Source organism: Rhodoferax sp., from assembly GCF_028715765.1.
Taxonomy (GTDB): domain Bacteria; phylum Pseudomonadota; class Gammaproteobacteria; order Burkholderiales; family Burkholderiaceae_C; genus Rhodoferax.
In genome coordinates, this window is record NZ_JAQURE010000002.1 from 57,546 (window position 1) to 115,216 (window position 57,671).

The window sequence follows — 57,671 nt, forward strand, 5'->3', positions numbered from 1 at the left end:
ACCGCACTCAAGGCTACCGCCATCAGCACCAGCGAACACACGGCGCCCGCCGGGAACAGCACCACGGCCACAAAACGAAAGCGCCGCAGCGCCACAATGCCCATAAAACCAATCACCAACCAAGCCACCACCACAACCAATACCCAGTCCAAATGGACCCAGGCAAGCGGAGGAGTAAGACTGTTCATGGGCGGTGCGTGTGGGCGGTTTGAAAAATTTCTTTTTTATCTTACACCCGGCAAACTGCCTTTTGACGTGGTCACAGGCATTCAAAACCCAACGCTATCGGGCTCAGCTGAAGGTCTAAAATGCGCAAAAAGGTAACACCATGAACATTTTTTATCGCCCCCAATACCAATCTGAAGCCACGCAGTTTCTCAACAAACTCAAAGAAACCACCCCTGGCATGGCAGCGCGCCAACTTGAAGGGCGCGCCTTGTTATGGGATCAACCCCTTAACCGGGAAGCCCTCAGTGAATTCAAGGCCGCCCGGGTGGCACAAAAACCTTATGTCTACCAAACGGCACCTCATGATTGAGATTTTTAGCCTCTAGCCCTTGTCAATAGTGCACAAGAAGCTCTATTTTTCATAGCAAATAAATTCTCTTGATGGTCGACTCTGCCAGCCAGCTTTCTGGCAGCGATGCACTGGCTTCTCTCAGCCCCGAGGTGGTCGACCAAGTGGCAGTGGCTCGGCTTTACGGCGAGCCCCTCTTTGCACTGCCACAAGACCTGTACATTCCGCCCGATGCCTTAGAGATTTTTTTGGAGGCATTTGAAGGGCCGCTGGATCTGCTGCTGTATTTGATTCGCAAGCAAAACTTCAACATCCTCGACATTCCCATGGCCGGGTTGACACGCCAATACCTCAGCTACATCAACGAAATCCGGCACCGTAACCTGGAGTTGGCGGCTGAATACCTTTTGATGGCAGCCATGCTGATTGAAATCAAGTCGCGCATGTTGCTGCCGCCCAAGGCCGTGGCGCAAGGCCAGGAGCCTGACGACCCACGTGCCGAACTGGTGCGACGCTTGCTGGAATACGAGCAAATGAAACTGGCCGCAGCCCACTTGAACCAGTTGCCGCAGCTGGGTCGGGATTTTTTGCGGGCAGAGGTGTGGGTCGATCAAACCTCACCCCAACGCTTTCCTGATGTGAACGTGCAAGACCTGCAAGAGGCCTGGCAGGCCATTTTGAAACGTGCCAAATTGGTGCAACGCCACAAAATTTCGCGTGAAGAGCTCTCGGTGCGCGAGCACATGAGCCTGCTGCTCAAAACCCTGCAAGGCCAGCGCTTTGTGGCGTTTGAAACTTTGTTTGACCCTGAGCGCGGAACGGCAGTGCTGGTGGTGACTTTCATCGCCCTACTGGAACTTGCCAAAGAAACCCTGATCGAAATCACCCAGGCTGAAGCCTTTGCGCCCATTTACGTGCGGCTGGCCTACACCCCCATCTCTTACCACTGAAGCAGCTCATGAATTCACGTCACCTCAACACCCAGACCACACCCCTGCACTTTGACGTTTTGATTGTGGGCAGCGGCCTGGCTGGCTTAAGCGCCGCGCTGCTGCTATCGGCTGACAAACGCGTGGCGGTGATCACCAAACGGGCGGTGTCTGAAGGCTCCAGCGGTTGGGCGCAAGGCGGCATTGCCGCCGTGTGGAACAAAGACGACACCTTTCAAGCCCATGTGGACGACACCTTGGTGGCCGGCGCCGGCCTGTGCGACCTGCCTGCCACCCGCTTTGTGGTGGAAAACGCCCCCAAAGCCATTGCCTGGCTGCAAACCATGGGCGTGCCTTTTTCTGAAGAGGCGGGTCAACTGCACCTCACGCGCGAAGGCGGTCACAGCGCCCGGCGCATTGTGCACGTGACCGATGCCACCGGTGCGGCGGTGCAGCGCACGCTGATTGAGCGAGTGCAAAAAACGCCCAATATCACGCTGTTTGAAAATCACACCCTGATTGACCTGATCACCAGCGACAAACTGGGCTTGCCGGAGCAGCGCTGCCTGGGGCTTTATGCGCTGGACTCCGACACCGACGAAATCCTCACCTTTGAAGCGCCGCACACCATTTTGGCCACGGGCGGTGCGGGCAAGGTGTACCTCTACACCACCAACCCCGACACCGCCACAGGCGACGGCATAGCCGCCGCCTGGCGCGCTGGCTGCCGGGTGCAAAACATGGAATTCATCCAGTTTCACCCCACCTGCCTGTACCACCCACACGCCAAGTCGTTTTTGATCAGCGAAGCGGTGCGCGGCGAGGGCGGCCGCCTGCTGCTGCCCGACGGCACCCGCTTCATGCCCAACCATGACGCCCGTGCCGAACTGGCGCCGCGTGACATTGTGGCCAGAGCGATTGACTTTGAGATGAAAAAAGGCGGCTTTGACTGCGTCTACCTCGACATCTCGCACCAACCTTTGAGCTTTTTGCAAGAGCACTTTCCCAACATCTACGCCCGTTGCCTGGAGCTGGGCATAGACATCTCCAAGCAACCCATCCCGGTGGTGCCGGCGGCGCACTACACCTGTGGCGGCGTCTTGGCCGACCTGCATGGCCGCACCGATGTGACCGGCCTCTACGCCATTGGCGAGACCGCCTGCAGCGGCCTGCACGGTGCCAACCGGCTGGCCAGCAATTCGCTGGTGGAGTGCATGGTGTTTGCCCAAGCCACCACCCAAGACATTGCGCAACACGCTGGCACGGTCACCCCCACCCTGCCCGCTTGGGACGACAGCCGCGTCAGCGATGCCGACGAAGCCGTGGTGATTTCGCACAACTGGGACGAATTGCGCCGCTTCATGTGGGACTATGTGGGCATTGTGCGCACCAACAAACGCTTAGAGCGTGCCGCCCACCGGGTCAACTTGCTGACAGGCGAAATTCACGAGTTTTATTCGCGCTTTCACGTCACCCGCGACCTGCTTGAACTGCGCAACCTGGTGCAGGTGGCCGACCTGATTGTGCGCAGCGCCCAGGCGCGCCATGAAAGCCGTGGCCTGCATTTCAGCCGCGATTACCCGCAGCTGCTTGACACCGCCTTGCCCACCATTTTGAGCCCGCGCGACTGAGCCTTAGTGACTGAGCCGCCTGGGTTAGACTCGCGCCACATTTTTTGGGGACGACCCTTATGAACCATCCAGCCAGCTCAAGTGTGACCGAGTGCGCGCCGCAAAGCGCCTCACCCTACGGCACCCTGCCCCCCACCAGCAACCCGGCACTGCGCAAGCCAGTGAGCCTGCCGCGCTTGCTGGAGATGCATGCCCGGGGTGAAAAGATCACCATGCTGACCGCTTACGACGCCACTTTTGCTGCCGTAGCCGATGCCGCTGGCGTGGAATGCATTTTGGTGGGCGACTCGCTCGGCATGGTTTGCCAGGGCCTCTCCAGCACCGTGGGCGTGTCGCTTGACACCATGCGCTACCACGTGGAGAGCGTCACCCGCGGCGTGCGCCGGGTGCAGGGCACGGCCTGGATCATTGGCGACCTGCCTTACGGCACTTACCACGAATCCAAAGAGCAAGCCCTGCGCAGCGCCGCCGTGCTGATGCAAGCCGGTGCGCACATGGTCAAGCTCGAAGGCGGTGGCTGGACCGCTGACACCGTGCATTTTTTGGTGGAACGCGGCATTCCGGTCTGCGCCCATTTGGGCCTGACACCGCAAACCGTACACGCTTTAGGCGGCTACCGAGTGCAAGGCAAAACCCTGGAGTCTGCGGCCATCATGAAACGCCATGCGCATGAACTGCAAGACGCTGGCGCCACCCTGATGGTGTTGGAAATGGTGCCCAGCGCCCTGGCCTCAGCGCTCACCACCGAGCTGCCGCACTGCGCCACCATTGGCATTGGCGCGGGCAACGGCACCGCGGGCCAAGTGCTGGTGCTGCACGACATGCTGGGTCTGAACCTGGGCAAGATGCCCAAATTTGTCCGCAACTTCATGGCCGACCTGCCCGGTGTGCCGGGTCAACATGGCATCAAAGAAGCCATGCAAGCCTATGTGGCGGCTGTCAAACAGGTCAGTTTTCCCGACAACGCCTTGCACGCCTGGTGACAGGTTTTATATAACAAATATGCCTCTAGCGCCCGTGGATACTGCGCAACCAGCTATGAAAATTATCACTACTGTCACCGAGCTGCGGGCTCACCTGGCGCACTTCAAGCGCCCGGCCTTTGTGCCCACCATGGGCAATTTGCACGACGGCCACCTGGCCTTGGTGCGCCAGGCCAAGCCCTTGGGCGACGTGCTGGTAGCCAGTATTTTTGTCAACCGCCTGCAATTTCTGCCCCACGAAGACTTTGACACCTACCCGCGCACCTGGACGGCAGACTGCCAAGCCCTGGCAGATGCGGGCTGCGATGTGCTGTTTGCCCCGTCAGAGTCAGAGCTTTACCCTCAACCTCAAGGCTACAAGGTGCACCCCCCGGTGGCGCTGGCCGACCTGCTGGAAGGCCACTTCAGGCCCGGTTTTTTCATTGGCGTGTGCACGGTGGTGATGAAACTGTTTGCCTGCGTGCAACCCCGGGTGGCGGTGTTTGGCCAAAAAGACTACCAGCAACTGATGGTGATCAAAGGCATGGTGCAACAGTTTGCCCTGCCCATTGAGGTGGTGGCTGGCCATACCCAGCGTGCCGCCGATGGCTTGGCGCTGTCGTCGCGGAACAACTATTTGTCGGCCACCGAACGCGCGGAGGCGGTGCACCTGTCAGGCACCCTGCAGCAAATGGCGCAGGCGCTCAAAAATGGCAGCTCAGACATTGCCGCGCTTGAACAACAAGCCTTGGACAGGTTGACAAAGCGCGGCTGGCAACCTGACTACCTGGTGGTACGCCGCCGTCTCGATTTGCAGCCCCCCAACGCCGGTGAGGTGGCAGATTTGGTGCGGCAGCAGGGGCTGGTGGTGCTGGGCGCTGCGCGACTGGGTGCCACGCGGCTGATTGATAACCTCGAGGTTTGAACCGCCCCGCACGGTCTGCCCTTTCATCACCCCGTAGGTTCAAGCCGCGAAGGGCGCTTGACTCACTTAAAGTCGACAAAAATCGCTGGCACCTGCTTCACACCGGCTTGCTTGCCCAGCGCGTCGCGCAAAACATCCAACGCTTTGAGTTTGCACTGGGCGCGCAAGGCTTCTTCTGAGCCCAATGCCAAACCATAGCGTTTGGCAAGCGGTTCAAACTTGCTGTGGGCATAGTCGAACAACGGTTGGGTATTGGCCACGTCTGCCGCGCTGAAAACTTTCTGATTCAGTGTTTTGAGGCGCGGCTCACCAATCAGCGCCGGGCGGCTGAGCTTCAAGCCCACGCCATTGGCGGCGTCAATCACTTCCAGACCAGCGGCACTCACATCCATGGAAAATGAAAACTCTACCTCGTAAGTGGTGACCACATTGGCATCTGCATCGAGCTTGAACAAGGCCTTTTCAATGGCTTGCACATGCGTGTAGGGGCGCACCAGTTTGGCTACCGGCGGCTTGAGCTGCTCGGCCAGCGTTTGCCGTGCAGCATCCAAGGCCTGGCGGTATTGGGTGTAGCCGGCCAGGGTTTTCTTCAGTGCCGCCAGTTCGGTTTGGGCTTTGAGCAGCTGGTCAGACACGGCTTGCTTTTCACCAAAAAACCGCACCTGCAGCACCACATAGACCATGCCGGCGGTCAACAAACAGCCAGAAATTGCAAAAATCGTCATCGGATCCATGTTTTGACTTTCCTATGGCTCAATGCGCCTTGTCCCAATTGGGCCCTACCCCCACCTCGGCCAGCAACGGTACCCGCAACTGCGCCACGCCGGCCATGAGCTTGGGCACTTCGTGGCGCACCCAGTCAATTTCAGCCTCGGGTACTTCAAACACCAGTTCGTCATGCACCTGCATGATCATTTTGGTGGCGCGCTGTTGCGTGTCAATCACATGCTGCATTTTCACCATGGCGAGCTTGATCAGGTCTGCCGCCGTGCCCTGCATGGGCGCGTTGATGGCGGCACGTTCGGCACCGGCGCGGCGCGCACCGTTGGGTGAATTGATCTCTGGCAAGTACAGCCGTCGCCCCAGCACAGTTTCCACATAGCCTTGGGCTTTGGCCTGCGCACGGGTGTGCTCCATGTAGTTTTTCACCCCCGGATAGCGCTCAAAGTAACGCGCGATGTAGTTCTTGGCAGCGGTGTTGTCTATGCCCAGCGCCTTGGCCAGGCCGTAGGCACTCATGCCGTAAATCAAGCCAAAGTTGATGACCTTGGCATAGCGGCGCTGCTCGCTGCTGACATGCGCGGTGTCAATGCCAAAAATCTCTGCCGCAGTGGCGCGGTGCACGTCCATGCCATCATGAAACGCCAGCAGCAGCGCTGCGTCGCCACTGATGTGCGCCATGATGCGCAGCTCAATTTGGCTGTAGTCAGCGCTGGCAATCACACAACCCGGCGCGGCCACAAAGGCCTCGCGCACGCGCCGCCCCTCTGGGGTGCGCACCGGAATGTTTTGCAGGTTGGGGTCGTTGCTGCTCAGGCGCCCGGTCACCGCCACCGCTTGCGCGTAGTGCGTGTGCACGCGGCCAGTGCGCGGCAGCGCCAGTTGCGCCAGTTTGTCGGTGTAGGTGCCTTTGAGCTTGGAGAGGCCACGGTGCTCCAGAATTTTGGCCGGCAAGGGGTAATCTTCAGCCAGTTTTTGCAGCACTTCGTCGTCAGTGCTGGGCGACCCGGTGGGGGTTTTCTTGACCACCGGCAAGCCCAGTTGGGTGAAGAAAATCTCGGCAATTTGCTTGGGGCTGCTCAGGTTAAAAGGTTGCCCGGCCAGGGCGTGCGCCTCGGCTTCGAGCTGCAAGATGCGCTTGCCAAGCTCGTGGCTTTGCGCCGCCAAAATGGGCGCGTCGATCAGCACGCCATTGCGCTCGATGCGGTACAAGGCCTCACTGCTTTCTATTTCCAGCTGGTAAATCGCCAGCAGTTTGGCGTTGGCCTGCAGCTGTGGCCACAGGGTGCGGTGCACGTCAAGAGTCATGTCGGAGTCTTCACACGAATACTCAGCCGCACGCGCCACGTCCACCTGGTCAAAGCATATTTGGCTGACCCCTTTGCCACACAGGTCTTCAAAACTGATGCCACTGCGCCCCAGGTGCCGCTGCGCCAAGCTGGCCAGCCCGTGCGGCTGGGTGACTTCAAGCACATAGCTTTGCAGCATGGTGTCGTGCGCGTAGCCTTGCACTTCAATGCCGTGGTTGGCAAACACATGGCGGTCGTATTTGACGTGCTGCCCCAGCTTGAGCCGACTGGCGTCTTCCAGCCAGGGCTTGAGCTTAGCCAACACCTCTGCCAGCGGCAGCTGTGGGGGGGCATCAGGGTAAGCGTGCGCCAGCGGAATGTAGGCCGCTTCGCCCGGGGTCACGCTGAAGCTGATGCCCACAATTTGGGCACGCATTTCATCCAACGAGGTGGTTTCGGTGTCAATGGCCACCAGCGCTGCGCCTTGCAGTTTGGCCAGCCAGGCCTCAAAGGCGTCCCAAGTCAACACCGTGTCGTAGTGCACGGTGCTGACTTTTTCAACCGGCGCCAAGGCGGGCGGCGGCTCAGCGTCAAACAGGTCGCGCTCTGGGGCTGGGCTGGCCACGGGGGTGGGTGCGGCCATGGGTGCAGCGCTGTCCAGCGCCTCTTTGCTGGCCAGTGAGCGAGCCAAACCTTTGAACCCATATTTATCGTAAAAAGTGGCCAAAGTGCCCGCAGATATTGCACCAACAGCTATGTTATCTAGAGCAGGCAAAGCGGGCAACCAGGCACTTAAATCGCAATCGGTTTGAATCGTGACCAGGGTGCGCCCGGTCGGCAGCCAGCCCAAGGCACCGCGCAGGTGTTCGCCCACGGCACCTTTGATCTGGTCGGCCTGCGCCACGATGGCGTCGAGTGAGCCGTATTCGTTGAGCCATTTGACTGCGGTTTTCGGCCCCACTTTGGGCACGCCAGGCACGTTGTCCACGGTGTCGCCGACCAGGGTTTGGTAGTCGCGCATCAGGTGCGGCGGCACGCCAAACTCGGCCGTCACGCCGGCCACGTCGCGGCGCTTGCCGTTCATGGTGTCGATGATGGTGATGCGCTCTGTGACCAGTTGAGCTAAGTCTTTGTCGCCACTGCTGACCACCACGTTCAGGCCTTGGGCAGCGGCTGTGGCAGCCAGCGTGCCAATGACGTCGTCAGCTTCCACCCCCGGCACAGCCAGCACCGGCCAGCCCAGCAGACGCACCACTTCGTGAATCGGTTCAATTTGGCTGCGCAAGTCGTCTGGCATCGGGCTTCGGTTGGCTTTGTACTGGGGGTACAAATCATCCCTGAAGGTGGGGCCTTTGGCATCAAACACGCAGGCGGCATAGGCTGCTGGGTAGTCTTTGCGCAGGCTTTGCAGCATGTTGATGATGATGCGAATGGCACCGGTTTTTTGCACCGTGCCGTCGGCCAAGGTGACCTGCATGTCGCCCCCACCAGCGAAAAAAGCACGGTAAAGGTAGCTGGAGCCGTCGACCAGCAGCAAGGTTGGGGGTGCATCAGTGTTCATGGGGGGCATTTTGCCTGCCCATGTGGCTGTCAAAAGCCTATTGCCTTGTCAGTGGCCAAATATTGCGCTTGCCGCTTGCCCGAGGTGCTATTGAAAGGGTTGTGGTAGCGGGGCATTGAGGCTGGGTGACGTTGGGGGTGGAACCCGGCAGGGCGACTGGGTCAGGGGCGTGCGGTTTTGGGGTGAAAGCACGCGCGGGGCTGGCGGCTTTGGTGCGCCAGCCCCTTTTTCGCGCGCATTTCACCCCAAAGCCCGGTCCCCTGACCCAATCACCCTGCCTCACGTGGTTTGGACTCGAAAATTTATAAGAAATATGCCTGCATCCCATGTTTAACATGCATAAGCAGCTATCAATATTATTTCACTGCCTATTCACCGTAGCCACGCAAATAAGGCGTGGTGGTTGGGTCAGGTGACCGGGCTTTGGGGGTAAAGGCGCGCGAAAAAGGTACTTGGCGTACTCAAGCCATCAGCCCCGCGCGTGTTTTGCCCCCAAAACCGCATGCACCTGACCCAGCCGCCGCGCCGTGCCAGAGCCACCAAAGCAGCCAAGCGCCGGCCACACCAGAACATCCATACCGGATGCACCACACCAGCAACATCGCCACAATCCCTTAAGCCTCAAACCCCACAAGCGGCGCACCAAGGTCAAGCAGACCTGGCCTAACTACAATCAAAACATGCGCTTTCACCACACCTCCCCCCTTTTCCTCGCCCTGCTTGTGACCTGCACCATGGCTCAAAGCCAAAGCCTGGCATCACCCAAACCCACACCACAGCCAGCCACAGCAGCCAGCCAGCCAGCCACATCAGACAGCCAGCCAGCCACATCAGACAGCCGCATTGAGCACCTGCGCGTGGAAGATGCCAGCACCCGCATTGATGAGCAGCGTGTGGGCGGCGAGTCGCAACACATCACGGTGCAGCCCAAAGGCGGCATGCCCAGCTACCAGGTGGCGCCCAAAACCGGTGAGCGCACCTGGAAAGTGCTGGGGTTCTAAGCCATGGCGGTGTACACAGAAGTCTCTTTGAGCGAGGCGCAAGCGCTGTTTGACCAGCTTCAGCTCGGCCAACTCACACAGCTCAAGGGCTGCGCCGGTGGCATTGAAAACACCAACTACTTCGCCACCACCCTGCACAACGGGCAGCTGCATGAGCATGTCTTGACCCTGTTTGAGCGCTTGAGCTTTGCGCAACTGCCGTTTTATTTGCAGCTCATGAAACATTTGGCACAGCATGGTGTGGCCGTGCCCGAGCCCAGTGCCAATGCCGATGGCGCGCTGGTGTTTGAGCTCAAAGGCAAACCGGCGGCAGTGGTCAACAAACTTCGCGGTGCCAGCGCCTTGGCACCCACACCCGAGCACTGTGCCCAGGTGGGTGCCATGCTGGCGCGCATGCACCTGGCCGGGCGCAGTTTTGCCACCCAGCAGCCCAATTTGCGGGGTTTGAGCTGGTGGAACGACACCGTGCCGGTGGTCTTGCCCTTTCTGACCGAGCCGCAAAAAACCTTGATCACCCAAGAGCTGGCCTTTCAAAACCAGCTCAGCACCCTGCCCGACTACGCCACACTCCCGCGTGGCCCCATTCACGCTGACCTGTTCAGAGACAACGTGCTGTTTGACAGCGTCAACGGCGCACCGGTGTTGAGTGGTTTTTTTGACTTCTACTTTGCCGGTGTCGATGCCTGGGTGTTTGACCTAGCGGTGTGCCTGAACGACTGGTGCATTGACCTGCCCACTGGCGCTCACCATGCGCCTCGGGCACAGGCCTTCGTGGCTGCTTACCAGCAGCAGCGCCCGCTGACTGCGGCAGAGCGCGCCCTGCTGCCCGCCATGCTGCGCGCTGCGGCGTTGCGCTTTTGGCTCTCGCGACTGTGGGACCTGCACTTGCCGCGCGAGGCCAGCATGCTGCAAGCCCATGACCCCAGCCATTTTGAGCGCGTGCTGACCCAGCGCGTGCAGCACGCGCTGGACGTGGATGCGTTGGTGGCCAGCGCATGAAGCTCAAACTCGTGCCCGCCCGCACTGGAGCCACCTGGGTCAAGCTGGGCATGCAAACCTATGCCAAGCAGCCGCTGGCACTGACCGGGCTGTTTTTCATGTTCATGGCGCTGATGTCGGTGGCCACCATGGTGCCGCTGGTGGGCTTGCCGATTGCCATGACAGTGTTGCCAGCCATCACCTTGGGGCTGATGGCCGCCACGCTGGAAGCCACCCAAGGCAAATTCCCCATGCCCTTGCTGTTGCTCAGCGGCTTGCGCGCCGGCCCGGTCAAATTGCGTGCCATGCTCAGCCTGGGTGCCATGTACGCGGCCGGCTTCATGTGCGCCATGGGAGTGTCTTATGTGGTGGATGGCGGTGGCTTTGCCAACATGTATCTGGGTGGCCATGTGCCAGATAAAGACCTGATGGCATCGGGCGCCTTCATGGCGGCCATGTGGACCTTCATTGGCCTGCACCTGCCGCTATCGCTGCTGTTTTGGCATGCCCCAGCCCTGGTCTACTGGCACGACCTGACGCCGGGCAAAGCCATGTTTTTCAGCATCGTGGCGTGTTTTCGCAATTTTTGGGCACTGAGCGTGTTCGCATTGGTCTGGATGGCGGTGATGGTGGCCATGGTGCTGGGCATATCGGCCTTGTCGTCGCTGCTGGGCAGCCCGGGGCTGGCCGGCATGCTGCTTTTTCCGGGCTTGATGCTGGTGGCCTCGATGTTTTTTACCTCGCTGTATTTCACTTTCCGCGACAGTTTTGAAGCCGATTCACCCCTTAAGGAGCCTCACCCATGAACACCTTGCACACCCTGGCTGGCCGCACCGAACATGAAGTGCTGTGGACGCAGCGGCGCAGTTTTTTACAAGCCGCCAGTGCCTGGACGGCGCTGGGGGGCTACAGCGCCGCGCAAGCCCAACAGCGCAGCAACATTGTGGAACTGGTGGGCGACGCCCAGCTCAACGGCCAGCGCCTGCTGCCCGGCCACACCATCCAAAGCGGCGACGCCATCAGCACCGGGCCGGGTTCAGGTTTGATTTTTGTGCTGGGCACGTCGTCCTTCAAAGTGCGGCAAAACACCCGCATGGTGGTGGAGCGCGGTGCCAGCCTGAACCTGGTCAGCGTGCTGCGGCTGCTGACGGGTGCAGTGGTCAGCGTTTGGGGCAAGGGCGGCACGCGGCGCATTGTCACACCCACCGTCACCGTGGGCATTCGCGGCACCGGCACCTACACCGAAGTGCTGCCCGAGCAACACTACCGCAGTTATTTTTGCAACTGCTTTGGCACCGTCGACGTGCAAGCCGGGGCGGACAAAACCGTCAGTCAGTCAGATTACCACCAGTCGTTTTGGGCCGAGCCCACCTCCATGGGGGGGCGCCTGTTGCGGTCTGCCAAAGCCATCAACCACACCGACGAAGAGCTGGAGTACCTGGCACGCCTGGTGAACCAGCGCACCAACTGGCAAATTCTGGGGCGCAAAGGGGTGCACGACGGTAAGGGCTACATGGACGACAAGCCCAACCAAATGCACCCGGCTGACATGATGGGCAAGTAGGCAGACGCCCCAGAAAAGACCTTACTTCATTCGCCCAACGAACGCACTGGTCACATCTTCAATCATTTTGAAAGCGCTGGTGGCGAAGTAGTCGGCGCGGATGGTCGACACATAGGTTTGCTGCGTGTGGGTGGCGTTGTTACCCAAATCACTGGTGCTCACAACGCCCGAGGTTCGAGACTCCAGCGCCGTGACTTGGACTGCTCCCGATTTAGCACTGGCACCTTCACCTTTCGCTGCATCTTGCGAAATATTCCTCGCTACAAGGTTGTCGCCAATGGCGGTGTCCTTGACTTTGATGTCGCCGGCCTGCATGGACAACGCAGCCACTTCACCGCCATCGTCATAGAGCTTCTCAGCCAAATGCAAGCGAATTTCACCATCCACGGGTGGCAAAAAAGTGCTTTCTCTGAATTTGGTGCCGCAGCCGCGTGAAAACCCCCAGTTCATCGGGTCACCTTCGGCAGGAAGTTGAATGGAAAACCGCGTGGCTTCGGGCTTGAGAAACATCCCTGCCGTGGCGTTGCTGTTGGCGGCATTGGCCACGGTGGTGGTGGCACTGTTGAGGTAGCTATTTTGCCGACCGGCAATCATGGTACCGGCACCGCCGGCTTTGGCTTCACCAAAGCCTACCGTGATCCAGACCTTGAGCATGGGCAGCGCCTCAACCTGGGTCAGGGTGCGCTCGTAACCAGGTTGTGCGTTGCGCTTCATATTGAAGTTGTTGCCGGTTTGGCTTAGTTTTTCGGTGAAGCTCATGTCGCTTTGCTTGCCTGAATAATGGTCACAGCCCCCCGCTGGTGATGATGGCACCCAAGCGTCAAAACCGGTGGGTGCGTACAGATTGCTTTTGCCATCAACGTTTTGCAAGAGCATGGCGTTTTGTATAGGCCACGTTTCAACCAACGCTTTCATTGCAGTTTTGCCCTCGGGCTTGAAGTTGTCCGGTTCAACAATGTCCCACCCTTGAGCGCGGAGCTTTTCAAGGGTTCGCGCGTAAGCAAAGTTGGTCAGCTCAATCAGCACCCCCGGCTCGGGCAATGTGACGGTGTTGGTGGCCTGGGTTTTGTTAAAGCCCCCCAAGCCCAAAATATGGAAACCAGTTTTTGTGCTGATGTAGCTTTCTTGAAACTCCACCACAAAGTTGCCCATGAGCAATTTCTTGGTTTTGGGCAGTTCGGTCAGATTGACCTCACGAATTTGCACGTCTGCGGCAAAACTGAAGTGAGCGGCCAAAGCCAGCAAAGCTGCCAGGCACAAAGGTTTTAATTGATTATTCATGAGGCTATATTTCATTGATAAGTGTGATGTAAAAAACCCTGCAAGTGCTGGCGCCGTCGATGCGGAGACCCAACAGGCCATCATTCAGCACCCATGCTCGCCGATTTTGAATGGCTCACGCAATGTTCGAAGGGAATGGACAACGCCATTCTAGAAATGCCTTGTTGCCTTGTGCACCCCTCCGTTGGGGGGATGGATTCAAGTCAATGTCAAAAAATTGACACATGCCTGTCGCAAACTCTCGCAGGTTTTTCACCTCACAGGAGTTTTTTAATGCGTTCACTCTCGCACCCAGGTTTTTTGGCAAGTGCCACCGCTTTGGCCGTGTTGACTGTTTTGGCAGGCTGCGCCAACACCCCCACGTCTGCCAGCGCTGCCAAACCTGCCAGCCACCCAGCGGTGGCCGCGGTTGAATTCACCGATACCGTCGCCCCTGCCGCCTCTGAGCCCGACAAAATGGCGCGCACCTACAGCACCTCTGTGGCCAAGGTCACTTACCAAGATGGCTCGGTCAAAACCTACCCCTTGACGTTCAACACCCTGTTTTCAGTGCAAGACAAGATCAATGATGTCAAAGGCATGAAGCACCCTGCCGGCCAGTTGTTTGATGCCAAGATGCAAGCCCTCAAAGACCCCATGGGTCAACCGCTGGTGGCTGAAACGCCTGATGCCAACAGCCTGCTCAAAGTGGGCGACAAGCTGTTCATGGTCACACACTACGAATACGACTGGCTGCTGTCTGACAAAGCGGTGGCCAACAAAACCAAGGATTGGTACAGCCGCTCGCCCATGAGCATGACACTGACCGAACTCAAACAAGCCAAAGACGGCAAATTGAGCGTGGTCAAGCAAAACCCGGTGGATTTCTCCGGCGTGGATGGCTTGTGGATTCCCTGCGCGGGCAGCCAAACCCCCTGGAACACGCACCTGGGCTCTGAAGAAGACTACGACTTGCAATACAACCCGGCCACCAAAAACGCGCCCAAAATAGCTGCGGGTCTGAAAGCCATGTCAGCCCAATACCTGGGCGGCAAACCCGCCAACCCCTACCACTACGGCTACATCCCTGAAGTGGAAGTACGTGCCACCGGCGAAACCAATGTCAGCAAACACTACGCCATGAGCCGCGGCACCTGGGAGCTGGCACGCCTGGCACCCGATGGCAAAACCGCTTACCTGGGTGACGACGGCACTTATGGGCTGATGGCCATGTATGTGGGTGATGCGTGGGGCAACCTCGACAGTGGCAGCATTTACGCCGCCAAGTGGACTCAAACCTCAGCCCAAAGCGGTGGCAAAGCCAACCTGAACTGGATCAAACTTGGCCACGCCACCAGCGATGAAGTCAAAGCCTTGGCCGACAGCCACACCTTCAGCGACATTTTTGACAGCGCCACCCCCAACGCGGGCAGCTGCCCAGCCAGCTTCTCGCTGATTCGCAGTGGTTCCAAAGAAGATGAATGCCTGAAGCTCAAGCCCGGCCAAGAAAAAGCAGCTGCTTTCCTGGAAACCCGCCGCATGGCCGCACTGATGGGAGCCACCACCGAGTTCACCAAATTTGAGGGCGTGGCCATCAATGCCAAAGACAAAAAGCTTTACATGGCCATGTCTGCCATCCGCGACAGCATGACCAGCGCCAAAGGCGAGCCTACTGACCACATCCAACTGCCCGCCAATGAAGCTGGTGCCACCTACACCGCCGACTTGAGTGGCGGCCAACGTGACCAACATGGCAACCTGATCGCCTCTGACTATGTGGCCACCCGCATGTATGTTGAATCCGCCTTGCTGGGCTTGCCGCTGGCACAGCCCGATGCCAAAGGCAACACAGCAGATGACAACAAAATTGCCCAGCCCGACAACCTGTTTTACTCAGAAGGCATGCGCACCCTGTTCATTGGTGAAGACTCGCTGATCCACACCAACAACTACCTGTGGGCCTACAACGTCGATACCCAAAAGCTCAGCCGCATCATGACCTCGGCCGCCGGCGCTGAAAACACTGGTCTGCAAGTGCTCGACAACCTGGACGGCCACGCCTACATCATGGCCAACAACCAGCACTGGGGCGACTTTGCCAAGGCCGTGCCGGCAGCGCTGGCCAAGCAACTCAAAGACCGCATTGACGTGTTTCACGCGCCCATTGGTTATTTGGGTGGCTTGCCAGCGATCAAGTAACAGTCAACCGGCTGCGCGCGAACAACGCCTCAGCCGTCAACCTACTTCACATCGTGCCAAGGGTCAACCCTGGCACGATTTTTTTCATGATCAACCGTTTACGTGCTGCCCTCAAACTGGCCCGGCTGCTGCTGCACCTGGCGCAGGGTCTGTGGCAGGTCTGGCGCTTTTTCCCAACCTGGCATCCGCTGCAAAAGCAACAGCGCATTCAGGCCTGGGCTCATATCCTGCTTGCGCTAGCAGCTATTAAATTAGAAGTTCATGGCAGGCCGCCGCAAGACCGCGCCACGCTGCTGGTCAGCAACCATGTGTCGTGGCTGGATGTGTATGTGCTGATGGCGCTGTGCCCGTGCCGCTTTGTCGCCAAATCTGAAGTGCGCCAATGGCCGTGGGTGGGCAAGCTGGCGCTGGCTACCGGCACGCTGTTCATCTCACGCCGCTCACCGCGCGACGCCATGCGCGTGGTGCATGAGATGACGGCGCAGCTGCAAGCCGGTCAAATTTTGGCGGTGTTTCCAGAGGGCACCACCAGCAACGGGCGGCAGGTGCTGCCGTTTCATGCCAATTTGTTTCAGGCCGCCATTGCCGCCCACGCCCCGGTGCAGCCGCTGGCATTGCGCTATGAAGATGCCACCAGCGGCCAACTCAGCCTGGCGGCCTGCTACATCGACCACGACACCTTGCTGCAATCGCTCTGGCGCACGCTCACGGCACCAGCGCTGCGGGTCAAAGTGAACTTTGGTCAGCCAGAGCTGCCAATGGGGCGCCCTCGTCAGCACTTGGCAAAAGCGCTGCATGACCAGGTTGAACAGCTGGCAAATTTATAAGAAATAAGCCTCTGGCGCTACATACCATTGCGTAAGCAGCTATTGTTTTTAAACTTATCCAACAACCCTATTGTCCCCAACAGCCCGCCCCTGCTGGAGCCAGGTTGAGATGGCGTGTGTGTGTGTTGGGGTCGGGCCGAGAGTCAACCCAAAAAATGCTTGCGATAGCGCGAAGGCAAGTCGTTGATGCGCATCAGCATGGGCAAGTCGGCGCTGTTGAAATCAGGGTCCCAGGCGGGTGCGCCCAGCACTTTGGCACCCAGACGCAAATAACCTTTGATCAGCGCCGGGGGCTCCACATTCAAGAAGCAGTTCAGGTGCTCTACCGGCAGCGGCAAGCGGGGGCGCACATGCAGCTCAATCGGAGCCAACTGGGTGGTTTTAAGCTGCTGCCAAATGCTGGCGGCCACGTCACCACTGATGATGCCGTTGTGCAGCATGGGAATGCTGGCGCAGCCAATCATGGTGTCCAACTGGTTGCGCACCATGAACTCGGCCAGCGCCCCCCACAGCGCCATGATGACACCACCGTGGCGGTGCTCAGGGTGCACACAGCTGCGCCCCAGCTCCACCATACGTTCGCGCAAGCCGCGCAGGCGGGTCAGGTCAAATTCGGTGTCGCTGTAGGTGCTGCCCACGCGTTTGGCTTGGGCTGGGGTGAGCACGCGGTAGGTGCCAATGACTTCTTCGGTGGCAGCGTCGCGCACCAGCAGGTGTTCGCAATAGTTGTCAAACAAATCAATGTCGTGCCCTGGCACGGGGGTGCTCAGGCGCGCGCCCATTTCATCGGCAAAAACCCGGTATCTCAGGCGCTGCGCTTGGCGAACCTCGTCGGCATGGCGCGCCCACGACACCAGCAAGCCAGGGCGCTCCATTTGGGCGGCTGCAGGACGCGCTTGAAGCTGACCCAGGTCAGGTCGGTGAAGTGACCCCCGGGAGGTGGCCGTGGGCGAAAACGCAAAGGTGGGGGTAGGCAGGTCTCTCATGTGTCGTACTCCTTGGTTGAATACAACAATGATCGCTGGCGAGCGTGACAGCTTTGTGGCGGTTTGATGGCATTTGCATGACATCAACGGCACAAAATCAAATCAAATCGGGGTGGATGACGGTCAGCAGTGAGGTGTGCCACTGGTCTTCGTGGCGGCGGCTGGTCGATGCCATGGTGCGGCTCCAACGCGTGTTGAAGCCCTACATCCAAAGATTGGCTGACGAACCCGCCTAAGCTGAAGTATTCATGGGCGCGTTGGGTGGATGCGCGAGTCAACTGAATGTGCAAAAATAGGACATCGATGTCCTAAGTTTGTCAACTTTTGCCGTACCAATTTGGAGAATGAATATGCCTCAGTCCACCGTCAAAGATAGGGTGATCGCAAAGATCAAAAGATCGTCTTCGTCGGTGTTCCTGCGAAAGGAGTTCGATCAGCTAGGCGATTACCGGCAAGTCAGCCGGGCTATAAATGAAGCCGCAGCAAGCGGAATGCTGGTCAAGGTTGGCTTTGGTTTGTATGCCAAGGCTCGTCCGTCAACGATCAGTGGCAAGCCAGTGCCGACCGTTCCGTTGCTGAATATCGGATTGGAGGTTATGCAGAAAATTGGCGTCAAAGCCGACGTGGGCAAGGATGCTGTGGCTTTGCGAGAAGGCCGAAGCACCCAGATTCCAATGCTACCCATTATCAATATTGGAAAAGCGCGAGTCAGTCGGAAAATCGCCGTGGGAAGTCGCCAGGTTGTTTATGAAAAAAGTTGAGGCTGTTTTTCGGGACAAGATTTCAGATTTAATTCTCGAACATGAGTTGTCCATCTCGGAATTCGCGCTTGAAAAAGACTTCATCGTCACCGATGTGCTTCAAGCTATTTCCAAAATTAACAACGAGAAATTCAACTTTGTTTTTTGCGGGGGCACGTGTTTATCGAAAGCCTATGGTCTTTTGGAGAGAATTTCGGAAGATGTGGACATCAAACTTGTCCCAAAGCCCGGATTTGTGCTGAACGCCAATCAGCGACGCTCTGCTATTTCGAAATTGAAGAAGGACATCGTCCAAGCGCTATTAAATATTGGATTTGAAGAAGGCAACATTCAACAGAAAGCGTTGGATGGAAACTCCTACGTTGAGTTCACTGCGGAATATTTCACACATTTCGATGTTGAGCCTGCAATGAGGGCTGCAATGAAGTTGGAGTTGAACTACACGAATCTTTCCCTGCCAAGCGTCGATATGGACATAGGGCTCCTTTTTGATGAGCTCGCAGGACAAAAGACCCAAACGCTCAAAATGCACTGCGTGGATATTCGTGAAGCCTTGACCGAAAAACTGGTTTCATTCCCACGCCGACTGGCGATGCACTTGACAGATGCGGAACGGTTCAAATTCGACAAGGCATTGGTCAGGCATCTTTTCGATGTGCACCGCATTGTTGAGGGGAATCCCAAAATTACTCAAGATGTCGCATTGAAATCTCTGTTGTTATCCGCAATGGATAAGGATGCAAAAGACTTTGTGCACCTATACCCCAAATTTTTGACAAATCCCGTTGGCGAAATTCAAAATGCCATGAACGTCACAAATTCAAAACCAGAGTATCGAAAAATGTATGACGAGTTTGTCAAGGTAATGGTCTATGGCAAAGACATCCCCTCGTTTGATGACGCGTTTTCCGGTTTCAATACTGTCTTGACTGCGCTTCTTCCTTCCGCAAACACCAACTTCAACCATCACGCCGCAGATATGGGATCGGCTCGCTAATCGCTTTTTTTGCATGACACATCAACAACAGCGCGTAGGCTTCGACGCAATGATGTGTTGAAACTCCGTTCGGGCAAAACGCTTAAATCAGATCCGGGTGGATGACGGTCAGCAGTGAGGTGTGCCACTGGTCTTCGTGGCGGCGGCTGCGCAGCCACCAGACGGCGCCTTTGCGCAGGTCACAGGCCGCCTCGGTGCTGCCGAGCAAGTGCGCAGCCAGTTGACCCAGTGTGGGCTGGTGACCCACCAGCAACACCGTGCCTTTGTGCGATGGGCCCAACTCAGGCGACCATTTCAGCAAGGCCAGCAGCTCTTGGGCCGAGCTGCCTGGCACCAGTTCGTCGCGCAGTTTGTATTTGCGCCCCAGCGCTTTCACGGTTTGCTCGGCACGCCGCGCTGGGCTGGCCAGCACCCGGGCGCTGTCGGGCAACTGGCGATCCAGCCACTTGCCCACGCGCGCCGCCTGGCCTTCGCCCTTGGCGGTGAGCGCGCGGGAGGCATCGTCAAAGCCGGGCAAGGCTTCATGCGCCTGTGCGTGGCGCCACAAAATCACGTCCATGATGAGGTGTCCTGTCAAACGTCAGGCTTTGGCCGAATACTTGGCCATCAACTTGCCTTGGGCACCCACAGCGGGTTTGCTCTTGCCGCTGCTGCGACTGCGTGCCGCGCCCGCCAGGGTGTAATGGCCATCCGGGTGCATGAGCCAAGCGTCAACCGTGTCGTGCAGATAGGTGGTCAGGCACTCGTCTACCACGCGCTGGCGCAGGGCGGGGTCTTCCACTGGCCAGGCCAGCTCGACCCGGCGCAGCATGTTGCGGCTCATCCAGTCGGCGCTTGACAAATACAAGGTTTCTTGCGTGCCGGTTTGAAAGTAAAACACCCGTGAGTGCTCCAAAAACCGGCCAATGATCGAGCGCACACGAATGTTGTCGGTAAAGCCCTGGCGCTGCGCTGGCAACATGCACGCGCCGCGAATGATCAGGTCAACCGCCACACCCGCTTGGCTGGCACGCACCAGGGCTTCCATCAGTTTGTCGTCGGTCAGGGTGTTCATTTTCAGGATGATGCGGCTGGCCTGCCCGGCAGCGGCAGCTTTGGCGGTGGCATCCACCAGGTCAATCAAACTGCGCTGCAAGGCAAAGGGAGCCAAGACGAGCTTGTTCAGGCGCGGTATGCGGCTTTGGTTGGCCAGCAGGCCAAACACGGCCTCAATGTCTTGGGTGAGCTTGGGGTTACGTGTGAGGTAGCTCAGGTCGGTGTACAGGCGCGCAGTTCTGGGGTTGTAGTTGCCCGTGGACAAATGCGCGTAGCGGCAAATGCTGCGCCCTTCGCGGCGCGACACCAGCAGCATCTTGGCGTGGGTTTTGAGCCCCACCACGCCATACACCACCTGGGCACCGATGTATTCCAGCTTTTCAGCCCAGTTGATGTTGGCCTCTTCGTCAAAGCGGGCTTTCAGCTCCACCACCACCGTGACCTCTTTGCCGCGCTGCACCGCCAGGCGCAGCAGCTCCATCAGCACCGAATCTGAGCCGGTGCGGTAAATGGTTTGCTTGATGGCCAGCACCGCAGGGTCGTTGACGGCCTCGCGCAAAAACGCCAGCACGCCATCAAAGCTTTCATAGGGCTGGTGAATCAGCACATCACCGGCTTTGAGCCGCTCAAAGATCGGCATGTTGGCGGGCAACTGGTGTGGAAAACTGGCCTCATAGCGCGGAAACAACCACTTGGGCTGATCCACCAGGTCAATCAACTGCCCCAACCGCACCAGGTTCACTGGCCCGTGCACCCGGTACAGCGCCGAGGCAGGCAGTTCAAACTGGCGCAGCAGCAGGTCAACCAAAAAGTCAGCACACCCGGCGGACACTTCCAGCCGCACCGCCTGACCGTAATTGCGGTGCACCAAGCCTTGGCGCAAGGCGGTGCGCAGGTTTTTGACGTCTTCCTCGTCCACCGACAAGTCAGAGTGGCGGGTGACCCGAAACTGAGAAAAATCGCCCACCGTGCGCCCGGGAAACAGGTCTTTCAAGTGCGCCCGAATGACGCTGGAGATCGACACAAACAGCGTGCGCTTGCCCGACAAGCTCTCTGGAATGCGAATGAACCGCGGCAAACTGCGTGGCACTTTGACAATAGCGATCTCGTTTTCGCGGCCAAACGCATCGTGACCCGAGAGCCGCACAATGAAGTTGAGCGACTTGTTGGCCACTTGCGGAAACGGGTGCGCGGGGTCTAACCCCACTGGCAGCAACAGCGGGCGCACTTCACGCTCAAACAGGGCTTTCACCCAGCGCTGCTGCGCCAGTGTGCGCTCGCTGTGCGAGACCACCCGAATGCCCTCTTTGGCCAGCGCGGGCAACAGCACATCGTTGTAAATGGCGTATTGGGTGTCCACCAAGTTGTGCGCCACCAGGCTGAGCGACGCTTGTGCCTGCGCGTCAATCAGGCTGAGGTCGGCCTTGGGCTTGGCCAGGCTGGTGTAGAGCGCGGCGCGCACCTCAAAAAACTCGTCCAGGTTAGACGACACAATGGTCAGGTAGCGCAAGCGCTCCAGCAGCGGCGCGTCTGGCTTTTGCGCCCAGTGCAGCACGCGGGCGTTGAACGCAAGCAGGCTCATGTCACGATCGAGCCACTGGGTATCTACCGGTTTGGTCATGGGTTTGTCGGGTGGGGAAGAAGTGGCCATCATGCACTCAAGGTTGATTTAACCAAAGAATATGACAGTTTTTTGTGACAGAAGTGTGACAAGCCTGTGTCACCACCACACATCGTCAGATCAATGAACCACCGCAGTAGCTGCACTTGCTGCGGGTGCTGCTGCTTTTTCAGACACGCCGGCTGACTCAAAACTGGCCATCTCGCGCAGCATGGCGCAGCTTGACAGCAGCAGCGGCCAGGCCAGCGCCGCGCCGGAGCCCTCGCCCAGGCGCAGCCCTAAGTCCAGCAAGGCCTGCACGCCCAGGTGCTGCAGCATGAACTCGTGCCCACGCTCGCCCGAGCGGTGCGCGAACACGCAGCGCTGCAACACCAACGGCTGCAAAGCGTGCGCCACCAGCACGGCGCTGGTAGCAATGAAGCCGTCCACCACCACCACGCGGCGCTCGGCACCGGCTTGCAGCACCGCGCCGACCATCGTGGCAATCTCAAAACCGCCCAAGGCGGCCAGCGCTTGAAGCGGCTCTTTGGCATCAGCGTGGCGCGCCAGCACGTCTCGCAAAATGGCGGTTTTGCGCTGCACCGCAGGCGCATCCAGCCCGGTGCCTGCGCCGGTACACACTTCAATGTCTAACCCAGCCAGGCGCGCCAGCAGCAGGGAGGCGGCCGAGGTGTTGCCAATGCCCATCTCGCCCAACAGCAGCGCATTGCCCGGCAAGGTTTGCACCAGCGCCATGCCGTTTTGCATCGCCTCTTGGCATTGCGCGGCGCTCATGGCGGGTTGCTCCAGCGCATCCGCCGTGCCGTGCTCACCCCCGGCCACCTTGCACACGCGCAAACCCGGGCGCTGCGTGCCCGCGGGCAGCCCGGCCAGAAAGTCATGGTTGACACCGCAGTCCACCACCGTCAAGGCGATGTCATTGAGGCGCGAGAACACGCTCACCGCCGCGCCACCCGCCAGAAAGTTTTCCACCATCTGCCAGCTCACGTCTTGCGGAAAAGCCGACACACCCCGGCGCGCCAGGCCGTGGTCACCAGCAAACACCACCAGTTGCGGGGCTTGCAGCACCGGGGAATCGGTGCCCAGAATTTCGCCGATCTTCAGGGTCAGCGATTCGAGTCGGCCCAGTGAGCCCAGCGGCTTGGTTTTGTTGTCAATTTTGTGTTGCAACGCTTGCGTGAAAGCAAGGCTGTGGATGTCGTCGAGTTGCGGCATAAAAGAAGTCATGGGAGTTCCTGATGAGTTGGATTGGATTGAATTGAATTGAATTGAATTGAATTGGGTCAAAAATTACTATAAAAATAATATCTACTCGCGCTTATTACATAAGGGCTAGAGGCTATTTTGTTCACAAGGTGGCGCGTCAGCCAACAAGCCGTCGAGCACACCAGGCTCAAAGTGGTTTGCAATGAAATCAGCCATGCGCTCAAAGACAGCATCCAGCGTCGGCACAGGGCCTGGCAGGCGCGCGCCAAACAGGGCTTGCAGCGCAGCCTGGTCTTCAAACAGGCCATGCAGGTAAATGCCCAGCACGTTGCCGCGGGCGTTTTGCCAGCCCAGGCCGTCAGGCAGCACGGCCACTGCCACATCACCCGCTTTGGCCATGGCCGGGTGCTGCGTGGTCTGGCCTTGGTGAATTTCATACCCGCTGACAGGCACACCCGCCAATGAAACCCAAGGGGTCTCAGAACCACCCGGCGCTTCAGTCACGCCAGCAGGGTCATGGCCGGGAGCCTCATACTGCCGAACGCGCAGAAATCGGCTCTCAGCCATGGCCCCGCTGGCGTCTGCAGTGGCACGGGTCGGCATGAAAGCGAATTGGGTCTGCGTATGCTGCACGGTTTTGTCTGCCGCAAACACCGTCACCAGCGGCAACAGCCCCAAGCCCGGCGCGTTGCCGTTGATGTCGCCGGGGTCAATCAACGCCTCGCCCAGCATTTGCAGCCCACCACACACGCCCAGCACCGCCCCGCCATGCTTTGCGTGCCGAGCCACGGCAGCGTCGAGCCCCTGCGCACGCAGCCAGGCCAGATCGGCCGTGGTGGCTTTGGAGCCGGGCAGGATGATCCAGTCGGTCGCTTGCAACCCGGCCAGTTCAGCCGGTGAACGCGCCCACAGCAGGCGCACGCCAGGGATGTTTTTCAAGGGTTGAAATTCGTCCAGATTGCTGATGCGTGGGTAGGCCACCACCGCCACGGTCAGGTTCACCGCGCCCTGCGTTGTGCAGCGGTCACCGAGCGCCGCACGGCCGCCCGAAGGCGCGAGAGCCCCCCCGGGGGGCAGTGAGGACACGCCAGTGCCGAACGTGGGGGTCATATCAAAAACACCATCCTCTTCCGGCAGCCCATGTTGCCACCACATTGGCAGCGTGGCTACAGTGGGGATGCCGGTGAGGTCTTGCAACAGCTGCGGAGCCGGAGCCAGCAACGCCGCATCGCCGCGAAACTTGTTTAAAACAAAACCTTTGATCAAAGCCCGCTCATCCTCTGGCAGCAGCGCCCAGGTGCCGTACAGGTGGGCAAACGCGCCACCCCGGTCAATGTCGGTCACCAGCAGGCAGGCGGCATTGCAATGCAGTGCCACGCGCATGTTGACAATGTCACTGGCGTGCAAATTGATCTCGGCAGGGGAGCCCGCGCCCTCGATCACCACCACGTCGTTTTCGGCACGCAGCGCATCCAGCGCGGCAGCGATGTACGGCCAGACATGGTTGCTGCGTTCGCGCCACGGCATGGCCGTGAGCTCGGCGCTGACTTGCCCCAGCAGCACCACCTGGCTGTGGGTGTCGGCCTCGGGCTTGAGCAGCAGCGGGTTCATGCGCACCTCGGGCTCGGCCTTGGCGGCCAGCGCCTGGAAGTACTGGGCGCTACCAATCTCGCCCTGGCCGTTGCTGGATACCACCACGCGGGCGTTGTTGCTCATGTTTTGTGCTTTGAAGGGTGCCACCTTCAAGCCTTGACGGGCGTAATGGCGGCACAGCGCCGTAGTCAGCCAGCTTTTGCCCGCGCCGCTGGTGGTGCCCAGCACCATGATGCAATGGGCGGTCATGGGGTGCCCTTGGCAGTTAAATCACCGCTTAAATAAACTATTAAATAAATAGCTGCTTGCGCATATTTCATAAGGGCTAGAGACCTATTTTTCATATATTTCAAACCAATATAAGTTCTGCTGCTGCGACGGTCGTTGGCCGTGGCGATGACGGCAAGGCGGCCAGCGCCGCTTGCACCCAGACAAATCCTATGCGTTCTTGCTCCAGACGCACACTTGCGCCAGCCGCCGCGCTGCCCGGTAGGCAGGCACACAGGTGATGGCTGCGCAAGTCGTCATACAGCGCGGCCTCTGCAGCATCAAGACGCGGCAAATCATGCGCCACGGGCTGCGGCTCCATACCCCATTGGCTCTGGTGTGCCATCAAGGTGGGGCGATCCATCAACACCGACTGCGCGTGTGGAAACTGGGCGCGCAACTGGTCAAGAATCGCAAAGCCGTGGGTGTCGATGTCGCCCCAGTAGACCAGACGGCAGCCGTGCAGCCAACGCGTGCCAGCAAGCATCTCAAAACCGTATCCCGCGCCAAAAATCACCAGGCTGCCCGCCAGCGCCGGAAAGGCCAAAAAATTGACCTCGTTTTCGGTGATGAAAACGCAGCTGACGGGCAGCTGCAACTTGGCAAAGTCGGCCTGGGTCAGGGTGATGTCGTGGTCTGCGCCAGTGGGCAACAGGTCTTGCGGCTGTGGCTGACCCTGTAGAAATGGCAAACCGTGTGGCCGTGGCTGCCCGTGGGGCGGCAACCGTTCAGGTGGTTGCAGGGCGAGCAGCGACGCGTCCAGCAGACGAAAGCGCACGCGCAGCGGTTTGTCTTTGAAACCGTAGCGTTGGCAAAACTGGCTGGCCCCGGTGGCGCTGGTGTCGATGGCCTGCGCTGGCAAGGCCAAGTCCAACAGTTCACCCAGTACACCCCGGTGCGCCTCGATGAACTTGCTGTCCACACCGGGCACATCCACTTGGCGCAGATAGATGCCGGGGCGCGGGTGGGCTTGCAGCCAGGTGACCACTTGGAGCAGGCGCGGCCAGGCCTCTGCCAAAGCCAGCGCATTCAGCGGGCGCTTTTCCAGCCACGGCAGCAAGGCAGGCTGCTGCTCGCGGGTGTGTTGCACCAAGCTGGCAAAGCGTTTGGCCTCTTTTGGTTTGCCGATCAGCGCCAGCGCGTTGTCCAGGGTATCGAGCCAAATCTCATCGGGCACGGCGCATTCCCCGAGCACGCGGTGGCGAAATTGGCGCGAGACGATGCGATAACGCGGCGCGCTGTCCGCCGGTGCGTTGCAACCCAGGGCTTTCATCCACGCGCGCACTTCGTCAAAGCGCTCCGCCAGCTCGGTAGAGCTGGGCCCGATGAGCCGCAAACGCCGGGGCGGCATCACCTCGCCCAGCACGCAGGGGCGCAGCAGCTCACCTTTGTCCCAGAGCTTTTGGACTTGGGCACGCAGGTCGGCGGGGGTGGTCCAGGTCATGCCTGCGCAATCAACCGGGTGAGGCCATCACGGAATTTGCCAAAACTAGGGGATGCGTTGTGATGAAGGTTCATGAACGGGCCAATTTTTTCTGCCCACTCATGTTTGAGCTGCCCGGGCAATGGCCAGCCCGCCTTTTTGATGGCCGCAGCGCCGCCCGCATGGATGGCATCGGCCAGCATTTCCCAAGTGCCACACGCGCTGTCTTGTACGTAGCGATCCAGCACGTCGCGCTTAGCACGGGGAAATGCACGCAACAAGGCTGCGTGGTCACCGAAATACCAGGCCTCCATTTCCTCAATGGCCAGCCGGAACAGCGTATGCGGTGCGGGTTTGCATTGCTCAGCGACAGACTTCAACTCTTGCAAGAATGTCTTGCAATCACGCCGATCTGTGTCAAGCACCACAACCACCGCATCAATGCCTGGCGTTTTTCCATAACCCTGCAATAGCCTGGGCAATTGATCCAGAAGAATGCGTTTGGCCGGGTCTGCCTTGGCCGTCAACCCCTGCGGAATACGGCCAATGCCTTTGTAGGCTTTGAGTCGCCAGGTGTGTGGCTCACCCTGCTCGCCCCATATTTGCGGTAACAACTGCGCCAACAATTTTTCCCCTGAGCTGTCCTCCACCAAAACCTCGATGTGCATGGCCTAGCGTGCCTCCAGGTAATCACTGTACCAAAGGCCACCCAGCGGCAAACCTTCTTCCACCAGGTTTTTGACAATTTCCAGATCAGACACGCGCCGGATCAACGAGAAGCCATCCGCGCCTTTCTCCAAAATCCAGACCTCGTCGGGTGACAAGGCATCGACAAAATACGGCTGGTGCGTGGTCACAAAAATCTGGGGCGCATTTTTCTTTCCACTGGCATGGGCGCGAAATTCTTGCGCCAGCGCTTCCAGCAGTTTGTGGTACAGCCCGTTCTCGGGCTCTTCAATGCAGATGAACGGCGGCGGTTCTGGGTCTTCCATCAGCAGCAGGTAGGCGAACACCTTGAGGGTGCCGTCGGACATCTGCTGCGAAAAAAATGGATCAACAAACGCACCATCATTGAACCGAAGCAACAGGCGGTTGTCGTCCATCACTTTGGTGTCAATGCTCTTGATGCCCGGGATTTTGGCGGCGATGCGATCTAGCACCGCTTTAAACCTGTCCTTGTGTTCCCGCGCCATGAACTGCACCACATTGCCAATGTTGTCACCGTGGCTGTTCAGATGTTTTTGGGGGCCGGCAGTGGGCAGGCTGCGGGCGGCATCGGGGTAAAAGTACGACAAGTACCAACCCTTCAAAAAATCCCGAAAACGTTTGATGCGCGGGTGCTCCTTGAGCGTGCCCAAGGTGGCGATGCCCAATTGGCGCAGGTCGGTCAGCTCAACCTCGGTCTGGGCACGGTCTTCTTCCCCCCCCTCCACTTCAACCGCTTCCTCGCCCGCCCAAACCATGCCTTTGCCATGATGCAGTCTCAAAAATGGGTAGGGACGGCCATGCTTCTGCCCCTTGCGCCGTTGTTTGAGGACCTCGGACTCCACAAACGGACGTCCCATGTCGTCCAGCGCAATGGACAACTCATAGTTCATTGGCCGTTCACCAACAGCCTCACGGTAATAAATTTCAAAGCTGATCGGCCCATCGGCACCTCTGGAATGCAGCCGCTCATAACCACCGCGTTGCTTCATGTCGCAGGCCTGCTCCACGTCGTGCGCCAAGCAATCTGCGACAAAGCCAAAGGCATCAAACAAGGTGCTTTTGCCCACCCCGTTTTTGCCAATCACCACGGTAAACGGTGTCAGAGGTGTCCCACCCTGCTGGGTTGAAAGCTTGCCCAGCGTCACATCGCGCAACGCGCGATAGTTTTGAACACGAAAACCTTCAATCAATGCCATGGTCTATCTTTCTTGGGGCTTGCGGCCCGAGTCATCATTTCAAATTCTGTGGGGGGCAACTGTTTGGAATGGCCGAACAGTTGACATCTTTCAGTGCAGCCCGGTCAACGCCTTCAACTTACCAATGAACAGATGAACATCCTCGTGAATTTCATCCGCCGTCATACTCATCGCTACTCGTTCACGAAGGAGCAACATCGGTGTTTCTGCATTTCTGAGCTGCTGGAACAGGGAGTTATCGTTCTCAAACAAAAGGCGTTTGCCATCCACCACACTGAACACGTTGGCGCTGACATTGCGCCAGGTTTTTCCAGGTGGCAAAGTCAGGTTCTCCCCAGCAAAAAAGTCATCAATGAATTCCTGAATCGGTTGCGCAAACAAATCATCTTCCGCGAATCCGAGTTGTTGCAACGCAGCCCGCTTCCAGGCATCAGCTACCAGCAAATAGTTTTCAATGTTCTTGCGCTTCCACTCTGCAAGCGACGGATTGTTCGGCTGCGGATGAAAGGCATCTTTTGCATCGTCAAAATCGAACAACATGAGTCTTGATACCTCAGGAACAATTTGCTGGAGAGCGGCAAAGTGCTGATCTGCTCTTTCTTTCATGTTTTTCTTGCCACCACCGTCCATGGTCTTGAAATAGACGCGATCCATGGGAGATTGCGCCCCACACTGCGCAGCCCAAGCCCGCAAAATGCGCTCATCGCTTTCCCCCTCCACATAGAGGACGAACGGGTAAGACATGGCTTTAGTGATCTCTTCGTTTGACACATCGGACATGGCTCGCAGCACCTCCGGTGTGGACTGAATGCGTTTGGGCACCTGCGCCAATAAAGACATGATCTGACTCGCATCCACTCCTCTCACAAACTCTTCTGCATGCGTGGCAACGAGAAATTGCGTGCCTAATTCCATCGACTTTTGTTTGAAGTAGTCCAGAATTTCCCGTTGCAAATTGACGTGCAAATGGGCATCGGGCTCGTCCAGCAAGATGGTGGTCGGCTTGTAACCGTGAAGAAAACCCAATAGCGTCAATGTCTGATGAAAGCCACTGCCTCCAGCAATGATGTCAAAGTCTTTATCGCCCTGCCCGTATTGCACCTTGATCTGTGTATCTACGCCCTTGTGATATTCGGGTACTCTCAGTTGGACACCAAACCACCGCTTGACCACCGCCTCAATCTCACGCCACTCCTTAGGTGGCTGCTGAAGTTTGGATGTAGCTCGACTTGCTTCTTGTCCAGGCACGTCTTCCAAGGCAGGACAAACTCGATAAAGCAGGTTGCGAAGCACGCTTCCTGGCTGGGCCTTACCGACCTGTCTGCGCAACGGCCCGTCATCACGCCATTCCTCAGAAGGCTCCAGGCCAGAGAACGGCGGCACATAGGCAATGCGTGGCAACAACACGCCTTGATCAAATCCACGAAATGCGGCCCAACCATCCGAAGGAATCGCGTAAATGGCCTGCGGCGAGTGATACCTAAGTGCCACGCCAAAAGACGAACTCGTGCCGTCAGGCCCACTCCACTCCACGATGATTTCAATCAGGATGTACTCCTGCTTTTTATTGCTGCTCTTGCTTGGGGAGCGGCGTATGTCTCTGTCCTTCCAAAGCAAATTGAACTCAGGCACAGGCAGTGCCGTGAAATTGGGAAGTACAACCTGAATGCCCTTTTCACCACCACGCCGTGACCGATGGAACTCATCCACACAAAACTGCCAAATCGCCAAGGCCTGGAGCACCGTGCTCTTGCCACTGTTGTTGCGCCCAACCAGCAAATCGAACTGCGTGAATTCGTAGACTTGCTCGCCAACACTTTTGAAGTTCCGCAGGGTCAGTTTGGTAATCATTCTTGTGCTCCGTTTTGTCTGCCTATTGTCGCCAATGCAGATGCCAAGTTCGCGCCATTGCCCGACTTGTCAACTGCCTCCACCCTACTCTTCTCCTCCCGATACGCCTCAATAGTCAAATTGCGCAGCCGCGAATCCCGCCCCTCAAAGTTATGAACAAAGCCGACGCTGGCGACAAAGGGTTCAATGATGTGGATTTTTTGCAGCGGGGTGACGATGAGCAATTGCAGGTTGAGCTTCTCGAACAATTCCAGCCCGTATAGCGCAGATTCGTCTGAACCCCGGCCAAAGGCTTCATCGATGACGACAAACCTGAAACTCTTGGAGCGTGTTTCGCCCCAGGCCAGGCCGAACTGGTAGGCCAGGCTAGCGGCCAAAATGGTGTAGGCCAGCTTCTCTTTTTGGCCGCCGGACTTGCCGCCCGAGTCGGAATAATGCTCGTGCTCGTGGCCATCTTCACGCCAGCGCTCGCTGGCGGCAAACACAAACCAGTTGCGCACATCGGTCACCTTGGCGCTCCAGCGCCTATCCGCATCGGTTTGGCCTTCGCGGCCACGCAGGCGCTCGATGATGTGTTTCACCTGAAGGAACTTGGCCTCGGAATACTGGCTGCCTTGCCCTGTGCCCGCCTCCCCGCCGGAGCCGCCGCCCAGTGCGCCGTCCAGGCAGGTGCGCAGCTCGGTTTGAAAGTCACGCACTTCTGCATCGGTGGTGGTTTGCAGCTCTAGCGTAATGAAGCGGCCAGGGTTGTAGTCAATCTGCGTGAGCGACTGGTTGATGCGCTCGATGCGCTCATGGATGGTGGCGCGCTCTTTGTGGAGTTGCGAATTGAAGTTGGCCACCTCGCGGATGGTGTTCTCGTTAAGCGAGCGCTTGAAGTCGGCCTCAAAACGCGGCAGGTCGTCAGCCACCAGGCGTTGCAACAGGGTGCGGTATTCGCCGCTTGAGCCCACCGACACGTCGACTTCTTGCGTCTCCACGGGGAACTGGTTGCTGAAACTGCGCATGGCATCGATGATTTTTTCAAGCACCCGTTTGATGCGGCCTTCTTCAAGGTCGATGGCTTTTTGCACCGCATCGCGCATCTCTCGCTCACGCGCATCGCACGATTCGATGGTGAGCGTTTGCGAACCAGTCAGCTCCCGCTGCAAGGCTACAAGGCGCGGCACAAGCTGATCAAACCCGGCCGGTGCCAAGGCCAGCCATCCTTCAGCTTCGCTGATCAACTTGGTGGCATCGCTGATTTTTTGCTCGGTTTTGGAGCGCTTGTCGCGCTGGGCAATGAGCTGGTCTTCCGTTTTGGTTAACTCATCCTCCAGCGCCTTGAGCTGCTGCGTCAACGCCGCCAACACGTCCGAGGCGGCCTCCAGCGCGGCGCGCTCATCCTTCAAGCGCGAAATGTCTCGGGCATTGGCTTGCCAGTCCAGCTCACTGTAGTCCTGAAACTCTTCCAGCTTGGCCAGGGCTTGCTGGCGCTCGCGCAGGGTGGATTGCTCTTGCTGCAAGCTGCCGATCTGTGCGCCGATGTCACCCAGCCTGGTTTGCAGCACCCGCAACTTGCCCTCCAACACCGCCAGCTTGGCGGCGTTGCTCCAGCCCAGCACGTAGCGGCTGCGGTCGTCCAGGCGGTGGCGGTCGTCTTTTTCATGGCGCTCACTGCCCGACTTGATTTGCCCGGCGCGGGTGATGGCGCGCGGCTCGGCGCGAAACTGCTCTTGCGTGCTGCAGCAGGCCACGTCAAAACGGCGCGCCACTTCAGCCGCCAGCCAGGTGTAAAACGCCGAATCTGGTTTGATGGCGATCTTTTTGGCCAGCGACTGCGGGTGCACGGGTACGTGTGAGGCATCCGGTGCGGACTGTCCAGGACGCACGTTGTCGCGCACGCGAAAGTAGACCAAGCGTCCGCGCAAATGCGTGTCGTCTACCCACTGCGCCACCCGGGCGTAATGCTTGTCTGGCACCAGCAGTGACAGCGCAAAGCTGTGCAACATGCGCTCGGCCGCGCCCTCCCAGTCACGCGCATCGTCGTGCACTTGCAACAGTTCACCAGCAAAAGGCATGCTGTCTTCACGCAAGTCCAAGGCTTGGCACAAGGCGGCACGCATGGCAATTTGCTGGGCATCGATGTTGCTGCGGCGCTCGCGCAGGCTTGTCACCTCAAGCGCCAAGGCTTTTTGTTCAGTGCGCCCTTGAGCCAGCTCAACACCGCGCTCAGTCAGCTCGTTTTGCAGCGCGGCCTCGCGCTCGGCATCTTCCAGGCGGCGCTGGGCACAACCCTGCTGCTGGGTTTGCAGCTCCTCGCGGTTGGCCACGGCCAACAGGCCCAGGCTCAAACGCAACGCGTCGTAACGCTGGGCATTTTTTTGGCGCTTGTTCAGCTCGGTTTGTTGACGTTGAATGTCAGCCTCGATCTGTGCGATGCGGTCACCGCCGCTTTGCGCCAGGGTCAGGCGCAGTTCGCGCTCAAGTGTGCGCTGCGCCAGTTTTTGAGTTTCCAGGCGCGCCACCTTGGCCGACTCATTGGCCAGATTGATGCCCAGGGTTTCCAGCCGCACATCCAGCAGCGTGCGTTTTTGGCTGGCAAACCAGGGCTTCAATGCCTCGCGGCACAGGCGCAACTCGGCAGCACTGTCCACCAGCGCGGCATGTTTGTCGCAGTCGGCCACCAGGGGCGTGAGCAGATCAACCTGCTGCTTGGCCTTGAGCACGGCGGCGTGGGCGCGGCTCAGGTCGTCAAAGTGCGCCAGCAGCCCCGTAATGCGCGGGGCCACATCAAAGGGCTCCAGCATGTGGTGGCGCACAAAATCGGTCAGGTTGCCCACCGATTTCATCGACACGGTTTGGTGAAACAGCTCCAGCGCCTGTTCACCCATGTTGCCAAAACGGCGGCGAAAGTGTGCGCTGTAGGGCGGAAAACTGTCAAACAGGCTGACCCCACTTTTGCGCAGCCGTGTGCGCAAGGCGGGCACGGCGGTGCCGAAGTCAGAAAAGTCGTCGGTGAGCGACAGCGCCTTGTCGGCCACGGCGTAAAAACGTTCGGGCTGGCCAAACGTGTCTTTCATCCAGAACACTTGCGCCAGCGTCACCGTCTGGTCAAACCCGGCGTTGTGGAACACCCCCAGAATCACCGAATAGTCGCTGTTTGAGCGCAGCGCCACCGGCTTGGCGTTGCCACTGGTTTCATTGCGCTCGGACTTGTAATGCCCCAGCACGTAGGAGCGCAGCGACCGCTCCCGCGCATCGGCCCCGGCGGCCTTGTTGTAGGCAATGCGTTGGGCCGGGATCAGCAGCGTGGTGATGGCATCCACCAGCGTGGACTTGCCTGAACCGATGTCGCCGGTCAGCAAGCCATTGCGACCATCCAGCCCCAGCGCCCAGACGCGCTTGTCAAACGTGCCCCAGTTGAAGACTTCCAGGCGCTGCAGGCGAAAACCGGCCAAGGTTGTTGCCACAGCCCCTTGTTCAGGCTGAGCCTGGCCTGCCTTGAGCTTGGCGGCGGGTCGAAGCACTTTGGGTTCTTTGGCAACGCTCGGGGTCGGCAGTTCAGGGCGAACGGTATCAAACAGGTCTTCTGTGGCTGAACTGTCACTCATCATCAGCCTCCGAGGTGGTGTTGGGTACGGCAAGTTGCCCTTGGTATGCGGCCAGGCGTTGGTCAAAGTCGGCCAGCCACTGGGCATCGACAAAGGCTTTGAGGATGCGGCGCACCTCGTACACCGGCTCTTGCGCGGCGCGGCTTGACGCGCCTTCGGCCTGAGCTTTGAGGCGGCGCACAAATCCCAGTTCGATCACCTTGTTGAGTTGGGTTTCAATCTGGTCGATCAGGCGCGACTCGTTGGAGCCGGCGGGCAAGAACACGCGCACCAGCTCCACCACCGCGCTGCGCGTCAATATCAAGCGCGTGTCACCGCCACTGGCATCAAACTCGGCCAGCTTTTTGCGCAGCAAGGCCAGCAGCAGGCTGACCTGAAAACTCAAGGGCTGGCGGCGCACCAGGCGCGGCAGCTTGGGGGCGCTGTCATCGTCTTGCGGTTGGGCACGCAAAAAGGCGTAGCCCTCGGCCTCGTCCACCACCAGGTCCAGCGCCAGCACCGCCACGTAGTCACGCACCCGGGCTTCCAATTGCAGCAAGGCCGCCCACTGGCTGGCATCGTCTTCGCGGTACAGCACGCCCTTCAGCAAGGGGACGACCAAGCTGGTGAGGTTGAGCTGGGCTGCGCGGATACCGGGATGGCTGCCAGCGCCAGCCACAAGCGTATCGGTGCTGGCCGACAGCGTGTCAGTGAGACCATCTTGAGACATGGCAAGCATTTCAGTTGAATGATTTATTTTGATAGCTGCTAGCGCTTTATATATAAGCGCCAGAGGGCTATTTAATGTGAAAAAATGTCGTCATTGCGAACGAAGTGAAGCAATCCATGACTTCCAAAGGCATGGATCGCCACGCTACGCTCGCGATGACGGGGCTCTTTCATAGTTCGGGATGGCTTCATTGCCATGAAAGTTGGCTCATAAAAATCTAAAGGGAGTTGACCCAGTTTTCAACCTTCAGGCCGGGGTAGTCTTTGAAATCTGCCTCGTTGTTGGTGACCAGCGTGAGCCCAAGGCTGATCGCGTGGGAGGCAATGAGCTGGTCCATGGTGTCGCGGCGGCGGTCACGCACGGCAGCACGAAGCACACCAAAACTTATCGCATCAGATTCACCAAAGGGCAACACCGGAATGCGCCGCGTCAACAGAGCCAGCACACGTCCGTCCTGCGCACGGTTGGCGGTCTGTATTTCGAGTCCGGCGCGCAGTTCGGCATAACTCACCACCGACATCACGGCACTGCCCTGGGGCAAAGATTCAAGCCGGCGCAGCACTTCGGGCGGCTGGCGCTTGATGATGTAAATGCAAATATTGGTGTCAAGCAGGTAACGCATGGCTTATTTCTGCGCCTTGTCCACGGCCTCGCCAGCGTCGGTCTCAAAGCGCCAGGGGCTGTTGCCGCTCCAATCGCGTTCGCGTTGTTCGTGAAATTCACGCCCGTCGGCCATGAAGTTGGGGCTGAACATGGACAGGATGGGAGTCAAATCGCCAATGGTCTCTTGCACCACCGGGCGCAGCACCAAGGTGTTGCCCACACGTTCAATCTCAACGTCTTGCGCGCCATCCGCAAAGGCCAGTTCTTTGGGAATGCGCACCGCCAGCGAATTGCCACTTTTGAAGACTCGGGTCAACATGAGGTTTTCTCCTTGAAAATTGAAGTATATACAGGATATACAAAAAGCAATAACAATCGCTTCACTGGGTATCCCGCACAAAAATTACCCTTGGCAGCCGGGCACGGCGGGTGACCGGGCCGCGTGCCTCGTCAGCTTCATCTGCCACCTGCCACGCCACCGTGTCCTGCACCGATTCATCCACCACCGAATGAACCGATTCGCTGGCCAGTTGCAGATAGGCGACCAGCTCGCTCAAGCCCTGTTGCAGCGGGCGGGTGTTCAGCAGCTCCGCCAAGGTAACTTGGGCTTGAGTTTGCAGTGACTGGCGAATGTGGGCTGACAACGCCGCCTTGTCCACCCGCACCTGCGAAAACAGCGCGGCGGCATCCAGGTCTGCATCACCCGCCTGCAAGGCCACGCGGGTCAACACCGTTTGCAGCGGTGGCTGGTACAGCGGGCGCTCCAGCGGCAGCTCCACACCCGCGCCAATCTCGTCGATCTGCATGAAGTCCGGCACGCGCAGCGCAGTCGGTGCGGTGTCACGCAAGGCCAAAGACTTGCCTTCAATGCCACGCAAAATGTCCATGATGCGGCGGTTTTCCAGCCAGGCTTTGTCATCCAGAAAACGGCGCAACTGCTGTGAGAGTTGCGCCACCGTGCGTTGGGCGTATTCACCGGCTTCCAGCCAGTCGTAGTGCACACGTTTCAGGCGCACATCGGGCGCCAGGGCGGACACCGGCGGCAAATCCAGCACCCGCGAGAGCAGCGCGGTGAACTCTTCCTGGCGCGACTGCGACATCAAAAAGTCCCAAAACGCGCGAAAGCTCTTGCCCTGATCCGATTCGGCAATCGCATCACGCTCGCCCATGATGGCTTGCAGCAGCTCGCCCTTGGCCCCGTCCCACAAGGCGATGCGCTCACGCACGGTGCGGTCCAGCGTGCGAAAGTTGTGCTCCACCTCCCGAAAATCCGCCAGCAGCTCACGCGCCAGGCCGGTGAACTGCTGAAAGCGGTCTTTCAGGGCGGTGTCGTCCAGCAGCGCCATGTTGCCCTCTGCCACGCGGGCGATTTCTGCGTCAATGGCATCACGCTGTTTGTGCAGCTCATTGATGCGGGCTTGCGGATTGGTCTCAGCACCAAAACTCATTTGTTTGAGCAGGCCAAACAGCGTCAGCAGGCGTGATTCAGTGCCGACAAAAGACCGGTCTGACAAGCTGCCCAGCCAGGCCATGGCACGCTCGGTGGGCGGGGTCAGGTCAAAGTGCGGCTCGTCCGATCCTGCCGGGTAAAACTTGCGCAACCAACCCTTGTCGTTGGCGGCCCAGTCGTTCAAATACTCTTGTGCCGATTTGGGAAAGGCCTTGATACCTTTGCTCTCGCCCAACTGCTCGCGCAGGCCGTAGAGCGTGTCCTCCAGCGCCTCAGCCAAGTTGGACTGCGCCATGACGCGCACATTGGGCACGACAAACACGCGGTGCAAAAAGCTCGCCACCAGCGGTGCAGAGTCCGCCGCCAGCAAGCGCCAGGCCGGGTGCTGGCGGCGCTGCAGGTCGAGGGTGGTGTAGTCGAGTTGAATAAGAGCTCCTACGGTATCGGTCAAACCTTAAAAGGATCCATCAGCTTGACACCGGTTCCAGCGAAGTCAGCCAGGTGGTGTGCCACCACCGTCATTTTGTGCTCCAGCGCCGTGGCAACAATCATGGCATCACGCTCGGACTTTGGATTTGTCATTGTCAGAGGCCCATGCCCGCACAGCGGGAGACTGGTTTGGATTGCCTTGCCGCAATTCGGAAATGACATGGGTATCGAGCACGTACATGGTGGGTTCAAAGGTTCGCATTGCGCAGTTCTAGGCTGAGCTTGGCCATGTTTGTATGTTATGAAATTTTCAACAACAAATGCACACGAGTCCAAGACTGGGTCTTTCGTACAACCTTGGGGCCCAAACCTTGAACCACAACCACAGCACCTTGCTCCGCCAAGGCCTACGGTAAAATTTCCCGCGTGGAGCTTCTCCACAAACTGCACGACAAACTCACCCAAGACCCCTGAACGCATCGACCGCTGGCAACCCCAGAAGATTGCCAAAATGCCGTGCCACCCTTGCCTTTCTGCCCAAATGACCACTCAAAATCCACCCCTTGACGCCACCGGCAAAGCCGATTACCGCAGCACCCTGAACCTGCCCGACACCCCGTTTCCGATGCGCGGCGACCTGCCCAAGCGTGAACCGCAATGGGTCAAGCAGTGGCAAGAACAAGGCCTGTACCAAAAGCTGCGCGCGGCACGCCATGGTTGCGAGAAATTTGTGCTGCACGACGGTCCGCCCTATGCCAATGGGCAAATTCACATGGGCCACGCGGTCAACAAAATTTTGAAAGACATGATCGTCAAGGCGCGCCAACTCAAAGGCATGGACGCGGCCTACATTCCCGGCTGGGACTGCCACGGTCTACCGATTGAAAACGCCATTGAGAAAAAGTTTGGCCGCAAGCTCGCCCGGGACGACATGCAGGCCAAAAGTCGCGCTTACGCCACCGAGCAAATCGACCTGCAACGCGAAGACTTCAAGCGTCTGGGCGTGCTGGGCGACTGGGACCACCCCTACCGCACCATGGAATTTGCCACCGAGGCCAATGAAATTCGTGCTTTCAAACGCGTCATAGAACGCGGTTTTGTCTACCGTGGCCTGAAACCCGTATATTGGTGCTTTGACTGCGGCTCCAGCCTGGCCGAGTTCGAGATCGAATACGCTGACAAAAAATCGCAAACGCTGGACGTGGGCTTTTTGTGTGCCGAGCCAGCCAAGCTGGCCAGCGCTTTTGGCTTGACCACACTGACCAAAGACGCCTATGCCGTCATCTGGACCACAACAGCCTGGACCATTCCGGCCAACCAAGCCCTCAACGCCCACCCGGAATTGACCTACGCGCTGGTCGACACCGACCGTGGCCTGCTGGTGCTGGCGCAAGACTTGGTAACTGCCTGCCTAGAACGTTTCGGCTTGACTGGCACGGTGTTGGCCACCACCAGTGGCAAGGCGCTGGGTGGCATCCACTTCAAACACCCGTTTGCCCATGTAGACGCTGGCTACGACCGCTTCAGCCCGGTGTATCTGGCTGAGTACGTCAGCGCTACCGATGGCACCGGCATCGTGCACTCGGCGCCCGCCTATGGGGTAGAAGATTTCAACTCATGCGTGGCGCACGGCATGGCCTATGACGACATCCTGAACCCAGTGCAGGGCAACGGTGTCTATGCGCCCGAGCTGCCGCTGTTTGGCAACCAGCACATCTGGAAAGCCTGCCCGGTCATCATCGACGCACTGCGTGATGCCAACCGCCTGTTTTGCACCACCGACATCGTGCACAGCTACCCGCACTGCTGGCGCCACAAAACCCCGGTGATTTACCGCGCCGCCGCCCAATGGTTCATTCGCATGGACGAAGGCGTTGGCATTTTTACCCAAGACAAAGCGCCTGATACCCTTAGAAACCTTGCGCTGGCAGCTATCGAAAACACAGCGTTTTACCCCGAAAACGGCAAGGTGCGCTTGCGCGACATGATTGCCGGCAGGCCAGACTGGTGCATCAGCCGCCAGCGCAGCTGGGGCGTGCCACTGCCCTTTTTCCTGCACAAAGACAGTGGCGAGCTGCACCCCAAAACCATGGAAATTTTGGACATGGCCGCCAACATGGTGGAGCATGGCGGCATTGAGGCCTGGAGCAAGGCCAGCACCGAAGCCATCTTCGCCACCCTGGACTGCGAAGCTGACGCGCCCAACTACACCAAAAGCAGCGATATCCTTGAGGTCTGGTTTGACTCTGGCACCACCCACACCACGGTGCTCAAAGGCTCACACGCCGGTGCTGGCCACGAAACCGGTGCCGAGGCTGACCTTTATCTGGAAGGCCACGACCAGCACCGCGGCTGGTTCCACTCCAGCTTGCTCACCGCCTGCGCCATGTATGGCCGCGCGCCCTATAAAGGCATCTTGACGCACGGTTTCACCGTGGACAGCAAGGGTCACAAGATGAGCAAGAGCGCTGGCAACGGGGTTGACCCCCAAGCCACCAGCCAAAAACTGGGTGCCGAAATCATCCGCCTGTGGGTGGCCGCCAGCGACTACTCGGGTGACATTGCCGGCGACGACAAAATTTTGGCGCGCGTGGTGGACACCTACCGCCGCATCCGCAACACCTTGAAGTTTTTGCTGGCCAATGTCAGCGACTTTGACCCCGCCCTAGATGCCGTGCCGTTGGCTCAGATGCTTGAAATTGACCGCTATGCACTCAGCCGCGCCGCGCAATTGCAGGCCGAAGTGCTGGCGCATTTTGAGGTGTATGAATTTCACCCGGTGGTGGCCAAGCTGCAGATTTATTGCAGCGAAGACCTGGGCTCTTTCTACCTCGACATTTTGAAAGACCGGCTCTACACCACCGCGCCCAAGTCGTTGGCACGGCGCAGTGCCCAAACCGCGCTGTGGCAAATCACCCAGGCCATGCTGCGCTGGATGGCGCCGTTCCTCAGCTTCACCGCCGAGGAAGCTTGGGCTGTGCTGGGCGCTGCGGGCAAAACCCCGCAAGCCACGCGCGAGTCCATCTTCATGGACACCTACACCCCCTTGGGCGACGCAGATGCCGCCCAGTTGGCCAAGTGGGCACGCATTCGCGAGCTGCGCGACGCGGTCAACAAAGACATTGAAACCCTGCGCGCCGCGGGCCAAGTGGGCTCATCGCTGCAAGCCCATGTGACCCTGACCGCCGCCCCTGCCGACCACGCCCTGCTGGCCAGCCTGGGCCAAGACCTGCGCTTTGTATTCATCACATCTGCTATTTATTTAATAGCTGGTGACGCACTATCTATAAGCGCTACAGCCTCAAATGGCATCAAATGCGAGCGCTGCTGGCATTACCGTGATGACATTGGTGTGGATGCCGCTCACCCCACCCTTTGCGGCCGCTGCGTCAGCAACCTGTTTGGCGCGGGCGAAACCCGCACGGTGGCCTGATGGCGCGCAAACCCAGCTACAGCCCGTCTCTGCCCGCCGGCATCACGCTGCTGGCGTGGCTGGGCTGGGCCATGGTGGTGCTGATTGCCGACCAGTTCACCAAAGTGCTCATCATGGGCTACTACCAGTTGGGTGACAGCACACCGGTGACCAGCTTCTTCAACATGGTGCGGGTGCACAACACCGGCGCAGCATTCTCGTTTCTGGCCAGTGCCGGGGGCTGGCAGCGCTGGTTTTTTACTGGCATTGGCGTAGCCGCCGTGGCGCTGATCACCTGGATGCTGAAAAAACACGCCACGCAAACCCTGTTTGCCTTTGCCTTGGCCAGCATTTTGGGCGGTGCCTTGGGCAACGTGATCGACCGCGTGCTGTATGGCTACGTGGTCGACTTCTTGGACTTTCATTTCAGGGGTTGGCACTTTCCGGCCTTCAATGTGGCCGACAGCGCCATCACCCTGGGTGCCGCCTGCCTGATTCTTGACGAGCTGCTGCGCGTGCGCCGCGGGCGTTGACCCACTGTCCAAGCGTGGCCACCTCATGACCCCACAAGACTACGTGCAGCAAAAAGCCGCCGCCTCGGGCAGCAGTTTTTACTACGCCTTCTTGTTTTTACCACCCCCCAAACGCGCCGCTATCACCGCCTTTTATGCCTTTTGCCGCGAAGTCGATGACGTGGTGGACGACATGGTTGACCCCGGTGTGGCCGCCACCAAACTGCACTGGTGGCGCACCGAGGTGACACAAGCCTTTGCCGGCCAGCCGAGCCACCCGGTGCTGCAAGCGCTGATGCCGCTGGCGGCCAGCTTTCAGATTGAAGAGCGCCACCTGCAAGCCGTCATTGAAGGCTGCCAGATGGACCTGACCCAGCAGCGCTACCTGGACTACCCCAATTTGCAGCGCTATTGCCACCTGGTAGCAGGTGAAGTGGGTGAAGTGGCGGCGCGCATTTTTGGCCAAACCCAAGCTCAAACCACCGCCTATGCCCACGCGCTGGGGCAAGCGCTGCAGCTCACCAACATCATTCGCGACGTGGGTGAAGACGCCCGCCGTGGCCGCATTTACCTGCCCATGAGCGAGCTCAAACAGTTTGCCGTGCCTGCCCAAGAGGTTTTGAACGGGGTTTATTCAGAGCGCTTTACCGCGCTGATGCAGTTCCAGGCGCAGCGCGCCCAGCGTCTGTATGACGAAGCGCTGGCGCTTTTGCCCAGCGCTGACCTGCGCGCGCAAAAACCCGGCCTGATGATGGCCAGCATTTACCGCGCCCTGCTGCACGAAATTGAGGCCGAGCAATTTGCCGTGCTGCACCAGCGCATCAGCCTGACGCCGCTGCGCAAGCTCTGGCTGGCCTGGAAAGTGCAAGCACTGGGGCGGCTGTGAGACCATGAAGGTTGCCATCGTTGGCGCTGGCTGGGCCGGTTTAGCAGCTGCTGTCACGGCCACCCAAGCTGGCCACCATGCTATTGTTTTCGAAGCTAGTCATGCAATAGGTGGTAGGGCTAGAGGCCTAAAAGGCTTGAAAAATACCACCCTACCCAACGGTCAACCGACCCACCTGGACAACGGCCAGCACATTCTGATTGGTGCCTACACAGCCACCTTGGCGCTGATGCGCACTGTGGGCGTGCAGCCCGAAAAAGTGCTGCTGAACCTGCCCATGGCGCTGCGTTTTCCAGACGGCCAAGGCATTGAATTCAACCGCTGGCCCACGCCGCTGGATGCGCTGGCAGGCATTGTCAGTGCCCGCGGCTGGTCGGTGCGTGACAAAGCCGTGCTGCTGCGCCATGCCTTGGGCTGGCAGCTCAAGGGTTTTACCTGCCCAGCCCAGCGGACCGTGGCGCAGTTGTGCCAACGCCTCACCCCCCGGGTGTTGACCGAGCTGATTGAGCCGCTGTGTGTATCGGCCTTGAACACCCCCGCGCACAGCGCCAGTGCCGAGGTTTTTCTGCGCGTGCTGCGCGATGCCTTGTTTGGCGTGCAAGGCGGCTCGCGCTTGCTGCTGCCCAAGGTTGACCTGAGTGCCCTGTTCCCCGAGTCCGCAGCGGCCTGGCTGGTGCAGCACGGTGGCCAGGTGCGCCTGGGGTGCCGGGTGCACAGCCTGCAACCGGCGGGCGCGGGCTGGCAGGTGGAAGGCGAAGTGTTTGACGCGGTGATCCTTGCCAATGCAGCATCAAATATGGCTCTAGCGCTTGATGAGACTGCGCAGACAGCTACAGAGTCAATAGCATCCAAGCTGCAGCACAGTGCTGCGTTGTGCCAGGCTTTGCGGTTTGAGGCGATCACCACCGTGTATGCCTGGGCTGCAACTGCCCGCTTGTCGCACCCCATGCTGGCCTTGCGCAGCAGCGCCCAAGCCCCGGCGCAGTTTGTCTTTGACCGCGGCCAACTCGGTGGGCCTGCGGGCTTACTGGCTTTTGTGGTGAGCGCATCGGGCCAAGAGCGGGCGCAATTGCAAGCGCAGGTGCTGGCCCAAGCCCAAACCCAGCTGGGCTTGCCGCTGCAAGCGGTGCAAACCGTGGTGGAAAAACGTGCCACCTTTGCCTGCACACCGGCTTTGCAGCACCCCGCCCATGCCGTGGCGCCTGGCCTGTGGCTGTGCGGTGACCATGTGCAAGGGGCTTACCCTGCCACGCTCGAAGGTGCAGTGCGCAGTGGTCTGGTGGCAGCGCAGGCGCTGGGCGGCTTATCATGAGCGCCATCCATCTTGGTTGACCTCAGCCCCACACCACCATGAAACTTGTCCTCAAAATTCTCATCGGCACCCTGCTGGGTTTGCTGCTTGCTGCCACGGCTGCGGGGCTGTGGTACATCTCCACCAAACAACCGCAGCGCTCGGGCGAGGTCAATTTGACGCAATTGAGCGCGCCGGTCACGGTGCGCTACGACGAGTACGGCATTCCCCACATCAAAGCTGGCAACGAGGCTGACCTGTACCGGGCGCTGGGCTATGTGCACGCACAAGACCGCTTGTTTCAAATGGAAATGGTGCGCCGCCTGGCGCAAGGTGAGCTGGCCGAAGTGCTAGGCCCCAAACTGGTCAAGGTAGACCGGCTGTTTCGCACCCTGGGCTTGCGCGCCCACGCCCAGCAACAAGCAGCCGCCCTGGACCCGCAAAGCCCCGCCGTGCTGGCGCAAACCGCTTACCTGGATGGTGTGAACCAGTTTCAGGCCAGCCACCCGGTGCCCTTTGAATTTGACCTGCTGGGCATTCCCAAACGCCCGTTCACCCTGCAAGACACGCTGGCAGTGTCGGGCTACCTGGCCTACAGCTTTGCCGCCGCCTTCAAGACCGAGCCCCTGCTGACCTATGTGCGCGATGAACTGGGTGAAGACTACTTGAACATCTTTGACCTCGACTGGAACCCCCAGGGCGTGGTGCAAAAAGCCGGCAAAACAGCACTCAACCCCCAGCACTTGAGGCCGCCTGAGGCGGTTTTGAGTGCTGCCCAGACAGCACCTGTAGATGCCCTTGGCGAACGTTTCAAAGCCCATCAAAACGCGGCCATGCGTGCGCCCTCGCCCGACTGGCAAGCGCTTGGCCAACTGGCGCAAGTCAGCCAAGAGGCACAACGCCTGGCCAGCGTGCCGCTGTTTGAAGGCAGCAACGCCTGGGCCGTGTCGGGGCAGCGCACCTCCAGCGGCAAGCCCATGCTGGCGGGTGACCCTCACATTGGTTTTTCATTGCCCGCGGTCTGGTACGAAGCACATTTGAGTGCCCCCGGCTTTGAGCTGTATGGCAATTTTCAGGCGCTCAATGCATCCGCCTTGCTGGGACACAACAGCCAATTTGGCTGGAGCCTGACCATGTTTCAAAACGACGACATTGACCTGATTGCCGAAAAAGTCAACCCGCGCGATGCCAACCAGGTGTGGTTTGAAGGCCAGTGGGTAGAACTGGAAAGCAGTGAAGAAACCATCCAGGTCAAAGGGGGCAAACCGGTCAAGCTGCAGCTGCAGCGCTCGCCCAACGGCCCCATCATCAGCAGCGCGTTCCGCGACACTTTGGGCGACGCGCCAGTGTCGATGTGGTGGACGTTTTTGCAAACCGACAACCCCATCCTGGAAGCCTTTTACGACCTCAACCGTGCCAACACGTTGGCCAAAGCGCGTGCCGCCGCAAGCAAAATCCATGCACCAGGCTTGAACGTGGTGTGGGCCAATGAAGCTGGTGACATTGGCTGGTGGGCGGCGGCCAAGCTGCCGGTGCGCCCGCTGTATGTGAAGCCGCAATTCATTTTGGATGGCGGTGAGCTTGAGGCTGAAAAGCTGGGGTTTTACCGCTTCAGCGACAACCCGCAAGAAGAAAATCCAGCGCGTGGCTACATTGTGTCGGCCAACCACCAGCCCATCAGCACCAGCGGCATTCCCATCCCCGGCTACTACAACCCTTATGACCGCGCCCAAACCCTGGAAGACCGGCTGGGCAATGATGAGATTCAGTGGAACCAGCTTAACACCGAGTCGTTGCAGCTCAGCACCCAAACCGCCTACTTTTGGCGCGTGCTCAGCCCCCTGATGCCCGACCTAAGCGACGTGGTACGCGACCCGCTGGAGCGCTCGGTGTTTGACAGCTTGGTGCAATGGGACGGCCAGTACACCACCCCCAACATTCCGCCCACGGTGTTCACCCAGTTTGCCTACGAGCTGACCCAAGCCGCCATGGCCGATGAGCTGGACAAGGTGCAGTTTGCCAACCTGCTGGGCACCCGGGCGCTCGACTTGGCCTTGCCACGCCTGACTGACGACGAAGCCTCGCCGTGGTGGGACAACATCCACACCGACAAGGTCGAAACCCGCCGAGACATCGTGCGCATCGCCTGGAAAGCCACCGTGGTACACCTGAAAAAAGCACTGGGTCCCAGCCCCAATGACTGGGGTTGGGGCAACGCCCACACCCTGACCCACGCACACCCTCTGGCAGCCCAAAAGCCGCTGGACTGGGTGTTTAACGTGGGGCCGTTCCCGGCACCGGGTTCCCATGAAGTGCCGAACAACTTGTCAGCCCCCATGGGGCCTGCGCCTTGGGCCGTGACCTATGGGCCATCGACCCGGCGCATCATCGACTTTGCCAACGTGGGCAAGTCACAAAGCATCAACCCGGTGGGGCAAAGTGGCGTGCTGTTTGACCCGCATTACAGCGACCAGGCCGCCGCCTACGTGATTGGCGGCTACCTGATGCGCTACTTTCTTGAGAAAGATGTGGTCGCCAACACCCATGACACGCTGCAACTCAAGCCCGCGCTAAAAAAATCTCAATGAAATTAGCCTCTAGCGCTTATAAATAGAGCTTAAGCAGCTATTTATAATATAGCATTTTCAAGTGTTCCCCGACGCCAACAGCCCCACAGCTGCAAGCGCCACACCGGGTCGGTGAAAATGCATGCATGAGCTTATTGACCACCCCTTTTTCCAAAGAACCCCCCTTCACCCACGGCCAGACGCCACGCACAGCGGTGCTTTACTGCAACCTGGGCACGCCCGACGAGCCCACCACCCCGGCGGTGCGGCGTTTTCTGGCTGAATTTTTGGGCGACCCGCGCGTGGTGGAAATACCGCGTTTGCTGTGGCTGATGATTTTGCACGGCATCATCTTGCGCGTGCGCCCAGCCAAGTCTGCCGCCAAATACGCCACGGTGTGGCTGCCCGAAGGCTCGCCGCTGAAAATCTGGACCGAAAAGCAAGCCAAGCTGCTGCAAGGCTGGCTGGCACAGCGCGGCCACGACGTGCAGGTGCGCTACGCCATGCGCTACGGCAGCACCTCCATCGCTTCGCAGCTGGATGCACTCAAAGCCGCAGGCACCACCCGCGTGTTGATCTTGCCCGCTTACCCCCAGTATTCAGCCACCACCACAGCCAGCTTGTTTGATGCGGTGTACCAGTGGGCAGGCCAAGTGCGCAACCTGCCTGAGTTTCGTTTCATCAACCATTACCATGACGATGCCCGCTACATTGCCGCGCTGGCCGACACCGTGCAGCGCTATTGGCAGGCGCATGGCCGCCCCGATGTGCTGGTGATGAGCTTTCATGGCGTGCCCGAGCGCACCCTGCATTTGGGCGACCCGTACCACTGCGAATGCTTCAAGACCGCCCGGCTGGTGGCTGAGCAACTGGGTTTGAGCAAAGCGCAATTCAAAGTGACTTTTCAGTCGCGCCTGGGTCGCGCCAAATGGTTGGAACCTTACACAGAACCGACTTTGATCGAGATGGGCAAAAGCAGCGTGAAGCGGGTCGATGTGATCTGCCCGGCCTTCACCAGCGACTGCCTGGAAACCCTGGAAGAGATCAACCAAGAGGCGCGCGAGGCGTTTTTACACGCCGGTGGCAAAGAATTTCATTACATCCCTTGCCTGAACGACGACCCAGCCTGGATCACCGCGCTGGCCGACTTGACCGCACAGCACCTGCAAGGCTGGCCGACCCAAGTGGCACCAGACGCCACCGCCCTGGCAGCCAGTCAAGCCGCCGCACTGGCGCTGGGCGCCAAACGCTGAGGTTAACTTGTCAACGAGCCAACCCACTGGCTTGTCATTTGCTCTTTTTGGCTTTGCGCTTTGACGGTTTTGACGTTTGCCCTGGCACTTGGTCAGCGGCCTGAACCAGCGCATGTGAGCTGCCTGCGGGCAGTTGGCTCAAGGCGGCTTCCAGCTTTTCGCACAGGGTGCGCAGGATTTTGATGCGCGCATAGTTTTTGTCATTGGCCTCTACCAGCGTCCAAGGGGCTTCGCCGGTGCTGGTGCGCTCCACCATGTCGCAAATGGCTTGTTGGTAATCTTGCCATTTTTCGCGGTTGCGCCAATCTTCCTGGGTGATTTTGAAGCGTTTGAAAGCAATTTGCTCACGCTCTTTGAAACGCTTGAGCTGCTCGGCCTGGCTGATTTGCAGCCAGAACTTGACCACAATGGTGCCGGCCTCCAGCAGTTCGTGCTCAAAGTCGTTGATTTCCCCATAAGCACGCAACCAGTCTGCCTCTGCGCAAAAGCCCTCGACCCGCTCCACCAACACCCGGCCATACCAGGTGCGGTCAAAAATAGCCACATGCCCGTGGCGCGGCAGTTGCCGCCAAAAGCGCCACAAATGCGGTTGCGCCCGCTCTTCTTCGGTGGGCGCAGCCACCGGGTTGACCTGGTATTGGCGCGCATCGAGCGCCGCCGCAATGCGCCGAATGGCACCGCCTTTGCCTGCGGCATCGGCTCCTTCAAAAGCACATACCAAACTGCAGCCTTGAAAGCGTGCGTCGCGCACCAGCTCTGAGAGCTTGCCTTGCCACTGCGCCAGCTCGTCTTTGTAGGCCTTGTCGGGCAGCGCCAACGTCAGGTCAAGCTCTGAGAGCACGTTGCGGCCATCAATGTCAACCCGCACCAAGGGCGCAGCGGGTGCGCGCGGTGGTGCCACTTCGGCCAATTTGGTTTGCATGGCTTTGAGCAACACTTGCCCCACGGTCAGCGAGCGGTAGCGGTCATCGGTGCCCTCCACCACCACCCAGGGTGCCGCAGCGGTGTTGGTGACACGCAGCAAGTGCCCGGCCACGTCTTGCAATTGGTCGTAGGTTTTGAGGCGATCCCAGTTCCATTGGGTCACACGCCAGGCGGTATGGGGGTCTTCAGAGAGCGCTTTGAGGCGCTGCTTTTGGCCGTCTTTGGTCAGGTGAAACCAAAATTTAAGCACCAGCGCGCCTTCGTTGACCAGCATTTCTTCAAAGCGGTTGATTTGCTGGGCGCGAGCATCAAGCTCTTTGACCGAGATCAGCCCTTCAATGCGATCATGAATCGGATCCGAATACCAGGAGCCCGCAAAAATACCGATCCGCCCCTTGGGTGGCAGGCTGCGCCAATAGCGCCACATGGGCGGGTGGGCGCGTTCTTCGTCATTGGGCGGGGAAAAGGCCAGCGTCGAGAGAAAGCGTGGGTCCATCCACTCGTAGAGCACATTGATGGTCTCGCCCTTGCCGGCGCCGTCTTGGCCGCTGACCAGCACCAAGACCGGCGTTTTGTGCTGCTCAAACAAATTCACCTGGGCTTCCAATAAGGCAGCGCGCAAATCTGGCACCGCCTCGCGGTATGCCGCTTTGCTGATGTTGTGGCCAATTTCGGCAGCTTCAAACATACGAAGTGTTCCTTTTAACCGAGAAAATTCATTAGGGCTTGGGATGGCAGCGAGTGCAGTTGCGAGCGAGTTTTGCCCCGACTGCGGAGCCTGTAGCCGTAGCTACAGGCGACAAAGAGGGACAAAAATGGCCGCAAATGCGCCGCTGACACCCAAGCAGCACCGTAGGTGCGCCTAATGGATTATCTCGGTTCAGACATGGAGCAAGGTGCGTTCACCGTCGGCATGGCGCAAGCGCTGTGCCAGGGTGCGAGAAATGGCGGTCATCAAAATCAGGGCGAGTTTTTTGTGCTCTTCGGCCAGCCGGTTGAATTGGTCAAGCGGCAGCACATACAGGTCGGTGTCGGTGCTGGCCAGGGCGGTGTCACTGCGCACCCGGTCATCCAAAAAAGCCAGCCCACCAAAAAAATCGCCACGCCCAAAGCTGGCAATGTGGTGCAACTGGCGGCTGCCACTGATGGGCGCCATGATGCGCACCGTGCCGCGTTGGATCAAATAAAGTTCACGCTGCGGGTCGCCCAAGCGGTAGACCGCTTCACCGGCTTTGACGCTGCGCTGGTGCATGTGCGCCTCCAGGTCAGCCAGGGTGTCGTCTTTGCGGCCTTGAAACAAGTCCATTTCAGCCAATTTCAAAGGCACTTCTTCGGTGTGGGCGCTGTCCATGTGGCCCACCAGCTGGTCTTCAATCCACTCAATGGCATCTTCAAGGGTGTCAAACACTTGCACGCCACTGGCGGGCCCCAGCAAGCCAGTTTGAGTCAGAAACGCGACCAGGTTGTGCCCATTGGGCAGCTGCTCGCGTACATGGCTAAGCAGCAGGGGCAAGCCGCGCTCGCGCAGGGTATCGCGCACCTGGCTCAGCATGTGTGCGGCGGTGATGTCAACCGCTTGCACCCAGCGCATGTCAAGCACCACGTAGTCTCGGGTTTTGATCTCGGGCTCCAGCAGGGCGTAAAGCTCGTAGCTGGTGCCAAAAAACAAGCTGCCCTGAAGCTCAAAAATCACCGCTGTGTCGCCTTTTTCAGCAATCAGCCGCATTTCAGATTCAGGCCGACACCATGTCGATGAGCGTTGGTTGACAAAGGTTTTGCGCCGTACCACCGAGCCCCCCACTTGCTCGCGCACAAACAACAAAATCGACAACGCCACCCCGGCGGCAGAGGCCGCAATCAGCCCCACCGTCAAGGCGCAGCCCACCACCACCAGCACCACCAAAAAATCAAACACGGTGGCTTTGGATTCCAGAAAGTGCAGCGGCTCCAGGTCAATCATGCGCCAGCCCACCACCATCAAGATGCCCGCCAACGCAGCCACTGGAATCCAGGCCATGAAGTTGCCCAGCAACAAGCCCGCCACCAGCACCAGCACACCTTCCACCATGCCAGACACACGGGTTTGCGCACCACTGGACAGGTTCACCATGGTGGCGCCCATGGTGCCAGCGCCTGGCATGCCGCCTATGCCAGAAGCCGTGAGGTTGGCCAAGCCCTGCGCCATCAGCTCACGGTTGGGGTCGTGCCGGGAGCGATTTTTTTGATCCATCACCACACAGGTTTTCAGGGTGTCGATGGACAGCAGCACCGCCAGCGTCAAAGCCCCACTGACCAACGCCGCCACCTGGCTGAGCTTGAGTTCACCCATGTCTTGCCAGCGCCCCATGATGGTTTTCAGGTAGCCGTCACCGGTGGCCGTCAAGGCACCCAGCACCAACGGGTTGTCGTTTAGCTCAAGCATGGTTGCATCAAAGTGGGCCAAGCCAAAGTAAGCAAGTAGTCCAGCCATAAAGCCCAAAATCGTACTGGGCACCGCTTGGATGAATTTGGCTGCCAGCACACCGGTCAACACCGTTGCCAACGCCACCACCAAACTGCGCACGTCCCACAATGCGGGCGACCACAAGGCTTGCCACCAGGGCAGCGCTGCATCAACCCCCAGAACGTGCGGCATTTGACTGCCCATGATGATCAGCCCCACACCACTGAGGTAGCCACTGACCACGGTGTAAGGGATGAACTTGATGAGCTTGCCCAGCCCCACCAAGCCAATGCCGAGCTGAATCAGCCCAGCCAACATGCCCAACACGGTCAACAACAGCAGCACCTGGGTGGCAGGCACACCTTGCGCCACCCAGGCCATGGCAAAAGCAGACAACACCGCTGCGGCAGGCGCGCATGGGGCACTGATCAACCGGTCTGTGCCGCCCAAGGTGGGGGCGATGATGCCTAGCGTGGCCGCTCCCAGCACCCCAGCGAGCGCACCAAACACCGCATAGTGGGGGCTGATGGCTGAGTACACCGTGACGCCAAACGCCACCGAGGCCGGCAAGGCCACCAACATGGAGGCCAGACCACCCCAGAAATCGCCCGGGGTTTTGATCTTGACCATGCGCACGAGTCGCCACATCACGTACTGACAGCTTTGATGGGCAAGGTGATACGGAAGGTGGTGCCCTGGTCAGGCGTGCTGTTGACGCTGAGTTGGCCATGGTGACGGTTGATGATTTCCCAGGTGATTGACAAGCCTAAACCAGTGCCTTTGCCGACCGGTTTGGTGGTGTAGAAGGGCTCAAAAATGCGCTTCTTGACATCTTCTGTCATGCCGCAACCAGTGTCACTTATTTCTAGCCACACGCTGTCGGGTTGCGCGCCGGTACGCACCGTGATCACGCCCTGGGTCTCGATGGACTGGGCAGCGTTGACCAGCATATTGACCAACACCTGGTTGATTTGAGCCGCAATGCACGTCACCGGGGGCAACGGTTGCAGCGCTTTCACCACCTTGGCCTTGTATTTGATTTCATTGTTGGCCACGTTCAGGGCACTTTCCAGCACATGGTTGAGGTCAACGGGTGCCCACTGCCCCTCATCAGAGTGGGAAAAGTCGCGCAAGTCAGACACGATGCGCTTGACCCGTGCCAAGCCTTCTTGGGTTTCGGTCAACAGTGAGGGAATGTCTTCACGCAGGTAGTTCAGGTCAATTTTTTCACACGCCGCTTGCACCGCATGCACCTGCTCTGGGGGCAATGCCGCAGCTGCAGTTTGCAGGGTTTGAATCAGCCCAAACAGTTGTTCAATGTAGCCAGAGAGCGTGCCCAGGTTGGAGGTGACAAAGCCCACCGGGTTGTTGATCTCATGCGCCACGCCTGCAGCCAGTTGGCCAACGGCAGCCATTTTTTCGGCTTGCAGCAACTGGCTTTGCGTCAGCTTGAGTTGCGCCACAGAGGCTTGCAGCTCGGCGGTGCGCTCTTGCACCCGCTGCTCCAAAGAGGCGTTGACTGCTTGGAGTTCGGCCTGGCTTTTGTGCACTGCTGCATTGGCCTGCACCAGTTTTTGATTGCGCTCAGACAGCAAGGTAAAGAGTTCAAGCAATGACTGGTGGTAGACCGCCTGGGCATTGTCTTGCGGCTGATTCACCTGCTCATAAGCCTGCTCAGCGGTCATACCGGTGGCCATGGCGGCCATTTGACGGGGGATGCGCTGGTCTTCCTCCAAAATATGAAAAGTGAGCCAACTGCTTAAAAAGCGTAGCAACTCCTGGCCTGACAGGGTGCCTTCTTGTTCATATTGCTGCCGCATTTGCGTCAATTCGTCGACAAAATTCTGGTGCGATTGATGGTGATGCACCAGGTAGTCACGTGCCAAATGGTGGTGCGCCATGAGTCGTTCTTCGTCGCGAAAATGCACCGCAGCGTAGCGCGTCAAATTGTCAAGCAAAGGCCCCACAGAACGCTTGGCCAGCTCATCATTGAGCGCCAAATGCGGCGCTGCTTGGTTGACCATGTCCACCAGCCCATGGTGTTGGGCATCAACCAACTCCAAACCAGTTTCAAAATTCGGTGTCCAAGCCATCAGTTTCATGATGCCTCCGTTCAGTGAGAGTATTCCAAAAGGGAATACGCTTTAAAAAGGGTCAGGTTTGGGGGTCTTGCCAGACTTCTGCCGCCAGTTTAAGTTCGCTAGAGCGTTCAAAGTCGATGATTTTGCGGATCACCATGTCGTCAAGCACATGACCCGCGGTCAGCATGAGCAGCCCGCTGGGCGTGATCATGTCACGTGAGAGCACCATGCCAGGCACCAGATCGCGCGAGCTGACGCTGCGTTCGACATGTTTTTCACTGCGCAACTGTTCCCGCGACTTGCCTCCACGCAACACCACAAAGGCATCCACCACAGCAGGGTCAAAGCGCCGGCCACTGCCTTGCAAAATCACATCTTGCGCCTGGCGCGCATCGAGTTTGCGCTGACCAATCAACCCCAGTTGCAAGCTGTCAAATTCGCTCGCCACAGACAATATCCGCGAACCCAATGGAATATGCTCCCCCACCAACTGGTGCGGGTAACCGCCACCATCAAAACGCTCCAGGTGGTTTTTGATGATTTCAACCGCCCCTTTGAGCTCTTCAAGCGGCATCAAAATGGTTTCCGCAATGCCTGGGTAGGTGCGAAACACCTCCAGTTGACGGGTGTTGAGCATGACCACTGGCGTGCTGAGCAGTTCATCGGCAAACCCCACCTTGCCCACCTCGTGCAACAAACCCGCCACAAAAATCTCTTGGCCCTGCTTGGCGTCCAAGCCCATGTGTGTGGCAATTTTTCTGGCCATGTCGGCCACCCGCCGTGCATGGCCTGCCAGGTTGGAATGGCGCAACTCAATCAACGAGGTAAAAACTTTGATGGAAGTGATGAAGTTGTTGCGCATGCGCTCATTGGCCTGGCGCAGTTCCTGGGTACGGGTATGAACGCGCACCTCCAGACTGTCGTTCATGGCTTTGAGCTCTTCGTTTTGCAATTGCACCAAGGCTTGCAGGCGCTTTTGTTCAAGCTCAAGAACATGGTGTTGCAGCGCACCACGCACCACCAGAAAGATGTCGTTATCGTCCCAGGGCTTGGCAATGTAGCGGTAAATTTCGCCTTTGTTGATGGCGCCCATCACGGCGTTGATGTCGGCATAACCGGTCAGCAACAAACGCATGGTGTCTGGCCAGTGCAGCCGGACTTGCTCCAAAAATGCCACACCATCCATCTCAGGCATGCGCATGTCTGAGATCACCAGATCAAAATTTTGGGTTTGCATCAGCGCCAGGGCCGCTTGGCCACTTTGCGCCACTTGCACCGCCAAACCTTTGGCGCGAAACAAGCGCCGCAGGGCAGACAAGATGCTGGGCTCATCATCGACACACAAAATTGAAGCCGATGCATCCACAGAGAAACCGGGCTCAAGAGGTTCGGTCATGGTTTTTACCGTTTAAGTCATGCAGATGATATTGATAACCACATCCTAAGGCGTTTTACAGGTATGAAAACACATGGGCTTCATTGAGCAGGGGACCCAAATCACCCAAACTGGCCTTGACGCTTTCAAGTTTACCGCCCAGCCGCTGCGCTACAGACTCTGGCAATTCTTCAATGACCAGCCAGCCGCCAAATTCGTAACCCATCAATTTACTGAGTTGGTTGGCCGCCACCACCGAGGCCATCATGGGCGTATCTGATTGACTGGGTGTGTGTTGAAAGCGAATGGTTTGCACCAAGTCTTCGGCAAAGTGCCATTTTTCAGCCAGCATGGCACCCACATGGGCATGGTCTACGCCCATGACCTCGTGCATGGCCTGATGCAAGGGCAGATTGCGCCACAAACTCAATTCCATGGCCTTGCGAAACTCAGTGGGCATGAATTGCGCCACCACCACTTTGCCAAAATCATGCAGCAACCCGGCAATAAAGCAATCATTGGCATCTGCGCCAGGCAAACGCTTGGCCAACTGACGTGCCAAAGTAGCCGTGGCCATGGAGTGCATCAAATAGCGCTGCCCATCAAAACCGGACAATGTTTTGTTGGGCAACATGCCCACGGCAGCCAGACTCAAAGCCAAGTTTTTGATGGTATTGAAGCCCAAAAAAACCACCGCATGATCAACCGAGGTGATTTGCTTGGCCAAACCGTAATAGGCTGAGTTCACCACTCGCAACACTTTGACGGTGATCACCGGGTCGCGGTTGATCACTTGCACCAAATCTTTGGCCGAACACGCCACGTTTCGGGTGAGTGTCAATATTTGTTCCACACTTTTGGGAAAAGCCGGCATGTGATCGACCGCGGCACTGAGTCGCAAAAACACATCTGGTGGCAGGTGATCTAGCGCAGGCTCGGTCAAATTGTGGGGTAAGGGTAGGTCTGACACAGCCGACATTCATTGAGCAAAATGAGCCAACTCCGGCGGCAAATCTGCCAGCACTTCAAGTCTTTCGCCGGTGGCCGGGTGATTGAATTGCAAACGCCAGGCATGCAAAAACATGCGCTTGAGGCCTGCGCTGCCAGTCGCGCGCGCCAGAGATTTGTTCAAGTCAAAGTCGCCATATTTGTCGTCCCCCAAAATCGGGAAACCTTCGCTGGCCAAATGCACCCGAATTTGATGCGTGCGTCCGGTCTTGATGGTCACCTCTAGCAGCGAGCCCAACGCAAGCTGCGCACGCACCCGCACCAAAGTCACAGAAGGCATGCCGTGAGGGTCATCGCGGGAGACCACTCGCACCCGTCGTTCGCCAGCTTGCGCGGTGCTGGCATCAAGCTCATATTTATACAAAGGCTTGTCTAACACCTTGAGTTTGGCCGGCCACAGCCCCCGCACCATGGCAAGGTAAGTTTTACCGGTTTGACGCTCCCGAAACTGGTCTTGCAGATTTTTCAACGCGCTGCGCTTTTTAGCTACCAGCAAAATCCCACTGGTTTCACGGTCAAGCCGATGCACCAGCTCCAAAAATTTGGCTTGCGGACGCGCCATGCGCAATTGTTCAATCACGCCAAAGCTCACCCCAGATCCCCCATGCACCGCCACCCCGGCGGGTTTGTTGATCACCAACAGGTGATCGTCTTCCAGCAATACCGCAAATTCTCGCGCTGGCGCAGCCCGCGCGACCTGCGCTTGCATGGCTTGGCTTTTTTCGAGCACACGCTCTGAAATGCGCACCGGGGGCAAGCGCACCAGGTCACCTTCTGCCAGCCGGTCATCCGCACTGACACGGCCTTTGTTGACCCGCACTTCACCACTGCGAATCATGCGGTAGACACGGGTTTTGGGCACGCCCTTGAAAACACGTATCAAATAATTGTCAAGGCGCTGACCCGCACTGTTTTCATCAATGCAAACGGTTTGGGCTTGCGGGGTGGTCGCCAGGGCTTTGGCCTCTATAATGTGTTTCACTGGCGTTGCAATGTAAGTGGTTGATTTAACTGACTGTTGCTACTTAAAGTAAGTGAAGTTTAGTCCACACACCATTTTTCTCGCCAGCAAAGTCGATACCGCCTGTCGCTTGTGTCGCAAACGATTGACCCTCTGTTGATCGTGGTTGCAAAAGCCTCAGGTTTAAACGGCATCTTGAAACCCAGAATCGGAATACCCAAAATTCACAGCCCATGGCTGTGAATGGAATGAAGCGAAATGTTTGCCCTGATGACCCTGATGACCCAATGCCTGCAGCGCGAAAACGTGCTGTTGTTTGGCATTCATCAGCCATTTGTGCCCGTCAAACGGGCGCAGAACGCTATTAGATCAATAGCCAACTCTCCCCCAAACCCCATCGCTGCCCTCCACGTGCCTATGCCTAAACTCACTGTGTGAGTATGGGTTCTCCGGCTTTTCCTCCTTGTTTCAAGGCGTCAGTTTGTGTGTCAATGCTGCCCTGCACGGGCTTATGGTTGATATTTGAATTGAAGGAACGCTACCCATGAAACGGATGCTGATCAATGCGACGCAGGCTGAAGAACGCCGCCTCGCCATCGTCGACGGACAAAAACTGCTCGACTACGAAATTGAAATTGAAGGGCGCGAACAGCGCAAGGGCAACATTTACAAAGCCGTCGTGACCCGCGTCGAGCCATCGTTAGAAGCCTGCTTTGTGGATTACGGCGAAGAGCGCCACGGCTTTTTGCCGTTCAAGGAAATCTCGCGCCAGTACTTCCAACCCGGCGTCGCGGTAAGCCAGGCGCGCATTCAGGATGCCATCAAGGAAGGCCAGGAACTGCTGGTTCAAGTTGAAAAAGAAGAACGTGGCAACAAGGGCGCAGCCCTGACCACCTTCGTCTCGCTGGCTGGCCGCTATGTGGTACTGATGCCCAACAACCCGCGCGGCGGAGGCGTGTCGCGCCGCATTGAAGGCGAAGACCGCGCCGAGCTCAAAGAAAACATGGACCAGTTGGAATACCCCAACGGCATGAGCATCATTGCGCGCACGGCCGGCATTGGCCGCGCCGCACCTGAGTTGCAATGGGACTTGAACTACCTGCTCAAGCTGTGGACGGCCATTGACGGTGCCGCCAAGGGTGGCAAAGGTGCCTTCCTGATTTACCAAGAGTCATCGCTGGTGATTCGCGCGATTCGCGACTACTTCAACCATGACATTGGCGACATCCTGATCGACACCGACGATGTGTACGAGCAAGCGCAGCAATTCATGGCGCATGTGATGCCTGAACACGCCGCCCGCGTCAAACGCTACCGCGACGATGCACCACTGTTTTCGCGCTTCCAGATTGAGCATCAAATCGAATCCGCCTATGCCCGCACAGTGCAGTTGCCAAGTGGTGGCGCCATCGTGATCGACCACACCGAAGCACTGGTGAGCGTAGACGTGAACTCGGCGCGCGCCATCAAGGGCGGTGACATTGAAGAAACCGCCACCCGCACCAACCTGGAAGCGGCTGACGAAGTGGCACGCCAGGCCCGCTTACGTGACTTGGGTGGCCTGATCGTCATCGACTTCATTGACATGGAAGAAAGCCGCAACCGCCGCGATGTTGAAAACCGCTTGCGCGATGCCTTGCGCCAAGACCGTGCCCGCGTGCAGTTTGGCACCATCAGCAAATTTGGCCTGATGGAAATGAGCCGCCAACGGCTGCGCCCAGCGCTCTCTGAAGGTGCGTCCATCCCCTGCCCGCGTTGCGGTGGTTCCGGCCACATCCGCGACACCGAATCCAGCGCGCTGCAGATTTTGCGCATCATTCAGGAAGAGTCCCTCAAGGACAGCACCGCCTCTGTGCTGTGCCAGGTACCGGTTGAAGTGGCGTCGTTCCTGCTGAACGAAAAACGCACCGAAATCGCCAAGATTGAGCTCAAACAGCGCATCAACGTGATCATGGTGCCCAACAAGTCGCTGGAAACGCCCAACTACCGGCTGGAACGCCTGAAACACGATGACCCTCGCCTGGACAACATCGAAGCCAGCTACAAAATGGCTGACGAGATTGAAGAAGCAACGGCAGTCACACGCCGATCCCAGGAGCCAACCAACCGTCAAACGCCCATCATCAAAGGCGTCTTGCCTGATGCGCCCGCACCGGTGGTGATTGCC

The 57,671-nt window shown here is 58.6% G+C and carries 46 protein-coding genes (2 of these 46 cut by a window edge); 21 read left to right on the forward strand and 25 right to left on the reverse strand.

What is annotated here, in order from left to right; all coding sequences use genetic code 11:
- A protein-coding gene (gene hyfB / locus PHT20_RS01145) for a hydrogenase 4 subunit B (protein ID WP_301019057.1) crosses the window boundary here: on the reverse strand, positions 1-188 show its beginning. 1,837 nt of this gene lie to the left of the window's left edge; the window shows 188 of its 2,025 coding nt (coding positions 1-188); its start codon is at positions 186-188; its stop codon lies off the left edge, out of view.
- A gap of 140 nt (positions 189-328) precedes the next feature.
- On the opposite strand from hyfB, the gene PHT20_RS01150 reads away from it, so the two are divergent.
- The 5 genes from PHT20_RS01150 to panC all read left to right on the forward strand — a co-directional run bounded on the left by PHT20_RS01150 (position 329) and on the right by panC (position 4,964).
- A complete protein-coding gene (locus tag PHT20_RS01150) occupies positions 329-538 on the forward strand; it encodes a DUF3460 family protein (protein ID WP_300084837.1) in 210 nt (69 codons plus the stop codon).
- A 71-nt stretch (positions 539-609) separates the two neighbouring features.
- The gene (locus PHT20_RS01155; protein ID WP_301019134.1) at positions 610-1,467 is read left to right on the forward strand and encodes a ScpA family protein; all 858 of its coding nucleotides are present in this window, start codon (positions 610-612) and stop codon (positions 1,465-1,467) included.
- 8 nt (positions 1,468-1,475) lie between these two features.
- The gene (gene nadB / locus PHT20_RS01160) at positions 1,476-3,077 is read left to right on the forward strand and encodes an L-aspartate oxidase (protein WP_301019058.1); all 1,602 of its coding nucleotides are present in this window, start codon (positions 1,476-1,478) and stop codon (positions 3,075-3,077) included.
- 59 nt (positions 3,078-3,136) lie between these two features.
- Complete coding sequence (panB, locus tag PHT20_RS01165; protein WP_301019059.1) at positions 3,137-4,060, forward strand: 3-methyl-2-oxobutanoate hydroxymethyltransferase; 924 nt, start codon at positions 3,137-3,139, stop codon at positions 4,058-4,060.
- A 55-nt stretch (positions 4,061-4,115) separates the two neighbouring features.
- Positions 4,116-4,964: a pantoate--beta-alanine ligase gene (gene panC, locus PHT20_RS01170; RefSeq protein WP_301019060.1), complete on the forward strand. Its 849-nt coding sequence runs from the start codon at positions 4,116-4,118 to the stop codon at positions 4,962-4,964.
- Between the two features lie 62 nt (positions 4,965-5,026).
- Here the strand turns inward: panC and PHT20_RS01175 are convergent, their stop codons facing one another.
- Together PHT20_RS01175 and polA are read right to left on the reverse strand one after the other, a co-directional pair.
- On the reverse strand, positions 5,027-5,698 hold the full coding sequence (locus PHT20_RS01175; protein WP_301019061.1) for a hypothetical protein: 672 nt from the start codon (positions 5,696-5,698) through the stop codon (positions 5,027-5,029).
- A gap of 19 nt (positions 5,699-5,717) precedes the next feature.
- Positions 5,718-8,534, reverse strand: coding sequence for a DNA polymerase I (gene polA, locus PHT20_RS01180; RefSeq protein ID WP_301019062.1), 2,817 nt, complete (start codon positions 8,532-8,534; stop codon positions 5,718-5,720).
- Between the two features lie 734 nt (positions 8,535-9,268).
- Between polA and PHT20_RS01185 the strand changes: the two genes are divergently transcribed.
- From PHT20_RS01185 to PHT20_RS01200, 4 genes are read left to right on the forward strand one after another with little or no spacing between them, the layout of a single operon-like run.
- Positions 9,269-9,535 carry a hypothetical protein gene (locus tag PHT20_RS01185; RefSeq protein WP_301019063.1) on the forward strand — a complete coding sequence of 89 codons (267 nt, stop codon included), beginning with the start codon at positions 9,269-9,271 and terminating at the stop codon, positions 9,533-9,535.
- A 3-nt stretch (positions 9,536-9,538) separates the two neighbouring features.
- Complete coding sequence (locus tag PHT20_RS01190) at positions 9,539-10,534, forward strand: homoserine kinase (RefSeq protein ID WP_301019064.1); 996 nt, start codon at positions 9,539-9,541, stop codon at positions 10,532-10,534.
- Positions 10,531-11,319, forward strand: a complete 789-nt coding sequence (locus PHT20_RS01195) for a BPSS1780 family membrane protein (RefSeq protein WP_301019065.1) — start codon at positions 10,531-10,533, stop codon at positions 11,317-11,319. The genes PHT20_RS01190 and PHT20_RS01195 overlap by 4 nt, the downstream gene beginning before the upstream one ends.
- Entirely contained in the window at positions 11,316-12,077 is a 762-nt protein-coding gene (locus PHT20_RS01200) for an iron dicitrate transport regulator FecR (RefSeq protein WP_301019066.1), read from the forward strand. Before PHT20_RS01195 ends, PHT20_RS01200 begins: the two co-directional genes overlap by 4 nt.
- A gap of 21 nt (positions 12,078-12,098) precedes the next feature.
- Here the strand turns inward: PHT20_RS01200 and PHT20_RS01205 are convergent, their stop codons facing one another.
- Positions 12,099-13,358 carry a hypothetical protein gene (locus PHT20_RS01205; protein ID WP_301019067.1) on the reverse strand — a complete coding sequence of 420 codons (1,260 nt, stop codon included), beginning with the start codon at positions 13,356-13,358 and terminating at the stop codon, positions 12,099-12,101.
- Between the two features lie 273 nt (positions 13,359-13,631).
- On the opposite strand from PHT20_RS01205, the gene PHT20_RS01210 reads away from it, so the two are divergent.
- Positions 13,632-15,536: an alkaline phosphatase PhoX gene (locus PHT20_RS01210; RefSeq protein ID WP_301019068.1), complete on the forward strand. Its 1,905-nt coding sequence runs from the start codon at positions 13,632-13,634 to the stop codon at positions 15,534-15,536.
- Positions 15,537-15,622: 86 nt separating this feature from the next.
- The gene (locus PHT20_RS01215) at positions 15,623-16,363 is read left to right on the forward strand and encodes a lysophospholipid acyltransferase family protein (protein ID WP_301019069.1); all 741 of its coding nucleotides are present in this window, start codon (positions 15,623-15,625) and stop codon (positions 16,361-16,363) included.
- Between the two features lie 143 nt (positions 16,364-16,506).
- On the opposite strand, the gene PHT20_RS01220 is transcribed toward PHT20_RS01215, so the two are convergent.
- Positions 16,507-17,349 carry a GNAT family N-acyltransferase gene (locus tag PHT20_RS01220; RefSeq protein ID WP_300088463.1) on the reverse strand — a complete coding sequence of 281 codons (843 nt, stop codon included), beginning with the start codon at positions 17,347-17,349 and terminating at the stop codon, positions 16,507-16,509.
- 77 nt (positions 17,350-17,426) lie between these two features.
- Between PHT20_RS01220 and PHT20_RS01225 the strand changes: the two genes are divergently transcribed.
- The 3 genes from PHT20_RS01225 to PHT20_RS01235 all read left to right on the forward strand — a co-directional run bounded on the left by PHT20_RS01225 (position 17,427) and on the right by PHT20_RS01235 (position 19,107).
- A complete protein-coding gene (locus tag PHT20_RS01225; RefSeq protein ID WP_301019070.1) occupies positions 17,427-17,585 on the forward strand; it encodes a hypothetical protein in 159 nt (52 codons plus the stop codon).
- A gap of 114 nt (positions 17,586-17,699) precedes the next feature.
- A complete protein-coding gene (locus PHT20_RS01230; RefSeq protein WP_301019071.1) occupies positions 17,700-18,110 on the forward strand; it encodes a DUF6088 family protein in 411 nt (136 codons plus the stop codon).
- A complete protein-coding gene (locus tag PHT20_RS01235; protein ID WP_301019072.1) occupies positions 18,097-19,107 on the forward strand; it encodes a nucleotidyl transferase AbiEii/AbiGii toxin family protein in 1,011 nt (336 codons plus the stop codon). Before PHT20_RS01230 ends, PHT20_RS01235 begins: the two co-directional genes overlap by 14 nt.
- Positions 19,108-19,189: 82 nt before the next feature.
- Here PHT20_RS01235 and PHT20_RS01240 read toward each other — a convergent pair whose 3' ends face one another.
- The 14 genes from PHT20_RS01240 to PHT20_RS01305 all read right to left on the reverse strand — a co-directional run bounded on the left by PHT20_RS01240 (position 19,190) and on the right by PHT20_RS01305 (position 36,944).
- On the reverse strand, positions 19,190-19,666 hold the full coding sequence (locus PHT20_RS01240; RefSeq protein WP_300083012.1) for a histidine phosphatase family protein: 477 nt from the start codon (positions 19,664-19,666) through the stop codon (positions 19,190-19,192).
- Between the two features lie 21 nt (positions 19,667-19,687).
- Positions 19,688-21,793: a polyphosphate kinase 1 gene (gene ppk1 / locus PHT20_RS01245; protein WP_301019073.1), complete on the reverse strand. Its 2,106-nt coding sequence runs from the start codon at positions 21,791-21,793 to the stop codon at positions 19,688-19,690.
- Positions 21,794-21,883: 90 nt separating this feature from the next.
- Positions 21,884-22,990: a nicotinate-nucleotide--dimethylbenzimidazole phosphoribosyltransferase gene (cobT, locus tag PHT20_RS01250; RefSeq protein WP_301019074.1), complete on the reverse strand. Its 1,107-nt coding sequence runs from the start codon at positions 22,988-22,990 to the stop codon at positions 21,884-21,886.
- Between the two features lie 105 nt (positions 22,991-23,095).
- Positions 23,096-24,811: a cobyric acid synthase gene (locus tag PHT20_RS01255; RefSeq protein WP_301019075.1), complete on the reverse strand. Its 1,716-nt coding sequence runs from the start codon at positions 24,809-24,811 to the stop codon at positions 23,096-23,098.
- Between the two features lie 100 nt (positions 24,812-24,911).
- The gene (locus PHT20_RS01260) at positions 24,912-26,273 is read right to left on the reverse strand and encodes a DUF3322 domain-containing protein (protein WP_301019076.1); all 1,362 of its coding nucleotides are present in this window, start codon (positions 26,271-26,273) and stop codon (positions 24,912-24,914) included.
- Positions 26,270-26,920: a DUF4276 family protein gene (locus PHT20_RS01265; protein ID WP_300083027.1), complete on the reverse strand. Its 651-nt coding sequence runs from the start codon at positions 26,918-26,920 to the stop codon at positions 26,270-26,272. The genes PHT20_RS01260 and PHT20_RS01265 overlap by 4 nt, the downstream gene beginning before the upstream one ends.
- Positions 26,921-26,923: 3 nt before the next feature.
- Positions 26,924-28,156, reverse strand: coding sequence for an AAA family ATPase (locus tag PHT20_RS01270; protein WP_301019077.1), 1,233 nt, complete (start codon positions 28,154-28,156; stop codon positions 26,924-26,926).
- A gap of 90 nt (positions 28,157-28,246) precedes the next feature.
- Positions 28,247-30,007: an AAA family ATPase gene (locus PHT20_RS01275; protein ID WP_301019078.1), complete on the reverse strand. Its 1,761-nt coding sequence runs from the start codon at positions 30,005-30,007 to the stop codon at positions 28,247-28,249.
- Positions 30,004-33,600, reverse strand: coding sequence for an SbcC/MukB-like Walker B domain-containing protein (locus PHT20_RS01280; RefSeq protein ID WP_301019079.1), 3,597 nt, complete (start codon positions 33,598-33,600; stop codon positions 30,004-30,006). Before PHT20_RS01280 ends, PHT20_RS01275 begins: the two co-directional genes overlap by 4 nt.
- The gene (locus tag PHT20_RS01285; protein ID WP_301019080.1) at positions 33,593-34,309 is read right to left on the reverse strand and encodes a DUF4194 domain-containing protein; all 717 of its coding nucleotides are present in this window, start codon (positions 34,307-34,309) and stop codon (positions 33,593-33,595) included. Before PHT20_RS01285 ends, PHT20_RS01280 begins: the two co-directional genes overlap by 8 nt.
- Positions 34,310-34,526: 217 nt before the next feature.
- Positions 34,527-34,931: a type II toxin-antitoxin system VapC family toxin gene (locus PHT20_RS01290; RefSeq protein ID WP_301019081.1), complete on the reverse strand. Its 405-nt coding sequence runs from the start codon at positions 34,929-34,931 to the stop codon at positions 34,527-34,529.
- Positions 34,932-34,934: 3 nt separating this feature from the next.
- The gene (vapB, locus tag PHT20_RS01295; RefSeq protein WP_301019082.1) at positions 34,935-35,231 is read right to left on the reverse strand and encodes a type II toxin-antitoxin system VapB family antitoxin; all 297 of its coding nucleotides are present in this window, start codon (positions 35,229-35,231) and stop codon (positions 34,935-34,937) included.
- 61 nt (positions 35,232-35,292) lie between these two features.
- Positions 35,293-36,789, reverse strand: a complete 1,497-nt coding sequence (locus tag PHT20_RS01300) for a DUF3375 domain-containing protein (RefSeq protein WP_301019135.1) — start codon at positions 36,787-36,789, stop codon at positions 35,293-35,295.
- Positions 36,790-36,809: 20 nt separating this feature from the next.
- Positions 36,810-36,944 (reverse strand): hypothetical protein, encoded by a 135-nt coding sequence (locus PHT20_RS01305; RefSeq protein ID WP_301019083.1) that lies wholly within the window; start codon positions 36,942-36,944, stop codon positions 36,810-36,812.
- 388 nt (positions 36,945-37,332) lie between these two features.
- Between PHT20_RS01305 and ileS the strand changes: the two genes are divergently transcribed.
- The 6 genes from ileS to hemH all read left to right on the forward strand — a co-directional run bounded on the left by ileS (position 37,333) and on the right by hemH (position 46,712).
- Positions 37,333-40,224, forward strand: a complete 2,892-nt coding sequence (ileS, locus tag PHT20_RS01310; protein ID WP_301019084.1) for an isoleucine--tRNA ligase — start codon at positions 37,333-37,335, stop codon at positions 40,222-40,224.
- Positions 40,224-40,736: a signal peptidase II gene (gene lspA, locus PHT20_RS01315; RefSeq protein WP_301019085.1), complete on the forward strand. Its 513-nt coding sequence runs from the start codon at positions 40,224-40,226 to the stop codon at positions 40,734-40,736. Before ileS ends, lspA begins: the two co-directional genes overlap by 1 nt.
- A 25-nt stretch (positions 40,737-40,761) precedes the next feature.
- On the forward strand, positions 40,762-41,601 hold the full coding sequence (hpnD, locus tag PHT20_RS01320) for a presqualene diphosphate synthase HpnD (RefSeq protein WP_301019086.1): 840 nt from the start codon (positions 40,762-40,764) through the stop codon (positions 41,599-41,601).
- Positions 41,602-41,605: 4 nt separating this feature from the next.
- Entirely contained in the window at positions 41,606-42,913 is a 1,308-nt protein-coding gene (hpnE, locus tag PHT20_RS01325; RefSeq protein WP_301019087.1) for a hydroxysqualene dehydroxylase HpnE, read from the forward strand.
- A gap of 38 nt (positions 42,914-42,951) precedes the next feature.
- The gene (locus PHT20_RS01330; RefSeq protein ID WP_301019088.1) at positions 42,952-45,480 is read left to right on the forward strand and encodes a penicillin acylase family protein; all 2,529 of its coding nucleotides are present in this window, start codon (positions 42,952-42,954) and stop codon (positions 45,478-45,480) included.
- 125 nt (positions 45,481-45,605) lie between these two features.
- Positions 45,606-46,712, forward strand: a complete 1,107-nt coding sequence (gene hemH, locus PHT20_RS01335; RefSeq protein ID WP_301019089.1) for a ferrochelatase — start codon at positions 45,606-45,608, stop codon at positions 46,710-46,712.
- Positions 46,713-46,746: 34 nt separating this feature from the next.
- On the opposite strand, the gene pap is transcribed toward hemH, so the two are convergent.
- The 6 genes from pap to PHT20_RS01365 form a co-directional block, all read right to left on the reverse strand.
- Positions 46,747-48,324, reverse strand: a complete 1,578-nt coding sequence (gene pap / locus PHT20_RS01340; RefSeq protein ID WP_301019090.1) for a polyphosphate:AMP phosphotransferase — start codon at positions 48,322-48,324, stop codon at positions 46,747-46,749.
- A gap of 192 nt (positions 48,325-48,516) precedes the next feature.
- On the reverse strand, positions 48,517-50,727 hold the full coding sequence (locus PHT20_RS01345) for a SulP family inorganic anion transporter (protein WP_301019136.1): 2,211 nt from the start codon (positions 50,725-50,727) through the stop codon (positions 48,517-48,519).
- The gene (locus PHT20_RS01350; RefSeq protein WP_301019091.1) at positions 50,727-52,181 is read right to left on the reverse strand and encodes a bacteriohemerythrin; all 1,455 of its coding nucleotides are present in this window, start codon (positions 52,179-52,181) and stop codon (positions 50,727-50,729) included. The genes PHT20_RS01345 and PHT20_RS01350 overlap by 1 nt, the downstream gene beginning before the upstream one ends.
- Before the next feature lie 52 nt (positions 52,182-52,233).
- The gene (locus PHT20_RS01355; RefSeq protein WP_301019092.1) at positions 52,234-53,556 is read right to left on the reverse strand and encodes an HD domain-containing phosphohydrolase; all 1,323 of its coding nucleotides are present in this window, start codon (positions 53,554-53,556) and stop codon (positions 52,234-52,236) included.
- 55 nt (positions 53,557-53,611) lie between these two features.
- A complete protein-coding gene (locus tag PHT20_RS01360) occupies positions 53,612-54,505 on the reverse strand; it encodes an HDOD domain-containing protein (protein ID WP_301019093.1) in 894 nt (297 codons plus the stop codon).
- A 9-nt stretch (positions 54,506-54,514) separates the two neighbouring features.
- A complete protein-coding gene (locus tag PHT20_RS01365) occupies positions 54,515-55,525 on the reverse strand; it encodes an RluA family pseudouridine synthase (protein WP_301019094.1) in 1,011 nt (336 codons plus the stop codon).
- A gap of 523 nt (positions 55,526-56,048) precedes the next feature.
- Between PHT20_RS01365 and PHT20_RS01370 the strand changes: the two genes are divergently transcribed.
- A protein-coding gene (locus tag PHT20_RS01370; RefSeq protein ID WP_301019095.1) for an Rne/Rng family ribonuclease crosses the window boundary here: on the forward strand, positions 56,049-57,671 show its 5' portion. The gene runs 1,308 nt beyond the window's last position; the window shows 1,623 of its 2,931 coding nt (coding positions 1-1,623); it begins with the start codon at positions 56,049-56,051; its stop codon lies beyond the right edge, outside the window.

Excerpts from the sequence above, each read along its gene's own strand:
- PHT20_RS01150 (WP_300084837.1), top strand. The coding sequence starts at position 329 with ATGAACATTTTTTATCGCCCCCAATACCAATCTGAAGCCACGCAGTTT.
- PHT20_RS01155 (WP_301019134.1), top strand. The coding sequence starts at position 610 with ATGGTCGACTCTGCCAGCCAGCTTTCTGGCAGCGATGCACTGGCTTCT.
- nadB (WP_301019058.1), top strand. The coding sequence starts at position 1,476 with ATGAATTCACGTCACCTCAACACCCAGACCACACCCCTGCACTTTGAC.
- panB (WP_301019059.1), top strand. The coding sequence starts at position 3,137 with ATGAACCATCCAGCCAGCTCAAGTGTGACCGAGTGCGCGCCGCAAAGC.
- panC (WP_301019060.1), top strand. The coding sequence starts at position 4,116 with ATGAAAATTATCACTACTGTCACCGAGCTGCGGGCTCACCTGGCGCAC.
- PHT20_RS01175 (WP_301019061.1), bottom strand. The coding sequence starts at position 5,698 with ATGGATCCGATGACGATTTTTGCAATTTCTGGCTGTTTGTTGACCGCC.
- polA (WP_301019062.1), bottom strand. The coding sequence starts at position 8,534 with ATGAACACTGATGCACCCCCAACCTTGCTGCTGGTCGACGGCTCCAGC.
- PHT20_RS01185 (WP_301019063.1), top strand. The coding sequence starts at position 9,269 with ATGGCTCAAAGCCAAAGCCTGGCATCACCCAAACCCACACCACAGCCA.
- PHT20_RS01190 (WP_301019064.1), top strand. The coding sequence starts at position 9,539 with ATGGCGGTGTACACAGAAGTCTCTTTGAGCGAGGCGCAAGCGCTGTTT.
- PHT20_RS01195 (WP_301019065.1), top strand. The coding sequence starts at position 10,531 with ATGAAGCTCAAACTCGTGCCCGCCCGCACTGGAGCCACCTGGGTCAAG.
- PHT20_RS01200 (WP_301019066.1), top strand. The coding sequence starts at position 11,316 with ATGAACACCTTGCACACCCTGGCTGGCCGCACCGAACATGAAGTGCTG.
- PHT20_RS01205 (WP_301019067.1), bottom strand. The coding sequence starts at position 13,358 with ATGAATAATCAATTAAAACCTTTGTGCCTGGCAGCTTTGCTGGCTTTG.
- PHT20_RS01210 (WP_301019068.1), top strand. The coding sequence starts at position 13,632 with ATGCGTTCACTCTCGCACCCAGGTTTTTTGGCAAGTGCCACCGCTTTG.
- PHT20_RS01215 (WP_301019069.1), top strand. The coding sequence starts at position 15,623 with ATGATCAACCGTTTACGTGCTGCCCTCAAACTGGCCCGGCTGCTGCTG.
- PHT20_RS01220 (WP_300088463.1), bottom strand. The coding sequence starts at position 17,349 with ATGAGAGACCTGCCTACCCCCACCTTTGCGTTTTCGCCCACGGCCACC.
- PHT20_RS01225 (WP_301019070.1), top strand. The coding sequence starts at position 17,427 with ATGACATCAACGGCACAAAATCAAATCAAATCGGGGTGGATGACGGTC.
- PHT20_RS01230 (WP_301019071.1), top strand. The coding sequence starts at position 17,700 with ATGCCTCAGTCCACCGTCAAAGATAGGGTGATCGCAAAGATCAAAAGA.
- PHT20_RS01235 (WP_301019072.1), top strand. The coding sequence starts at position 18,097 with ATGAAAAAAGTTGAGGCTGTTTTTCGGGACAAGATTTCAGATTTAATT.
- PHT20_RS01240 (WP_300083012.1), bottom strand. The coding sequence starts at position 19,666 with ATGGACGTGATTTTGTGGCGCCACGCACAGGCGCATGAAGCCTTGCCC.
- ppk1 (WP_301019073.1), bottom strand. The coding sequence starts at position 21,793 with ATGGCCACTTCTTCCCCACCCGACAAACCCATGACCAAACCGGTAGAT.
- cobT (WP_301019074.1), bottom strand. The coding sequence starts at position 22,990 with ATGACTTCTTTTATGCCGCAACTCGACGACATCCACAGCCTTGCTTTC.
- PHT20_RS01255 (WP_301019075.1), bottom strand. The coding sequence starts at position 24,811 with ATGACCGCCCATTGCATCATGGTGCTGGGCACCACCAGCGGCGCGGGC.
- PHT20_RS01260 (WP_301019076.1), bottom strand. The coding sequence starts at position 26,273 with ATGACCTGGACCACCCCCGCCGACCTGCGTGCCCAAGTCCAAAAGCTC.
- PHT20_RS01265 (WP_300083027.1), bottom strand. The coding sequence starts at position 26,920 with ATGCACATCGAGGTTTTGGTGGAGGACAGCTCAGGGGAAAAATTGTTG.
- PHT20_RS01270 (WP_301019077.1), bottom strand. The coding sequence starts at position 28,156 with ATGGCATTGATTGAAGGTTTTCGTGTTCAAAACTATCGCGCGTTGCGC.
- PHT20_RS01275 (WP_301019078.1), bottom strand. The coding sequence starts at position 30,007 with ATGATTACCAAACTGACCCTGCGGAACTTCAAAAGTGTTGGCGAGCAA.
- PHT20_RS01280 (WP_301019079.1), bottom strand. The coding sequence starts at position 33,600 with ATGAGTGACAGTTCAGCCACAGAAGACCTGTTTGATACCGTTCGCCCT.
- PHT20_RS01285 (WP_301019080.1), bottom strand. The coding sequence starts at position 34,309 with ATGTCTCAAGATGGTCTCACTGACACGCTGTCGGCCAGCACCGATACG.
- PHT20_RS01290 (WP_301019081.1), bottom strand. The coding sequence starts at position 34,931 with ATGCGTTACCTGCTTGACACCAATATTTGCATTTACATCATCAAGCGC.
- vapB (WP_301019082.1), bottom strand. The coding sequence starts at position 35,231 with ATGTTGACCCGAGTCTTCAAAAGTGGCAATTCGCTGGCGGTGCGCATT.
- PHT20_RS01305 (WP_301019083.1), bottom strand. The coding sequence starts at position 36,944 with ATGACAAATCCAAAGTCCGAGCGTGATGCCATGATTGTTGCCACGGCG.
- ileS (WP_301019084.1), top strand. The coding sequence starts at position 37,333 with ATGACCACTCAAAATCCACCCCTTGACGCCACCGGCAAAGCCGATTAC.
- lspA (WP_301019085.1), top strand. The coding sequence starts at position 40,224 with ATGGCGCGCAAACCCAGCTACAGCCCGTCTCTGCCCGCCGGCATCACG.
- hpnD (WP_301019086.1), top strand. The coding sequence starts at position 40,762 with ATGACCCCACAAGACTACGTGCAGCAAAAAGCCGCCGCCTCGGGCAGC.
- hpnE (WP_301019087.1), top strand. The coding sequence starts at position 41,606 with ATGAAGGTTGCCATCGTTGGCGCTGGCTGGGCCGGTTTAGCAGCTGCT.
- PHT20_RS01330 (WP_301019088.1), top strand. The coding sequence starts at position 42,952 with ATGAAACTTGTCCTCAAAATTCTCATCGGCACCCTGCTGGGTTTGCTG.
- hemH (WP_301019089.1), top strand. The coding sequence starts at position 45,606 with ATGAGCTTATTGACCACCCCTTTTTCCAAAGAACCCCCCTTCACCCAC.
- pap (WP_301019090.1), bottom strand. The coding sequence starts at position 48,324 with ATGTTTGAAGCTGCCGAAATTGGCCACAACATCAGCAAAGCGGCATAC.
- PHT20_RS01345 (WP_301019136.1), bottom strand. The coding sequence starts at position 50,727 with ATGTGGCGACTCGTGCGCATGGTCAAGATCAAAACCCCGGGCGATTTC.
- PHT20_RS01350 (WP_301019091.1), bottom strand. The coding sequence starts at position 52,181 with ATGAAACTGATGGCTTGGACACCGAATTTTGAAACTGGTTTGGAGTTG.
- PHT20_RS01355 (WP_301019092.1), bottom strand. The coding sequence starts at position 53,556 with ATGACCGAACCTCTTGAGCCCGGTTTCTCTGTGGATGCATCGGCTTCA.